We start from the raw sequence: 57,671 nt of genomic DNA on the forward strand, positions 1-57,671 counted from the left end.
AGTTTACCATGAAAGTCCAAGAAGTCAAGCCCGGAGGGCGCAGACTGATTGGCTCTTTCATGTAAGGGCGGCGCACAATGTCCACAAAGTGGACGTTTGTGCGTGTAGCTTACCATGAAAGTCCAAGAAGTCAAGCCCGGAGGGCGCAGACTGAAAAAACGCCCGCACATGCACTTTTGCACATGCGGGCGTTTTTCGATGCCGCCTGCGGCAGCAGTCACTTTCTTAAGAAAGCGCTGAATTGATCCGCGCTTCCTTAAATACCGAGAATCGCATCGAGCTTCGCCTTGTCGAAGCTCACGACGAAGTCCTTGCCGTTGACCGTCGTCACCGGCACGATGAGATCGCCCGAAATGGCCTTGCACTCTTTGCGCGCCGCCTCGTCCTCTTCGATGTTGTGCTCCTCGTAGGCGATGTTCTTCGACTTCAGATACTTTTTGACCTTGTCGCACCAAGGGCACTGCGTGATGGAATAGACCTTTACCATGATGTTTTCCCTCCTGTGATGTACTTCTCGGCGAGAAGCGCCGCCGTCGTGCCGTCGGATGCGGCAGTCGTCAGCTGATGGATCTCCTTCTCACGGATGTCGCCGGCGACGAAGACGCCGGGGATATTCGTGCGGCAGTCCTCGCCCGCGACGATATGCCCTTTCTCGTTGATCTCGACCTGTCCCTCAAAGAGCGCCGTGTTCGGCTGCACGCCGATGTTGACAAATATGGCGTCGACAGCAAGTTCCCGTGCCTCGCCCGCCTTCTTGTCGAAAATCTCGATAGATTCGAGCTTTCCCTCACCTCGCAGGGCACGGATCTCCGTTTCGAGCAAGATCTCCGCCTTGGGATTTTCTCGGAGACGCTTCTGCGAAACTTCGTCGGCGCGAAGCTTGGAGCGATGCACGAGGTAGAGCTTCTTCGCGTAACGCGAGAGGAAGTTCGCCGCATCGAGCGCCGCATTGCCGCCGCCCATGACGGCAATGATTTTATCTTGATACATGTGTCCGTCGCAAAGCTGGCAGTAGTGGACGCCGCGCCCCGCGTACTTCGCTTCCGCAGCGAGCGGCAGCTTCCTGCGGCTCATGCCCGAGGCGATGATGACGACGGGCGTCTCGTAAACAGCGCTCTCCGTCTCGACGCGCTTGACCGCGCCTTCGAGCGTAACCTTCTCAATCGCATCGAACTCGTCGACGACGGCGCCGAACTTCTCCGCCTGCTGCTGCACTGTCTGAATGAGGTCGCTGCCCGAGACGCTCAGAAAGCCCGGATAATTCTCAATGCCCGTGGCGTTCGCAATCTGCCCGCCGACGACGGCATTCTCCAGGACGAGTGTCGAAAAATTCATGCGTCCCGCGTAGAGCGCCGCCGTCAGCCCTGCCATGCCCGCACCGATGATGACGACGTCCTTCTGTATCGTTTCCTTTGCCATGGAATCCCTCCTCTATTTTGATGGGCGATATTATTCTTTTCTCCATGAAAGGGCTAAATCCTGCCGTTTTCGTCAAAACGGCTTGACACACTGCTCCTTCCATGATACGATGATAACACAGTTACCGACATATGTCGATAACAAATCCGTAAAAATATTTTAAAGGAGGCGAGGACTGTGCCAAGACCGACGCGGGGGCGAAGGATCTGCGTGCGTCCCGCCTACGAGCGCTTCACGCCTGCGGGCTTTCCCGGCGGCGAGGCCGTCACCCTGCTCGTCGAAGAGTACGAGTGCATACGCAGCATCGACCACGACGGGCTAAAGCAGGAGGAATGCGCCAAACGCATGGCGATCTCGCGCACGACGGTCGCCGAAATCTATGCCGCAGCGCGCAAAAAAATCGCCGAGAGCCTCGTGCACGGCAGACCGCTCGTCATCGAAGGCGGCTTCTACCAGCTCTGCGACATGTCCGCACCGTGCGGCAAATGCTGCCCGCGTGCCGAGGCGCGTCAAGACTATCGCTTTTCGCCCCCGAGAAAGAAAGGAGAAGGAACGATGAGAATCGCAGTCCCCTATGAAAATGAAAACGGCACGGTGTTCCAGCATTTCGGACACTCGCAGGCATTCAAGCTCTATGACGTCAAGGAGGACGCCGTTGAGAAATCGGAGGTTGTCAGCACGCAAGGCAGCGGTCACGGCGCACTCGCCGGCTTTTTGAAGGAAAATGAAGTCGATGCGCTCATCTGCGGCGGCATCGGCGCGGGCGCGATCGAGGCGCTCACGGATGCCGGCATCCGCGTCTATGCCGGCGTCAAGGGCGCGGCGGACGAGGCTGTCGCACAGCATCTCGCCGGTACGCTTGAGTATACGACGGAAGCAAACTGCTCGCATCACGGCGAGGGACATGAGCACGCCGAAGGCGGCCATCGCTGCTCCCACGCGCACGGCGCGGGCGAAGGTCAGCATCGCCACGGCGAAGGTAACGGAAAAGGCCACTGTGGTCAGCACCACGGCGAAGGGCACGGCGAAGGACATGCGCATCATCATGGCGAAGGCAACGGTCACTGCGGTCAGCACCACGGCGAAGGCCAAGCGCACGCACACCGCCACGGACAGGATGCCACCATAGGTGAAGGCCGCTGTCCGCATCGCGGCAAAGGCGGCGGCCACGGCCACGGTCGCGGCGGCCACGGAGCAGGCCACGGCCCACATCAGCAGTAACCGCAGATACGGTTTGCCTTTCTCCATCCGCTGAATCTTTATCCGTGCTTCTTCGGCACTCCCCTGCAAAATCGAACGTTCATCTTGTCGGCTTCGGCTTCGCCGCACATCTCCTAGAATCCCTGCCGCAGAGTTTCAAGCTCTGCGGCGATTTTTTTCGCCTTCTCGACAGCGAGGCGATTCTCATGTTCCACAGTTTCAAAGGAAGGAATCAGATATTCCGTCGTTCCTTCGATGTGCGGAGGCTTGCAGACATAAATCTTCGCCGTAAGCGGATTCATGCTGCCGCTCCATAGCCCCATATAATCCGCAGCCGTATCGTATGCGAGGATGCAGGGCGCATCCTTCAAAAGATCGCGCAGATAGTCGTTGTATGTGTATATGCTGCTCATCGGACTGCTCCCGCCATTTGTGTCAGCGGCTGAAGCCGCGGCTTTCCCCATCCTCGCGAGCCTGACGCTCCTGCGCTTTCTTCCATGCCGGAAGCAGCATCTGATTCAAGCGCATGGCGAGGGATTTCTTCATGTAGGTTTTGGAGATGTCGGTCATTCCCTCCGTCGTATCAATCAGCGCGTCGATGCGCGGTGCCGCGAACTTGATTCTCGGGACAATCTCCAAAATCGACCGATGCAGGTCAGCCGGAGGCGCTTTCAAGATTTCATGGTAGAAGATTCGCTTTCCTTGATGGCGATAGACAGAACACAAGTTATACTCTGTATTTTTGAAGCTTATATCATCTTCCAAGAGTTCCTCTTTTTCCCTGTCAGACACTAGCGGCGAAAGTGCTGAACCGCAATCATATACAGGCGCGGGAGATATTTTGCCATCAGACGATGCCATCACGCCCCAATTATCCAAATGACGATCCGTATTGCCAATAGCAGCATCCACTACAAACATTTCCCAGAAAAACTTTTTCAAGAACATCTTGTTCTTTATCGTCACATCGGTATCGATGATATACATAACATCGTCAATCGTAGTCTTATTCCGTTTCTGGCTGTCCGTCTCATGTAAAAAGAACTTGCTGAATTCAATGAGAATACCTTCTCTGCTCGGGGAAAATACCTCGCACGCCACAACAAGCTTCTCTTTTTCGCTGTTCGGCGGCGTAGCACGTCCCAAGAAAGTGTTTTGTGCCGGAATCCCCAGCATCTGAAATATATGGCAGCCGATATATTCAGAGAAATGATTGTTAATGTATAGCTGCGATGTTTGTTTCGGCGCTCGATTGGGATCGGGAAACTTCACCATATAGAGCTTGTCGTTGTACTGCATCGTCCACTTGCTCTCCGAACCGCCGAAACGATTCGGCAGCCACTTCACATGCGTCAGATCAACCATCAATCAACCCTCCGAAATATGTCAGCATTTCCTCCCGGGTGCCTGATGAAATATCGCCTTCCTTCATGGCATATTTTGTTTCGGAATGAAGCCTCTGCATAGCAAGAACCATCTGGAGATGATTCCTTTCTTCATAAGCTCGATAAAATTCTTCCATATAGTCGCGAAGAAGATCTTCGTAATCTTGCGGGTTGTACTTATAGACTGCTTCCATGATGAATCCCTCGTTTCTTCGAACTGTCCTAGTGATTCGTATGCCATCCTATATAGAATGTCGAGCATTCGGAATCAACTCGTCATAACAGAAAAGCATCTCAGCACGGTCTTTGGGAGACAGCATTCCTTCATCGCCTGTTTCGTGTCGTTGTACATACGCCGCCATGCGTGTTCCATGAGGAATACGTCTCCCGCCTGCATCGCTTCGGCGAAAAGCGTCATGCTTTCTTCCAGATAGTCGACATAATCCTTTGGATTGTATTTGATTCGCTGCTCCATGATGCCTCTCCTTTTTTCGCGAGTTCTGGGTGTGCCAAGAGTTTTGTTTAAATCATTCTTCAGGACTCAATGCGCAAAATGTTCTGTCGCGCATCCTTGACCAAGCACGCCTCACAGGAGGCTTACCAAAGCCCGTATTCCTCGCGTTTTTGAGTGTCGCACTTATCTGTGTATCACGCCCGCGTGGAGAGTGACATGTGCGGAGGTTCTTCTTGTCGGTGTATTTCAGATTGCAATCCACGCGCCCCGTGTGGGGCGCGACCTGTCAAACCCATAGCGATTTCGTCGAGCCAGGCATTTCAATCCACGCGCCCGCGTGGGGCGCGACAGTCGAGGCGGGGCGATGCAAGCTTGAGCTGACATTTCAATCCACGCGCCCGCGTAGGGCGCGACCAAACGCAGAAAAAGCACATATTGCACAAGGCGCAATTTCAATCCACGCGCCCGCGTAGGGCGCGACGTTTCACACCGTCAACTTTTTCCATCGCTTCCGTATTTCAATCCACGCGCCCGCGTAGGGCGCGACGATGGCAGAGTTCTATGCGGATTTCATCTCGAAATTTCAATCCACGCGCCCGCGTGGGGCGCGACGGCATCCGTGCGCCCGTCTCGTACATCCCCAGTATTTCAATCCACGCGCCCGCGTGGGGCGCGACGTTAGCCGAGAGTAGCACCTGCTTGGGTAGGTGATATTTCAATCCACGCGCCCGCGTGGGGCGCGACCATAACCAACGTAGATCATACGTCTCAATTTTGCTATTTCAATCCACGCGCCCGCGTAGGGCGCGACGTACTGCAGGCGGCGCAGGAGGTCGACTGCCTCAATTTCAATCCACGCGCCCGCGTAGGGCGCGACTACAGGCGGTCAAAGTCAACGTGCGCGGCCTGCCATTTCAATCCACGCGCCCGCGTAGGGCGCGACAAACACAGGTCTCCGTGCCGTTCGCGTTGCCGTTATTTCAATCCACGCGCCCGCGTAGGGCGCGACCCTGCGCGTCGATGGGCAGGTCGTCGAACCGCGCCATTTCAATCCACGCGCCCGCGTAGGGCGCGACGGCTGACCACCATCATGGTGGACGACGAGATGCATTTCAATCCACGCGCCCGCGTAGGGCGCGACAGTTATGCTGCTTAATGTAGCGTGGGATTCCACAATTTCAATCCACGCGCCCGCGTAGGGCGCGACTTTCCTTCATTGCTTTTAAGAGCGTTGCCGGCGTATTTCAATCCACGCGCCCGCGTAGGGCGCGACTGCTTGAAAATCGTTGGCGGTATGGGTGATTCCAAATTTCAATCCACGCGCCCGCGTAGGGCGCGACGCAGCGCGACGGCATAGTAATCGCCAAGCTCCTTATTTCAATCCACGCGCCCGCGTGGGGCGCGACGCGACGATGATGCGCAGCGTTATGCTGTGACAGTATTTCAATCCACGCGCCCGCGTGGGGCGCGACTCGCCGCATTGATCTGCTCCGCTTGCAGTGCGAGATTTCAATCCACGCGCCCGCGTGGGGCGCGACCTCTTTTTGGCGCTCTTCATCCTACATCATCCAAATTTCAATCCACGCGCCCGCGTGGGGCGCGACATAGGCAAGAGATTATTGCTGTCTAAGTGGTCGAATTTCAATCCACGCGCCCGCGTGGGGCGCGACTCAGGATCGTAGCCATAAGACATCAACTCGACAGCATTTCAATCCACGCGCCCGCGTGGGGCGCGACCATATCCTCCCCTATCTCGGGCAAGCGGTTTTGCAATTTCAATCCACGCGCCCGCGTGGGGCGCGACTCTCCCATTTGTCTCCCAACCTTTTGCGGGAGACATTTCAATCCACGCGCCCGCGTGGGGCGCGACGAACCAACGGCGGCACGGCTCTTCACTCGACAGCATTTCAATCCACGCGCCCGCGTGGGGCGCGACGCTGGCAGTGCGCATCAATGCGGTTGGCAAAACATATTTCAATCCACGCGCCCGCGTGGGGCGCGACTGTTTTCCGACGGCTCCAACGTGGCCGTAAAAGATTTCAATCCACGCGCCCGCGTGGGGCGCGACGGATGTTGGCGATCTTCTCTATATTATCAGATGATTTCAATCCACGCGCCCGCGTGGGGCGCGACGATATTCCGCCTCGCGCGCGTCAAAGATGTATGGATTTCAATCCACGCGCCCGCGTGGGGCGCGACACCCTCAATTCTCAGCTTATACTATATCACAGATCATTTCAATCCACGCGCCCGCGTGGGGCGCGACGTGAAAAGCCTTTACAGACGCGTTTGATCTTCATTTCAATCCACGCGCCCGCGTGGGGCGCGACCCGACTTCCTTCGGGGCGCAAACTGTTTTATCCCATTTCAATCCACGCGCCCGCGTGGGGCGCGACTACATCAGGCTCGATGTCATCTACACGCTCAAGCCATTTCAATCCACGCGCCCGCGTGGGGCGCGACCTGGTGCGCCCGTCTGCGTCGTGATGAACACCGAATTTCAATCCACGCGCCCGCGTGGGGCGCGACTTATAATACTTCTAAAAAGGAGGTGATTCAAATGATTTCAATCCACGCGCCCGCGTGGGGCGCGACGAGTGCCATTGTTTACTTCTCGCATACGTTATACATTTCAATCCACGCGCCCGCGTGGGGCGCGACCCGTGTCGAATCAGCTCCTTGACGATGCCGACGTATTTCAATCCACGCGCCCGCGTGGGGCGCGACAGCAGCCATTGACCTTGGGCGGCAGATCGGCAAGATTTCAATCCACGCGCCCGCGTGGGGCGCGACTCAAGCAAGAGGCAGCGCGGCTGGGGCTAGATGTATTTCAATCCACGCGCCCGCGTGGGGCGCGACTAAGGGGCACTGGGTTTTCACGGCGAGCCTACCGATTTCAATCCACGCGCCCGCGTGGGGCGCGACTGGTGCGGCGCTCAAGCTGGATCAAAACAAAAAATTTCAATCCACGCGCCCGCGTGGGGCGCGACATCGACAACGCGCTCCGGCGAACCGATCAATCCTATTTCAATCCACGCGCCCGCGTGGGGCGCGACTTCCTGCGGCTTCTTCTGTCGTGCCATCGGCAGATTTCAATCCACGCGCCCGCGTGGGGCGCGACGATAGACTTCCATATCGCCATGCGCCCGTGCGAATTTCAATCCACGCGCCCGCGTGGGGCGCGACAGGCGTTCGCGGGCATCTGCCGACGGTCAGCGGCATTTCAATCCACGCGCCCGCGTGGGGCGCGACGAGCAGGCCGTTCGGCCGGTGGACAGGCGCAGACATTTCAATCCACGCGCCCGCGTGGGGCGCGACAACACTTTCATGACTTTCCTCCTTTTAGCCCCTTATTTCAATCCACGCGCCCGCGTGGGGCGCGACTTTATCATAACAAAAAAACTATGTCAATCATAATATTTCAATCCACGCGCCCGCGTGGGGCGCGACTTGATGCTCTTGCAAGATCTTTTTCTCCTTCTCATTTCAATCCACGCGCCCGCGTGGGGCGCGACAACTCTCCTTCCGCTCACCGAAGAGTAGTGCCCATTTCAATCCACGCGCCCGCGTGGGGCGCGACAGCGATACAAGCATAACCATACCTCCTCACGATTATTTCAATCCACGCGCCCGCGTGGGGCGCGACTGAGCTTCTTGCAGCTCGTCAAAGAGACGGGGCAATTTCAATCCACGCGCCCGCGTGGGGCGCGACCCCATCGCGTGACAAGGATATTGCCGATTATCTCATTTCAATCCACGCGCCCGCGTGGGGCGCGACGCATACGGATGATGGGGACGCCGAGCTTCATGCAATTTCAATCCACGCGCCCGCGTGGGGCGCGACGCAAACTCTTCTATCCCGAACCGAGTCTCAAGGAATTTCAATCCACGCGCCCGCGTGGGGCGCGACCGCCCTTTTTCGTCCTTTATTTCATAGGCACGGATATTTCAATCCACGCGCCCGCGTGGGGCGCGACTAAGGAACACGGTATATGCAAAAACTGCGGACAAATTTCAATCCACGCGCCCGCGTGGGGCGCGACGATCGCAAAAGTGACCGTCGGCTATACCGCCGACGATTTCAATCCACGCGCCCGCGTGGGGCGCGACACGTGTCCAAATGGTTTCACCTCCTCTCAGCCTTATTTCAATCCACGCGCCCGCGTGGGGCGCGACCGCGACCGCAGAGGGTGTGGTATCTACCATGGCATTTCAATCCACGCGCCCGCGTGGGGCGCGACCCGAGAGCCTACCATCCTGCGTGTGCTCGTCGAGATTTCAATCCACGCGCCCGCGTGGGGCGCGACGCGAGGTCTGTGCCTCCTGCTGCCGCAAGCGCAAATTTCAATCCACGCGCCCGCGTGGGGCGCGACGGGACGTACAGGAGTCTGGCGGCAAGTGCAGTCATTTCAATCCACGCGCCCGCGTGGGGCGCGACGGTGCCTGTTTACACGGGCTTAATTACAGCGGTCGCGCTATATTTTTCGCGAACCTCATTTTTGGCCGTGCTGTTACAGGCATTTTTCGTCGCAAAGTCCTCTGTGTGATACGGGTTCGCACAGAGATTTTGCGGCCATTCTCGCGAAGGAGATGCCTGCTACAGCATCAGAGTTCCTTCAGCTTCATAACTTGGTTTTGCACCGACGTGCTGCGTTTTTCCTGCGTATTTATTTCCCAAGTTATAAAAACGCAGGCTGTCTTTTTCTTGGTCAATCAAATTTGTCAACTCATGCCGCAGGGCGCAGAACTGTGCTTCATCGAGAACGCATTCAAACACGGAGTTCTGCACGCGTTGTCCGTGGCGCACGCAGCATTTCGCCACTTTTCTCAAGCGTGTGCGGCCGGCAGGTGTTTCCGTATTGACATCGTATGTCACGAGAATCAACATTGCCGCCGTCCCCCTCCATCTTTCCTCACTTACTTCCACAGAAACGCCGGATATTCCTCCAAGTCGCCGCGTAAATATCGTGCCAGCAGGAGGGATTGGGCATGAGGAACCAAGCCCCAAGGGAGTTTTTCCCTGAGAAACGGATGCGTAATCTGCTCCCGCTTCTTGTCCTGCCATTCCTTGAGGACGAGCTTACGCCCAGCATCATTGAGCCAGACGGCGCCGTTCTCTTTTTTCTCAAAATGCTCCGGCTTGATGATGCGATTGTTGATCAGCGTGAGTACGAGGCGATCGACAAAAAGACTTCGCAGCTCCTCCATGAGGTCGAGCGCCAAGGATTCCCTGCCCGGGCGATCGCGGTGCAGGAAGCCGACATACGCATCAAGTCCCACGCCTTCCAGTGCAGAGGCGCAGTCATGCGCCAGCACGGTATACAGAAAAGACAGCATGGCATTGACGCGATCGAGAGGCGGACGCTTGAGGCGGCCTTCCAGGGAAAATGCGTCCTTGTTCTGCAAAATGAATTGATTGAACAACGAGAAGTACAGATGTGCGGCATTTCCTTCAATACCGCGCATTTCATCAAGCGACTGCACTCGATGCAAGCTCTGCAGGCTGCTTTTGAGTTCCGCGCTCACTTGCGCAAGCGCCGTCAGATCCAAGCTCAGCGGATGGTCGCGCTTCATCCTTTCGACGAGTGTGCGCGTGTTGAAGATCTTTCCGAAAAGGAAATCCGCCGCGAGTTTCGCACTCTCCGCATCATCTTCCGAGCGGCGATACTGCTCCTTGCGCAGGAGCACATTGCTTCGCACTTCCCCACAGGAGCGGGCAAGAAATCGCCCGCGCGGACTAAAAAAGCAAAGCCCGATTTTCGCTTGGGCGCACGCGCCCATCAAGGCAGGACTCGCGCCCTTATAAGTAAAGCAAAGGATATTTTCCAAAGTGAGCAGCGGAATCCGCCCCAGCACTTTTTCTTCCTGCAGTACGACGACATTCTCATTTTCCAAAGCCACATACGCATCTTCGGTCAAAATGAACAGGGTATTGAGCATATGACGCATAGCTCACACCCCCTTCAAGGCAGCTGCATAATAGTCGGAAACGCCCACCGTTTTTTGCAGCTTCGGCAGACACAGGTCTTTCAGAGAACAGTTGCGGCATTTTTTCGTCACCTTGACCTTGGGTGTCGCCCTGCGGGAATATTCCTTGTGCATTTCAGCGAGCGTATGCAGAACGAACTCTCGCAAATCTTGCGTGATTTCCACCTTCTGCCGCCGATGGATTTCATCATAGAAAAGGTAACCGACAGGGATATGACAGCAAAGCATTTCCTCAAGGCAAAGCGCCTGCAGGACGAGCTGTGAAACATCCTCCTCGCCGTCTTTCGGCTTGCCGCGCTTGTATTCAACGGGAACGGGACGCCAAAATCCTTCCTGCCCGTGCAGCCTCGCGCCTGTCTTTTCCCTATGAAATTCCACGACATCCGAGACGCCGCTCACGCCGAGCTTTGCCGAGAAAATGCGCAGGGCACGCGCCACGAGCAAATCCCCGCGCGATTCGTGCAGGCTGCCGTCATGACATTTCTCGTGGACAATCTGCCCCTCGACTGTGCGCAAGTTTTCCTGCCATTGCTGCTCGATGTGAATGAGTGCCCACTGCCTGCGGCAAAAGAGGAAATGCTGGATGCCGGCGACATCCAGCCACTCCTCTTCGCGATATGCCATCAGCTCATGCGCGTGCAGGTCACGCCTTCCGGTAGATCGGCTTCGTCAACGGTGACTTCATAGTCCTGATAGCTGCGTGCCGGCTCGTCTGCCGCCTTTTTCTTGACATGAATGCGCTCAAAAAGCTTGTAGGACGGCGCATTGCCAAGCTCACTCTCGTGGCGGAAGACGATGAGCTCGCGCGTCGCCATATTGCCGCGCGCCGCCGAGCGGTCAAGCTCAAACATGCGCAGGATCGCCTGCCACAAGAGCGCCAAGTCCTCTTCGGAGAAGCCCGTCGTCTTGCGCGCGAGGTTTGCCGAGACATAGCCTTCAACTTTGTAGAGCGCATAGGGTACGATGAACTTGCGGCCGATTTCCGTCTTCTTCGTCTGCGCATCCTTGATCGTCGTGATCGCCGTGCGCGTGATGGTGATCTCCTGCGGCAGAATGGGATCAATGCTGCGCGCAAAGCCGAGCTGCACGGGACCGCGCACCTGCCCGCAGTTCAGCGCTCCCTGCACGAAGGTCGTCATGACGGCGCCGAAGGTGCGGATATCGAAGAAATTGCTGCACATGAAGTCGCGAATCTTGCCGTCGATTGCAGGATCTGAGGCCTTGACCTTCTTGATGTCCTTGATGCCGAGGTGGTCACAGGCCTCTTGGTCGCTTTGAGCGAGCGGCACGTTTTCCTTGATGTAAATGCGATAGCCCGGCTTCCCTTCCTGCGCCGTTTCCACGTAGTTGCGAATCTTCCGCTTGAGGCAAACGTCAGTGACCAGTCCGTGTCCGGTCTCTTGATCGACGCGTGGCATGTTGCCCGCATCGGGATCGCCGTTCGGATTGCCGTTTTCAACATCAAAAAGAATGACAAAATCATACCGATTTTTGATTGCTTCCGCCATTTACTTTTCCTCCTTCTTTTCGTACCGCTTCTGCTTCTGATGATAGTAACCAAGGATGAATACACCCTGCTCCTCAAGCGGCAAATGACGCGGCATATCCTTGGCGTCCAGCTTTCCCATGATCTCCGACAACTTTTTGTCCAAATAGACTCTGGGAGCCGTCTCCAACTTTTTCAAGTGATGAAGCGCGAGCTTCTGCAGCATCGGGAACACATGCGCCGGCGTTCCACAAGCAGAATCAAAGAAACGGTCGCGAATCGTCGCCTTGATCTCAGGGTTCGCCTTCTCCTGCACCTCTTCCAAAACGGCGAACCAGCGTCCGAGCAAATAAGCAACATCGGTCGAGTTTTCATCTAATGCCACAGCGATCTTCCTCCCTCGATTTCGCATCAAATATGCTTTCAAAAAGCCGGCGCGCCTTGCATTGATTTTCCGCTCCCCCTGCTCTGCATGAATGCGCAGCAAAATGTTTTGGAATACGGACACGGGATACTTGCCGCCGGTCAAAACGGCTCGCAGCATGGCTCCTGCCATGATGGGAGAAGCCATCTTCACCTTGGCGTTGGGATTCACCGTTTCGCGCAGGAGCTCCCACAACGGCACATTGCCGCGCGTCTCCCAGCTCGGGCGGACAATCTTCATCTGCTCCATGTGCAGGGCGAGATTCTTCAAGAAATCCCCGAAAGAACCTTGTAGGAAGAAGCGTACAGAAAGCCGCGCCGCATTGGGCGCCAGACCCAGGATATAGAAGGGATTGGCATAGGAGATTGCCACGCCCTCGTAGTCGATCGCCGCCCCTGCCTGCACCTTTTTCAGCACGGCATCCAGCAGATCATCGGTCATCTTATCTTCATCGCCGAAAAGCATGCCGCAAAGCAAGTCTTGTGCCGCCTCGCTCTCCTCCTCGGCCCAATAGACCATCGTCGTGTCGCCTATGATCTTCGTATGTTCGCGATCAGCAAGCAGGGTATTGAGCGCCGTGCCATAGGCAAACGCCGCCTTCTTCGACACGGGAGCATTGCCGCCCTGCTCGCCGTCGTGACCGTAGGATTCGTAGGCATTGGCATTGAAGGAGACGAGCATGGCTCCCGTTGCTTGGGCGCCCGTGACACCCTTGAGCGCCGGATGCTTGACGGCGATCGGCGCCAATGTGCCCGTCACGAGGCAGCGGCGTTTTTCCTTAGCGCCGCTCGCATCGAGATGCGTTTCCCAAGCCTCACGCACGGCCGGCTCTTCGTGCACGAAGGTGCTCGCCACACGGAATACGAGATTCGCCCCGGCAAGAATCTCATCGGCATAGGGCGCGAGGGCCGGATGCGTGCGCAGCATCGTTTCACCGCCCTGCCAGTGCCCGAAAAAAGCGATGACAGCGCGAGCAGCGTCCGACGCAGCACTGCCCAGAATCTCCTCGTGCAGAGCCTTCGCAGCCGAAAAGCATTCTGCCGTACGCTTGGGCTTTCCTTTCATATCGGCGCCTAAAAAATACGATGAATTATCGCAAAGGAAAAACGGGGCTATGCCAACCGTTCTCGTTTCTCCTGCCGGAACAATAAGTTCCTGCGGTCGATCCACTTCCTTCTTGCCGCGCAAAACCTTCTGGATGAGCGGCAATACTTGAAGCAATTCTCCTTCTTTGGAAAGCAAGAGCGCAAAGGAAACATTACGCTTCTCCCAACCATCTCTGGGCAACCGTCCCTCTTTGCACTCCGTCTCATATCTTTCAACCAGTGCTTGGAGCATCAGCGATACACCTCGCAATCCCTAAGGTCGAGCACGCCGTCCACAAGCTGTGCTTGGAAAAACATCGGCTGAAGATTCTTGGGATCCGAGTAGTCGATATCATAGAGCATGAAACCCAGATCTTTCGTTTCCCCATTTGTCGGCGGAAGCTCCGCTTCCTCGTACAGCCGGAAGCGCGCGGGAAACTCACGGCAGCCCAGATACGGTGCATGATAGCACTGTCCCTTGCGCGCGCGTCGGCAGAACATCTCACGGAATTTCCCCTCGTTGTCCGATGCCGATGCCTTCTCCGTCATCTCGAAATGCGCTTCAATGATGTAATGCGGTTCCTTCAAGATGGTGGCGGCACGCTGCTGGATATCCTCCTTCGTGGACTGATAGAGTTCACCACGCTCTTTCTCCGCAAAAGCCTTCACCGTACGCGCAGGAATCTTTGCCTTGAGCTCATTGCGGCGGACATTGGTAAACTGAATTCCGGATAGGATAAATATCCTATCTATGCGCCATTTTAGGCCCGGATGCCAAAACACGGCTTCCAAGACCCCCCTCGCCGCGCTCGGCGTCATGACGGCGTAGGAAAAGCGCTCCGCCTTCAATTCCGGTCGCGTGAAGCACGCCGCTTCGCCCCAAACCTCAAGGCGAACGCCATAGGCCATAAAATCACCTCCATATATTTTTCTTTTGTTAGGAAATATTTAATTTGTAGAAAGCATATCATAAAAAATTAACTCTGTCAATTTGAAATTCTACAATTCACTAAGAAAATCGAAAAAATACATAAAAACAATAATTTCTAAATGCTCCATAGTCACCACATTATGCGAAATCCATCAATTCTCGCCTTAGGCTTGACTTCTTGCAGATGCATGGTAAACTAACATCGTCGTGGAGATCATGTCTGCACGAGGATTGAAATTTTTGTTAGGACATATGATGCGCGAGTGCGGGGAGATTTTTCAGATCTCCCCGCTTTCGTCTGTGCGGAGAAACACGATTCCATGCAGCGAATCTACAGGAACATTCCTTCGCCCTCTCCAACATTACTCGACAGTCCCTTTTCTGAGTCATATACCGCCATATCAACAAGCACGGCGAGGTTTTCGTCGAGCATGCTGATCTTTCCCTGCGCGGCAAGCTGTTCGAACGGCGCTTCGGCATATCCCGTATAGACAGTCACGATGTAGCGTCCGACCTTTCGCATAAGCGAACGCGATCTCTCTCCTCGTTCCAGCCGCGCCAAGAGCGCCTGTCCCTCCTCGGTTTGCGGAATGAAGATCGGCTTGGTACGATCCTCGATCAGGCGGACATCGTTTGCAATATCGGCAAAGGCGAATTTTCCCGACTGCCCCATGATGTCTTTCTTGTCCAGACGATTCTTGCCGCTCAGATCGTACAGCTCTTCAAAGTAGCGGCGGATCGCTTCGGGACTTGCCAAGTCTTCGGCAAAACTCCGCGCCACATTCTTTGTGATTTCAGCTGCCAGCTGCGCATTTTTCGCCAGTTTTTCCAGAGAAAATACATGCACAACGCTTTCCTCCGCCGTCCTCCTGCCCTCGCGGTTGCAGCGGCCCGCCGCCTGCACGATGCTGTCGAGGCCGTTGATCTCACGATAGACGCAGGGGAAGTCGAGGTCGACGCCGGCCTCCACGAGGCTCGTCGAAATGACGCGGCACGGCTTGCCATCCTTGAGCCGTGCGCGAATCTTCTCCAATACCTGCTCGCGATGCACAGGATAGAGATTCGTGGACAAGTGGTACGTTCCTTCGTCTTCCCGCAGCAAATCGAAGACACTCTGCGCCATCTTTTTCACATTGACGATGCAAAGCACCTGCTCATGAGCCGCCAGCTCTTCGGCAAGCTCCTCTTCCGTCATCACCTCTTCGCGCAGCTCGATCTTCGTGCGCCGGAAAAACGCTGCATTTTCCATGAGCGCCGGGCAGATTTCCAGCGGCTGCATATCATCGGAGAAAAACTGCCCCAAAGGCGGCTGCGTTGCCGTACAGAGCACCGCCGTACACGCATAGTGCCGCACGAGCGCCTCGATTGCGGCAAGCGAAGGACGCAAGTAATCAATCGGAATCATCTGCGCCTCATCAAAGATCACGATGCTCTCGGCAAGATTGTGCAGTTTGCGGCATTTCGACGGGTGATTGGAAAAAAGCGATTCGAAAAACTGCACGTTCGTCGTCACGATGACGGGCGCATCCCAGTTCTCCGTCGCCAGCCGCTTGCGATTCATATCCGTATCCTGCACATCGTCATAATCCACATTCTGATGATGCTCGACGACACTGTCCGGCCCCAGCAGATCCCGAAAGACAGCAGCATTCTGCTCGATGATCGACGTATACGGTATGACGTAGATGATGCGCCTGCGCTTCCTCTTGGCATGAGCGGCATAATGCAGGGCAAACGCCAGGGAAGAAATCGTCTTGCCTCCGCCCGTCGGTACGGTTAGCCGGTATAAATTCCCTTTTGCCTCTTTTCCTGCGTCGATGCTCTCGGCGAGGAGCGCAGAGCGTTTTTTGTTGATCGGCAATTCCAGCTTCCGCTTCTCTTTTTCCGTCTTCGGCTGCAAGAATTTCTCTTCAAGGCTCTCCTGCAGGCGTTCGAGCAAGGTTTCCACAGAAGCAAAACCTTCCCGTTCGACATTCCCCGCCGACATGAAGTCTTCCGTGTCGAGAAAGTCCGCATCGACGAGACAGGAGAAAAGCATGCGCGTATAGAGCATCGCGGAGAGCGGTGCGCGGGCGACCTGCTCCAACAAGAGCGACGGTGGCAAGGTCTGGGGCAGATCGGCCTCATGATAAGCGCGGTAATCGGGCAGATTCCGTCGCTTGAGCCTGCCCAAAAGCGTGCCGTCTTCCGCTGTATTCGCCGTCGTACCCTGGTTCGGTATGCCGCCATGATGCCCTGCGATGCAGAACGCCATCACCTGCGCCATGCCTCTGCCAAGCCTTCTGCTTTGCTCATCGTCCGCGCTCTGCCGCAGCCTCACGATCTCCTGCGTCCCCGCCGTCGAATGATCGATGCGCCCCCTGCGCCGTCTCTTCTCCTCCTCGTCCGCACGCAGATACGCTTGAAACTCGCGCGAATACTTGCCGATATCGTGATACAAGCCCAAGAGCCGCCCCATCGCCTCCTCGCCGAAAGCGACGGCAAAGCGCCCTGCAAGATCGGCAACGCCCGTCAGATGGTCGCACAAAAGCTGCTCACGCCCCGTTTCCTCATCAAGATGCCCAAGATAAGCAGAAGATTTTGTCATTTCAAACACCTCCAAGAAATCACCAGAAACTCATCGAGGCTGGAAGGTTGCATCAACCTTCGCGCGCCATAACGGCTTCGTTTGCGAGATGGTCAAGGGTAGACCGAACATCCGACGAAATGCATGACACCCACCTTTGTGGAATTGCCTCAAAACCATAAACGCTCCCCGCCAATCCGCCGGTAATTGCTCCGATCGTGTCTGCGTCACCGCCTCGATTGACCGCTTCTACTACTGCATCCTCAAAAGTCCCTGTCAACATAATAGCATAAAGCGCATTTTCCATACTTGCTACTACCCACCCCGTTGGTTCTTTTCTCTCGCCATACCCTTGTACGATGCGGGTTATCTCTTGAATTGCTTGTTCCGGTGCTATCAGCGCCATTGACACGAGTCGCACATAATCCATGCAAAGAGCTGCGCTCGCCTCATTCGGATGCGTCATCCAGGCGATTGCTCTCGTAAATTCTGCTGCCACGTTTTCATCTTTGTAATAAAGTGCAGGGTATATCGTTCGCATCAATGCCCCATTTCCTGCCGCCCCCTCCTCATGGGGACGACGGACAGCTTCTCTCCAGACATCTTCCTCGCTATGACCTGTTTCGACGAGACGATCTGCCATAGCGATGGACATCCTGCAAGTGTTGCCTATATCTTTAGGATTGCTTTTATACCATTCACGGAATCGCCGTCCAATCGATACGATCGGCGACTTGGGACGCTCCACTATCCCCTCTGCCACTGCAATAGTCATCTGCGTATCGTCAGTAATCTCGCCTGGCGCGACATTTAGCCATCCGCCCCCGACCATTTCGCACACAGCTTTTCCATATTTCTTTAGGATTTCTTCTGCCTCCATAAATTCAAGGGGCGCTCCCAAGGCATCTCCCACCGCCACACCATAAAGCGCTCCCCTAATCCTGTCCTTCATATCATTTTCCCTCCTACAATGCTATGAGAATATACGTCTCCAAAACAGTCACTTCATTCAAAGATAGATTTTCCAGCCGATTAAAGGAACAAAACGAACACATGGCGGAACTATGCGAAGAACCAGCGTTTTTGCAGTCTGCATGCCCCATGTGACCCGCTCAATCCCCAAGCGGCGTGTTAACGATCTTCTTGCGCTCGCGCCAGTCGGGGCAGAACTTGTCCATGAGACTCTTGAAGTGCACATTGTGGTAGCGCTCCCAGAGATGCGTAAGCTCGTGAATGATGATGTATTCGAGGCAGGATACCGGATATTTGGCGAGCTGCAGATTCAGCCAGATGCGGCGCGCACGGATGTTGCAGGTGCCCCACTTCGTCTTCATGTTCTTGATGCGCCATTCGGCGGCGCTCTTGCCGACGATCGTCTCAGCTCGCGCCAAGAGCGGCGGCACGGCTCGCGCGAGTTCGCGGCGATACCATTCGTTCAGCAGAGCTTCACGCTCGGCGGGGCTGCTCTCGGCCTCCTGCGCCTTGAGACTTAGGATGAGTCGGCTGCCATCTCGCAGGACGATGTTGCAGCCACGCCCGAACTTTACGGTGAGCCGGAGCGGCTCGCCCCAGACAAAGAAGCGCTCGCCGCTTAGGAAGCGGCGAACGCTTGGCAGAGGTTTCGCGGCGATCTTCGCCTGCTTTTCCTCGATCCATGCCGTATGCTTGGCGACGAAGCGTGCGAGCTCTTCGAGCGTCGCGCGCTTCGGTGCGCTCAGGCGCACCGTGCCTGCGGGCGGCACGACGCGCAGATAGATGTTCTTGATGGACTTTCGTTCAAGCTCGACGGGGATTCCCGCGAGCGTCGCCCGTCTCGTCGACGTTCCCATATCAGTTGTTCTTCTGCTCCATCACGGCGAACGATGCTGCCTTGTCGCCCTCGCCGAGGCGCACGACCTTGACGCCCTGCGTGTTGCGGCTGATGACGGAAATCTCGTCGACCTTCGTGCGGATGACGATGCCGTCCGTCGTGATGAGGATCAGCTCCTGTCCCGGACGCACAACCTTGAGGCCGATGACCGCGCCCGTCTTTTCCGTGACCTTCATGTTGATGAGGCCCTTGCCGCCGCGCGTCTGCAGACGATATTCGCTCGTCGCCGTGCGCTTGCCGTAACCTTCCGCCGTGATCGTCAGAACCTCGGCATTGCGCGCGAGGTTGTCCATGCCGACGACCACATCGCCCGCCTTCAGATTGATGCCCTTGACGCCGCGCGCCGTGCGTCCCATCGAGCGCACATCGTCCTCGGCGAAGGCGACCGCCATGCCGCCCGCCGTACCGAGTATCACATGCTTTTCGCCGTCCGTGAACTTGACGCCGATGAGGTCGTCGTCTTCGTCGAGGTTGATCGCATTGAGCCCGCCTCTGCGGATCGACTGGAACTCGGAAAGGCTCGTCTTCTTCACGATGCCCTTCTTCGTCGCCATGAAGAGGTAGCGTTCGGGCAGGAACTCCTTGACCTGGATGACCGCCGTGATCTTCTCCTCACTCTCAAGCTGCAGCAGGTTGATGATCGCCGTGCCCTTCGCCTGGCGGCTCGCCTCGTTGATCTCGTATGCCTTGAGACAGTAAACGCGCCCGCGGTTCGTAAAGAAGAGGATCGTGTGGTGCGTCGTCGTGACGAGGATATTTTCGACGAAGTCGGCTTCCTTCGTGCCCATGCCCGTCACGCCGACGCCGCCGCGCTTCTGGCGACGATATGTGTCGAGCGGCATGCGCTTGATGTAGTTGTTATGCGTGAGCGTGATGACGACGTCTTCCTGCGCGATGAGGTCTTCGACGTTGATCTCGGATGTGTCGATCGTGATTTCCGTGCGGCGCTCGTCGCCGTACTTCTCGCGCACGGCAAGAAGCTCGTCCTTGATGATCTTGTCGATCTTTCCCTCGTCGGCGAGAACGGATTTGAGCCAGTCGATCATCTTCAAGACCTCTTGGTACTCTTCCTCGATCTTCTCGCGCTCAAGACCCGTCAGACGCTGCAGACGAAGGTCGAGGATCGCCTGCGCCTGCTTCTCACTGAGCTTGAAGCCTTCCATCAGGCGCTCACGCGCGATGTCCGCCGTGCGGCTCTCGCGGATCGTCGTGATGACGGCGTCAAGGTGATCGAGCGCGATGGTCAAGCCTTCGAGGATATGGGCGCGCGCCTCGGCTTTCGCCAATTCGTACTTCGTGCGCCGCGTGATGACATCCTGCTGATGCTTGATGTAGTAGTGCAGCACCTCTTTCAGTGTGAGCACGCGCGGACTGCCGTCGACGAGCGCGAGCATGATGACGCCGAAACTGTCCTGCAGCTGCGTGTGCTTGTAGAGCTGATTCAAGATGACGTTGGCGTTCGCGTCGCGGCGCACGTCGATGACGATGCGCATGCCGCTGCGGTCGGACTCGTCGTTCAAGGCCGTGATGCCCTCGATCGCCTTGTCGCGCACGAGCTCGGCGATCTTCTCGACGAGGCGTGCCTTGTTCACCTGATAGGGCAGCTCCGTCACGATGATGCGCGAGCGGCCGCTCGACGTCGTCTCGATGTGCACGCGCGCGCGAAGCTTGACGACGCCGCGCCCCGTCGTATATGCCTGACGTATGCCCTCCGTGCCGAGAATCAGTCCCGCCGTCGGGAAATCCGGCCCCTTGATGACCGTCATAAGCTCCTCAACGGTAGCATCGGGGCGGTCGATGAGCATCAACGTGCCGTCAATGACCTCGCGCATATTGTGCGGCGGGATGTTCGTCGCCATGCCGACAGCAATGCCCGCCGTACCATTCGTGAGAAGCTGCGGGAACTTCGCAGGCAACACGGTCGGCTCCTTCAAGGACTCGTCGTAGTTCGGCGCAAAATCCACCGTCTCCTTGTCTATGTCCTGCAGCATGAGCTCCGCGACCTTCGACATGCGCACCTCGGTGTAGCGCATCGCCGCCGCCGGATCGCCGTCGACCGAGCCGAAGTTGCCGTGACCGTCGGCAAGCATGTAGCGCATGGAAAAATCCTGCGCCATGCGCACGATCGCATCGTAGACGGAAGTATCACCATGTGGGTGGTACTTACCGAGGACTTCGCCGACGATGCGCGCCGACTTCTTGTACGGCTTGCCCGAACCCATGCCCGCTTCCTGCATCGCATAGAGGATGCGGCGGTGCACAGGCTTCAGACCGTCGCGCACGTCCGGCAAGGCGCGGGCGACGATGACACTCATGGCGTAGTCGATATAGGAATTCTTCATCTCACTTGCGAGATTTACAGGAACGATCTTCCCCTCGCCAAAATCCACACTCTCACCCCAAAAATATAGTCGAGAACAGTATCTAACCTTAGTAGTATAGCATTCTTTGCAGAAAAAGTCCATGCGGCGAAAGGCGGGGTTGGCGCACATCACTTTCGTACAGTCGTTATCCCATATGCCATCGCAAATATAGCTGAAAGCCGATGCATGGAGACTCTTGCTCCACGCATCGGCTTTCGCTCTATATTGTCTCAGACTCTGCTCAAAGCCTGAACTTCGCCACCCCCTGCTGCAGCTGCTGCGCGAGATCTGCGAGCGTATGACTCGCGGCTGCGATCTCCTCGGCGGACGCCGCCTGCTCCTCGGAGACGGCGGAAACGTCCGTCGCCTTCTGCTGCACGGCACGGGACAGGTCGCTTACCTTCTGCACCGTATCGACCGTGCTCTTGCAGTCCTTTTCGAGCGCTCCCGTGATCGTCCCGACCTTCGCGACCTGCCCAATCAGGGCACGGATGGATTCAGCGATCTTCGCAAACTTCTCGTCAGCTGCGCGGACTTCTTCCACGCTCTCTTTGACCTCTTCGTCCTGCGATTTCGTCAGCGTGAATGCGTTCTCGATCTGCGCGGAGTTCTTGCCGATGACCGCGCTGATCTCCTGCGCCGCCTGCTCGCTCTGCTCGGCGAGCTTTCGCACCTCGTCGGCGACGACGGCGAAGCCCTTGCCCTGCTCGCCCGCACGCGCCGCCTCGATCGCGGCATTCAAGGCGAGGAGTTTCGTCTGTCCCGAAATGTTCGTGATGACCTCGTTGATCTCCGCGATGTTCTTCGAGCCGTCGTAGAGGTTCTGCACAGCCTCGCCGACCTTTACGGAGTTCGCCGCGAGGCTGTCGACGCCCGCGACCGCCTTTTCCAGCACAGCGCGGCCTTCGCGCGTCGCCTCAGCCGTCGTCTCAGCAACCTTCGTCGATTCACCGACCACCTTGGCGATGTCCTCGGTCTGCGCTCCCATATTGTGCGCGACTTCGTTCGCCATCTCCGCAATATCGCTCTGCTCCGCCGCGCGCTCGGCGATGTCGACAACGGCTTCTGCCGCCGACTGCGACGCATTCGCCGTCTGCGTCGAGCTTGCTGTCAACTCCTCAGAGGACGCGAGCACCTGCTCGCTGGCCTTCGAGGTGTCCTCGACCATCTTTCGGAGCGTCGTGACCATCTGACTCGAGCTCGTCTGCAGCACTCCGATCTCGTCGACGCGATCGCTCGCGGGCAATTTGTGCGTAAGATCCCCCTTGGCGATGAAACTCATCGTCTCGGACAGGATCTCGATCGGCGAAATCATGCCCGTGAGGAAATAGTAGGTGATGCCGCCCAAAAGCGCGAGAGCAACGAGGCTGATGACAAGAATCGCATAGAGCATCTGCGTCGCCGATGCGAACGCCTCCGACTGCGGCACCTCGATGATGATGTGCCAGCCCGTCGTGCCGATCGGCATCGATTCATAGAACTTCTGCACGCCGTTGAACTCCGCCTCGAACATCTGCGGATCCTTTGATGTGAAGCGCGCTGCCAGATCCTTGTACTTGCCGCCATCCATCTCGTTGAGCCGCGGGTCGTCGAGCGTGAATTTCTTGTGGTAGATGAATTCGCTGTCCGGTCCCAGGACGAAGAGCGAGCCATGCTCGCCGACCTTCACATCCTTCAAAATCTCCGTCATACTATCGACGGAAGCATCCATGCCAATGACAGCGACAAGCTCGCCGTTCTTATTGTAGACCGCCTTGCTCAGCGTTATGACCCGCGTTTTGTCAGGGTCGGTCTGATAGACCTCAGAAAGCTCCACATTCTTCGAGTTTACTGCATTCTTGTACCACGGACGCGTGCGCGGATCGAAACCTTCCGACGCCTGATCCTTCACCACGGACGAACCGTCGGGAAATCCCACGTAGAATTCAAAGACGCCGGGACGTGCCGAGATGTCAAGAACCGCCTGCTGCAGATCGTCCCCCTGCGGCAAACCGACGCTCCAATCCCGGGCGATGGTCTCCACCATCGCGCGCTTTTCCTGCACGCTGCCGTCAAGCTCCGCCGCATAACGGCCCGCGCGCTGCTCCATGCCGACTTCCACCGCGCTTTTCAACCCCGAGCTTGCCATCAGATAGATGATCGTTCCCATGAGGATGAAGATGACGATGAGCGGAATGCCGATGCTCAAAAGCATCTTCGGTTTGAGTTTCATTTCGTGCTCCTCCCTGTGTTCTTCCAAAACTTGTAACCTACATGCTTCTCTTCTACTCCATTTTCAAATATCCTGCAAAGATTCCTGATATTTAAGGAACCGCTGATAAAAGGAAGTCGCCCAGATTTGCGCAGATGCGCTGTATCTATAGCGGTCAACGTCAGCCAATCATGCGACGCGCTTCGCGCTTGCATTCTTGGGACGTTTTCGCATACGAGCCGTTGCCCAATCGCCTGCGTCCTTCGGACTTGGCTCTTGGACGGCTCAGCAAGGAGACAAACCGGAGGCGTAGCGGTGCTACGTCGAGGATTTGTCGACGACGAGAGGACAGCGCAGATGCGTGAAGATGGGTGGCTGAATTTATCAATGGTTCCTTAACCCCAAGAGGTCTAGCCGAAGGTGCAGACCCATCGGCTAGACCTCTGTAAATCATGCGGATGTATGTACCGCGTCTTTTTTCAAAGGCGGAACTTCGCCACTCCCTGCTTGAGCTGCTGCGCAAGCTCGGAGAGCGTGTGGCTCGCGGCCGCAATCTCCTCGGCAGACGCCGCCTGCTCCTCGGAGACGGCGGACACGTCCGTCGCCTTCTGCTGCACGGCATGGGACAGGTCGCTGACCTTCTGTACCGTGTCAACCGTGCTCTTGCAGTCCTTTTCGAGCGCTCCCGTGATCGTCCCGACCTTCGCGACCTGCCCAATCAGGGCACGGATGGATTCAGCGATCTTCGCAAACTTCTCGTCAGCTGCGCGGACTTCTTCCACGCTCTCTTTGACCTCTTCGTCCTGCGATTTCGTCAGCGTGAATGCGTTCTCGATCTGCGCGGAGTTCTTGCCGATGACCGCGCTGATCTCCTGCGCCGCCTGCTCGCTCTGCTCGGCGAGCTTTCGCACCTCGTCGGCGACGACGGCGAAGCCCTTGCCCTGCTCGCCCGCACGCGCCGCCTCGATCGCGGCATTCAAGGCGAGGAGTTTCGTCTGTCCCGAAATGTTCGTGATGACCTCGTTGATCTCCGCGATGTTCTTCGAGCCGTCGTAGAGGTGCTGCACGGCTGTGCCGACCTTCACGGCACCTTCCGCAAGATTCTCGACGCCTGCAACTGCTTTTTGGAGCGCCTCGCGGCCTTCTCTCGTCGCCTTTCCCGTCTCGTCTGCGACCTTTGTCGAGGCATCGACGACTTTGGCGATGTCCCGCGTCTGCTCACCCATGTTGTGCGCGACCTCGTTCGCCATCTCCACGATATCGTTCTGCTCTGCCGCGCGCTCGGCGATATCGACGACGGCTTCCGCCGCAGCCTGCGACGCATTTGCCGTCTGCGTCGAACTTGCCGTCAATGTCTCGGAGGATGCAAGCACTTGTTCGGCCGCCTTCACTGTGTCTTCGACCATTTTGCGCAGCGTCGCGAGCATCGCGCTCGAGCTGTTCTGCAGCACGCCGACCTCGTCGACGCGTTCGCTCGTGGGAAGCTTGTGCGTGAGATCTCCCTTGGAGATGAAGCCCATCGACTCAGACAAAATCTCGATGGGCGAAATCATGCCCGTGAGGAAGTAATACGTGATGCCGCCGAGAAGCGCAAGCGCCGCGAGGCTGATGCCAAGGATTGCATACGACATGCGCGTCGCCGCCGCAAACGCTTCAGAGAACGGCATCTCGATGACAATGTGCCAACCCGTCGTCCCGATCGGCTCAGAACGATAGAACTTCTTGACGCCTTGAAATTCCGCTTCGAAGGACTGCGCTTCATCGGATGTGAAGCGTGCCGCAAGATCCTTGTACTTGCCGCCGTCGAGCTCATTGAGCGGCGGATCTTCAAGCGTGAATTTCTTGTGATAAACATACTCGCTGTTCGGTCCCAAGACGAAGAGCGATCCCGTTTCGCCGACCTTGACGCCTTTAAGGAACTCCGTAATCTGATCGACCGCGAGATTCATGCCGATGACCCCGATGAGTTCGCCGTTTCTTCGCACGGCGCGGCTCAGCGTCACGACATTCGTATGATCCGACGCCGTCGGATAGACAGGGGAAATCTCCACCTTGTCGGAGGCCGCCGCATTCTTGTACCAGTCGCGCGTGCGCGGATCGTAACCCGCAGGAAGCGACTGACTCGCCGCATAGGAGCCATCGGGTTTGCCAATATAGAACGACTGGACGCCCGGTCTGCTGCCCAGATGTGACACAACGTCCTGCAGCGCCTCGCCTTCGGGCATATTGTCTGCCCAGCTCATGGCGATTGCTTCCAGCGTCTCGCTTTTTCCCAACAAATTTCCATCGATGATCGCCGCATTGTGGCCGGAGCGCTCGGTCATGGCGATGAGTCGGCTCGTCCTGAGACCGTCACTCGCCAACAGATAGATGATGACGCCCATGACGGCAAACACGATGATCAAGGGCACGCCGATGCTCAAGAGCATCTTCGGTTTCAACTTCATTTCATTGTCCTCCGTATAAAGATTCTTATTCGCACTGGTTTCGGCAACAGGAAAAGGGAGGATTCATCCCTCCCTTTTCCTGCGCTCCCGTATTCTCTTTATCGGGCATTTTGCAAAAATCTTTAGCCCAAAAGCATATTTTCACGCGAGCCTTTCAGAAGATATGTTCAGCCGCCACGCGAAGCGACATAATTTACTTTTCCGTCCCGTTCCTACAGACGGAACTGCGCCACGCCCTTCTGCAGCTGCTGCGCGAGATCTGCGAGCGTGTGGCTCGCGGCTGCGATCTCCTCGGCAGACGCCGCCTGCTCCTCGGAGACGGCGGACACGTCCGTCGCCTTCTGCTGCACGGCATGGGACAGGTCGCTGACCTTCTGTACCGTGTCAACCGTGCTCTTGCAGTCCTTTTCGAGCGCTCCCGTGATCGTCCCGACCTTCGCGACCTGCCCAATCAGGGCACGGATGGATTCAGCGATCTTCGCAAACTTCTCGTCAGCTGCGCGGACTTCTTCCACGCTCTCTTTGACCTCTTCGTCCTGCGATTTCGTCAGCGTGAATGCGTTCTCGATCTGCGCGGAGTTCTTGCCGATGACCGCGCTGATCTCCTGCGCCGCCTGCTCGCTCTGCTCGGCGAGCTTTCGCACCTCGTCGGCGACGACGGCGAAGCCCTTGCCCTGCTCGCCCGCACGCGCCGCCTCGATCGCGGCATTCAAGGCGAGGAGTTTCGTCTGTCCCGAAATGTTCGTGATGACCTCGTTGATCTCCGCGATGTTCTTCGAGCCGTCGTAGAGGTTCTGCACAGCCTCGCCGACCTTTACGGAGTTCGCCGCGAGGCTGTCGACGCCCGCGACCGCCTTTTCCAGCACAGCGCGGCCTTCGCGCGTCGCCTCAGCCGTCGTCTCAGCAACCTTCGTCGATTCACCGACCACCTTGGCGATGTCCTCGGTCTGCGCGCCCATGTTGTGCGCGACCTCGTTCGCCATCTCCGCGATGTCGCTTTGCTCTGCCGCGCGCTCGGCAATATCGACGACAGCTTCCGCCGCCGACTGTGACGCGTTCGCCGTCTGCGTAGAGCTTGCCGTCAATTCCTCGGACGATGCTAACACCTGCTCTGCGGCTTTCGATGTACCTTCGACCATCTTCCGAAGCGTCGCGACCATCTCGCTCGAACTCGTCTGCAGCACGCCGATCTCGTCGGCGCGATCGCTTGCGGGCAACTTGTGCGTGAGGTCGCCCTTGGCGATAAAGCTCATCGTCTCAGACAAGGCTTTGATCGGCGAAATCATGCCCGTGAGGAAATAGTAGACGATGCCGCCCAAAAGCGCGAGCGCCGCGAGGCTGATGACAAAGATCGCATACGACATCTTCGTCGCTGCAGCGAACGCCTCGGACTGCGGCACCTCGATGACGACATGCCAGCCTGTCGAGGGAATGGGAACCATCTGATAGAACTTCTGCACGCCCTCGAACTCTTCTTCGAGCATCTGCGGCTTGTCGGCCAGGAACTTCGCGGCAAGAGCCTTATATTTGCCGCCGTCCTGTTCGTTGAGCGGCGCATCGTCAAACTGAAATTTCTTGTGATAGATGTACTCGCTCTTATCTCCCAAGACAAAGATGGAGCCGTGCTCGCCAACCTTGACGTCCTTGAGCATTCCTGTCAGGGATTCGACCGAAACGTCCGTGCCGATGACGGCGACAAGCTCGCCGTCGTGGCCGCGCACCGCCTTGCTCAGCGTCACGATGATCGCGCCGTCCGCCGCGTTCTTGTAGACATCGGAAAACACTACGCCATCGGAAGGCGCCGCGTTCTTGTACCAATCGCGCGTGCGCGGATCATAGCCTGCGGGCATCTCTTGACTCGTCGTATATGAACCATCAGGACGCCCCACGAGGAAACCATAGACGCCATTGCAGCGTCCCAACTCATCGACCGCTGCCTGCAGATCTGCTCCTACGGGCATGCCTGCCGACCAGCTCACAGAAAGAGCCGATACGAGAGCCGCCTGCTCACGAATGTTGCCGTCGATCTCTTCGGCGTAACGATTGGCGCGCTGCTCCATGCCGACCTCCGTCGCAGCCTTGAGCCCCGCGCTCGCCATCAAGTAAATGATGACCCCCATGACGATGAACACGACGAGCAGCGGCACGCCAACGCCCGAAAGCATCTTCGGTTTGAGTTTCATAATCCTTCCCCTCCGTAGAAATTATAGAAATTTTCCGTACATATCGCACGATAAAAAATGGGATGCCCACGAACACGCATCCCATTTCCTCATACGTTTCTATTCTTCTATCGTCTTTTCCACATTTTTTCTAAAGGAAAAACCAAAATTTCTTCAAAATTAAATATCCATCGGCTCGATTTTCTCGTCCTGCATGAACTTCGCGAGCTTCTTGACGCCGCGCATGACTTCGTAGTAGCTCTCTGGCGTCAGCGACTGCGGGCCGTCGGAAAGTGCCTTCGCCGGATTCGGGTGCATCTCCATGATGAGTCCGTCTGCGCCAGCGGCGATCGAGGCGAACGCCATGGGGCGCACGAAGCGCCACTTGCCCGTGCCGTGGCTCGGATCGGCGATGATGGGAAGGTGCGACAGGTGCTTGATGGCGGCGACGGCACTGAGATCGAGCGTGTTGCGCGTGTACGTCTCGTAGGTGCGGATGCCGCGCTCGCAGAAGATCACGTTCGGATTGCCCTCGTTCATGATGTACTCGGCGGCGTTCAGCCACTCATCAATCGTCGCCGCGAGGCCGCGCTTGAGCATGACGGGCTTCGTACCGCGTCCGACCTCCTTCAAGAGGCGGAAGTTCTGCATGTTGCGCGCGCCGATCTGCAGGACGTCAGCATACTCGGAAACGAGTCCAACGTTCTCGACCTCCGTGACCTCGGTGACGACCTTGAGTCCCGTCTTCTCGCGCGCCTCAGCGAGGAGCTTCAAGCCTTCCTCTTCAAGACCTTGGAAGGAGTACGGCGATGTGCGCGGCTTGTAGGCGCCGCCGCGCAGGAACTCGGCGCCGCCCTTCTTGACGATCTCGGCAGCCTCCATGAGCTGCTCGCGCGACTCGACGGCGCACGGCCCCGCCATGACGACGGGCGTTCCCGCACCGATCTTGACGCCGTCGACATCGACGACCGTCGGCATCGGATGGAACTCACGGCTCGCGAGCTTGTAGCTCTTGGAGATGGCAACGCTCTGCTCGACGCCCGCCATCGCGTCGATCGCCAAGGAGCCCATGCGGCGCTTGTCGCCGATGACGCCGACGATCTTCTGCTGTGCGCCCTCCATGATCTTCGCCTCAAGTCCCACACCGTTGATCGCATGGATGACTTCCTTGATGTTTTCCGCCGTTGCGTCCGGATTCATAATGATGACCATAAAGATGCTCCTTTCAAATTTGCAGCCGTCAGCACAGGAAACGCGCCGAGGGTGCGCAGCCAGATGCTCTTTTGGCGCACCGCTTCCACTGAAGCGGCAAGCCCGACGGCATCCGCCTCCAACTCAAAGAAAAAGATATACGCTCCAAGCTCCGTGCGTGCGGGGCGCGACTCGATGCGCAGCATGTTCACGCCGCGCACGGCGAACTCCTGCAAAACCTCGCACAAGCTGCCCGCGCGCTTGCCGTCAATCTGGCAGATTACCAGGAGCTTCTCAGGCACAGGCTCATTCGAGAAACGAAGCGCCGGCGGCTTTTTCCCCGCACGCTCAACGAGAAAGAAGCGCGTGCAGTTCGCCATCGTGTCCTGGATGTCCTCGGCCACGGGATAAAGGCCATACAGTTCGCCCGCACGCGCCGTGCAGATGGCGGCTGAGCCGTCCTCAGGACGGCTCAGCGCGACGAGGCGAGCCGCCTCCGCCGTCGAGGAGACTGCAACGAGGCGAGCCGCCGCATGGTGCTCCTTCAAGTAGGCGCGACACTGCGAGAGCGGCTGCGCATGAGAGATGATGCTTCGCACCTCGGTTTTCGGGTACTTCATCATCAGCTCGTTGCGCACGCCCCAGATGAGTTCCAAATTCACGGCGAAGGCTTCGCTCGAACTCAAGGTGTCGAGCGTGATGTTCACCGAACCTTCGAGCGAATTTTCCACCGGCACGAGCGCTCCCTGCACCTGCCCCTCCTCCACCGCCGAAAGCGCCTGAAAGATGGCAGGAAAGGGCAGAAGCTCGCGCGGCTCATCGAGAAGCCCGTTCAAATGAAGCGCCGCCGCCTCACTGTGCGTACCCAGAGGGCCGAGAAAGCCCAACGTGTCCATTACCCGCCTCCTTCTCCACTCAGAAAGCACGGATAAATCCCGTGCCGCCTTACGAAAAAGCCCCCTTGAGCAAGGACGCCAAGGGGGCAGATTGCTGAAAACGCTTCTATATTATCACAGAAACGACAGCTTTGCAAGTTTACAGTTCACGAGTTTTTCGTGTCGTGAGCGAGCGGCTCTTTTCCCGCAGGAATCTCGACACGCATCCGGCCCTTTGCCGTTCAATCGTTGAAAAGATCCGTCGAAAGATAGCGGTCGCCCGTGTCGGGCAGGAGAGCCACGATCGTCTTGCCCTTCGCCTCGGGACGGCGCGCAATCTCGACGGCGGCGGCAAGAGCAGCGCCCGACGAGATGCCGACGAGCGCCCCTTCCGTACGCGCGAACTCCCTGCCGTAGCGGAAAGAGTCGTCGTTCGACACCGTGATGACCTCATCGTACACGCTCGTATTGAGCGTCTCGGGCACGAAGCCTGCACCGATGCCCTGAATCTTGTGCGGACCGGCCTTGCCTTCGCTCAAGACGGGCGAATTCTCCGGCTCGATGGCGATGACCTTCACGTTCGGATTCTTGCTCTTCAAGTATTCCCCGACGCCCGTCACCGTGCCGCCCGTGCCGACGCCCGCAAGAAAATAATCGACCCTGCCTTCCGTCGCCTCCCAGATTTCAGGCCCCGTCGTCCTCTTGTGTACGGCGGGGTTAGCAGGATTCGTGAATTGCGACGGAATGTAGGAATTCGGCGTTTCCTTCGCAAGTTCCTCCGCCTTCTCGATCGCGCCCTTCATGCCCTTCGCGCCGTCCGTCAAGACAATCTCGGCGCCGTACGCCTTCAAGAGGTTGCGCCGCTCGACGCTCATCGTCTCGGGCATCGTGAGAATGGCACGGTAGCCGCGCGCCGCTGCGACGCTCGCGAGGCCGATGCCCGTGTTGCCGCTCGTCGGCTCAATGATGACAGAGCCGGGCTTCAGATCGCCGTTTTTCTCCGCCTCCTCGACCATCGCCTGCGCGATGCGATCCTTGACGCTGCCCGCGGGATTGAAGTACTCAAGCTTCGCGAGGATCGTCGCCTCGACGCCATGCTTCGCGCTGAAATTCTTCGCGTGCAGGAGCGGCGTGCCGCCGATGAGTTCCGTAACGCTTTCGTATATCTTTGCCATGATATTTCCTCCTCAAGTTCAAATATCGTTATTTCATATCTGTTTGATATGTTATATACTACATCGTTTTTCCTAGCGTGTCAATAGGCTTTTTGAAAAATTGTTCGCAGCGGCGAATCTTTACACTCGCCAACCGCACAGTCACAATCCCGAAGCTCTGCAGGGCTGCCTCTTCTGATGCACCTTATTAAGGAAACACGAATAAATGCAGCACTTCCCTAAGGAATCGCACGACAGAAAACACATTTCATTGCTATGCAATTGACAAATTCGCGATTTCCTTATAAGCTACACGCACAAACGTCCACTTTGTGGACAAAAGTGCGCCGCCCTTACAGAAACCTAGCCAATCAGTCTGCGCCCTTCGGGCTTGACTTCTTGGGGTTTCATGGTAAGCTACACGCACAAACGTCCACTTTGTGGACAAAAGTGCGCCGCCCTTACAGAAACCTAGCCAATCAGTCTGCGCCCTTCGGGCTTGACTTCTTGGGGTTTCATGGTAAGCTACACGCACAAACGTCCACTTCGTGGACATTGTGCGCCGCCCTTACAGAAACCTAGCCAATCAGTCTGCACCCTTCGGGCTTGACTTCTTGGGGTTTCATGGTAATATAAATACATATATAAACTGTATGAAAAGAGGTATTCCTTTATGAAAATTTCCGCCAAAGGGCGCTACGGACTGGCTGCCATGGCGTTCCTCGCGCGAATCGGCCAGGCGAACAGCCCGACGACGATCCTCACGATCTCTGAGAACCTCGGCATATCCAAGATCTACCTGGAGCAGGTATTCTCCCTTCTGAAGCACGCGCGGCTCGTGACCTCAAGCAAAGGTTCGCAGGGCGGCTACCATCTCGCTCGCGCGGCGCAGGAGATCACGGCGTGGGACGTACTCGCCGCCATCGAACTGCCGCTGACGGAGAAGGCAGGGCCTGCGACAGGAGATGCACAGGAGGATCTTGAACAGGCGTTGACGAACTGCGTCTACGATCCTCTGGACGCCGCCATACGACAATCGCTTCAAGGCGTGAACCTCTGCGCTATCCTCGAAGAAGCCGACCGACAAAAGTCTCAGGAAAACATCATGTATTTTATCTAAGCGCAAAAATTTCTTTTTCCACTCAAGTATATTCGGTGTTCCTCTATTACTCGCCTTCCTTTATCTTCCATTGTTTTTAGGACTTTTCAGCGGGAAACAGAAAAACCTTGCAATTTTTGTCCGATGGTGTATAATGGGCGTGAGATTCGGAAGAACGGTGTTTCGTTCTTTCCATCTTGTTTCGAGGAAGTCCTTCAAATGGATTTCCGGTACGGTTGCAACACCGCTGGAGGGATTTTTATGACGATTGACAATGTCACCGTCATCATCGAGAGCGGCGCTCTTTCTGCTAAGGAAGCGGAGCGCTACATCCGTAAAATCCAAAGGCACTCGAAAGGTCGCACGCTCAAGCGTGTTTCATTCAGGTTGGCTGACGGACATTTGGATTTGCGCTATGCATTCGAGGGTATCCCCTTCGAGCGCATCCGCCGCATCTCGCATGAGACGCCAAAAGAGCGCAAGGCTGTCTGACCACCGCCGAATCGCACGAAAAAAAAGCCGCTGTCGAGGAAACCCGACAGCGGCTTTTTCATTATGTGCAGTTCCTGAACGCCAAGGGGCGCTCAGTCGTCCACGCCGACCATGACGGAAGTCGCCTTGATGACGGCGTAGGCTTCCTTGCCGATCGCAAGACCGAGCCGCTCGACAGAGCCCATGCTGATGGTCGCCGTGACGACGTTGCCGCCCGCGATCTCAATACCAACGATGGCATTGACCGCACCTTTCTCGATGGATACAACCTTACCCTTGAACTGATTTCTTGCACTGAGCTTCATTTCTTCACTTCTCCTTCACAAATAGACAAAACCCTTCCCTCTGCACTGAACCTTAAAAGAGCGCAGTCAATGCAGTAGTCAAACCGAAGACGATTCCCGGGGAGTTGGCGATGACGATCGGCCAATCGCGCTGCTGCTTGAAGAAGCCGTACGCCACCCAGATCGTGCAGTTGATGAACGCGACGAACGGCTGAATCCAATCGCCCGGATGTCCGGACAGATTGCCGATGATCTGCGGGATATAGGAGACATACATGCACACGGACAGAATGGATCCGATCGTTCCGACGACCTTCATCTTATCCTGCACGGCGCTCTTCCCGAGATTGGCAGCCTTCTTCTCCACATGCTCTGACTCGGACTCCATTTTTTTCAGCGGTGTTTCCATTAGGTAAACTTCCTTCCTAAAATATTACAAGTATCGCTTCGCTGCTCATACTAAAAGAGTGCCCGCCAAAAGTCAAGAGACAATCTCAAAATCTTTCCGTTGGTATTTTAGCGTGAAAATCCAAGAGCTCAAGCCGAAGGCGCAGACCGATTGGCGAACTTTCCTTAACCGAAAATGACCTGATGCACGCCAATCTCCTCGATCAGACCCGCCTCATCCACCGTGAAACTCACGCTTCTCGCCTCATCGAACCAATATACATGCTTCGAACCGCTTACCTCGCCCTTGCCGTACATCGCCTCAACCTCCTCGAAGGCGTCTCCGACGCGAAAGCCCGACGGAGTACGGAACTCCGCACTCCTGCATTCGATGAAAACGATGGGCGCCTCACCCGGCGGGCGCTTGTCACTCTTCTGCATCTCGCCGCAGAACGTGATTTCAGGGTACTTGTAATATACGAGCCGTAAGGATTCGATTGCTTTTTCCTCCTCGTCGAAGCCGCTGCCCAAAAAATCCTCGGCATATTGAAGCGGCATTCCGACGCCAAACTCGATCACGCCCGCCCCGTCCCCGCCTACGGCGTCACAGAGCAGCCCCCATTCGGAATCGGGCATCGTATGCGCGCTCGCCGTACCACTAACAAAGACGAGAGCAACGAGCAGCAGCGCACCACAGAAAACAGTCTGGAACAGATGTTTCATTTTCAAAACCTCCTTGCTGATGCCATCGCCAGAAACGGTGTCAAAAGCAACTCCTGCCGCTCTGCTTCACGGCTGAACATATGAAGTTCATACATCGCCCGCTATAATAGTGATTTTCGTGATGCGATCCGCATCATCGACGGTGAAGCTCACGCTCCGATAGGATGGAAGCGTATAGATGCGCTCGCCCGGGGCATATTTCGACACTTCGCCCTCGCCGTACATCGCCGCGACGTCCGCATAGTTGCCGCCGACGCGAAAGCCTGACGGCGTATGGAAGTACGGGCTTTGGCACTCGATGCTTCTGACCGGGATCTCACCTGTCGGCCGCGAATCGTTCCTGCCGACGGTCGCACCGAATGCGATGTTGCCATACGTATAGCGCACGATGCGAAACTCATAACATTTATCCTGCAATTCAAAATCGCTGCCCAAGACAGCCTCGACCTCGTCGAGCGACATGCCGCATTGGAATTCGACCGTGATATCCATGCTCCCTTGCGCACGCGGATAGAGAAGCACAGCCTCGGAATCAGGCATCGTATGCGCACTCGCGACGCTGCCCGCAAGGACGCTGCCTGCGAGCACCAAAGCACAGGCGAAAAAGAACCGGAACACATTTTTCATTTTCCTCATCTCCTCCTTGTTTCCCAAAAAGTTTCAAGCAGGACTTTCTTCGCTCGCTTCATATTATATATTATACTATAGGAACGTCTCTTTGTGACCCGTATAAAATGACCTATCAGAGAAATTTCTTCAAAGAAAACAAACGCCCATTCCTAAAGAATCCATTCTTGACTAACTCTGTAACATCGCATATAATAGGGAAAGTTATCGTGCTGTGCACGTTTTCTAAGCATTTCGGAGGGGGATTTTCATGATTTTCAGCAAGAAGAGCCTGCGGCTCGCCTGCGCCGTTCTCGGAGCGACGCTCTTGAGCAGCGTCTTTGCAGGCTGCGGCTCGAAGGAGTCGGGCGATACGATCAAGGTCGGCGCGAACTTCGAGCTTACGGGCAACGTCGCGAACTACGGCAACGCCACGATCGAGGGCCTGCAGCTCGCAATCGACGAGGCGAATGAGGCCGGCGGCATCAATGGCAAGAAGATCGAGCTTGTTTCCGTCGACGACAAGTCGGAAGCGGCGGAGTCGATCAATGCGGCGACGAAGCTCATCTCTGACGACGACGTCAAGGTCATCGTCGGCCCTGCGACGACGGGTCTCGTGCTCGCCGAGACGCAGACGGCGACGGACGCGAAGGTGCCGATCATCGCACCTTGCGCGACGAGTCCCGAGGCGACGGTGGAGAACGGCAAGGTCAAGCCCTACGTCTTCCGCAGCTGCTTCATCGACCCGCAGCAGGGCGAAGTGATGGCAACCTTCGCCGCGAAGGAGCTCAAGGCGAAGACGGCAGTCATCTACGTCGACAACAGCTCGGACTACTCGAAGAACCTCGCGAAGGTGTTCAAGGAGAAGTTCGAAGCGGCAGGCGGCAAGGTCGTCATGGAAGAAGCCTTCCTGCAGAAGGATCAGGACTTCAAGGCGACGCTCACGAAGCTCAAGACGGCGAACGCTGACGTCATGTTCGTGCCCGCTTACTACGAGGAAGTCGGCAAGATTGTCAAGCAGGCGCGTGAGATGGGCATCAATTCTGCGATCCTCGGCACGGATGGCTGGGACGACACGAAGGTCGTCGACATCGCCGGCGCGGACGCGCTGAACAACACCTTCTTCAGCACGCATTACTCGGAGAAGGACGCCGAGGTGCAGGGCTTCATCGAAGCGTACAAGAAGAAGTACAACCGTGCACCGAACGTCTTCGCGGCTCTCGGCTACGATGCTGGCAAGATGCTCGTCGATGCTCTGAAGCGTGCGGGCAGCGGCGATACGGAAAAGATTCGCGAGGCGCTTGAGGCGACGAAGGATCTCAAGGTCGGTACGGGAACCATCTCTATGGACAAGAACCACAACCCGATCAAGACGGCGGTCATCCTTGAGATGAAGAACGGCGAAAAGGAACTCAAGGCGAAGATTGCGCCGGAGGGGAACTGATTCCGCTTCCAGGCAAGGGAAAAGACCGCAGAAATGCGGTCTTTTCTATACTTGGAGAAAATTTCGTTTCACAAAAGAAAGGAGAAATCATGGAGCTTTCGGAGCAAATCGCCCAGCAGCTCATCAACGGCGTGTCTCTCGGCAGCATCTACGCCTTGATCGCGCTCGGCTATACCATGGTCTATGGTATCATCAAGCTCATCAACTTCGCGCACGGCGACATCTACATGGTCGGCGCATATCTCGGCTTCTTCGCCGTGACGAACCTCGGGCTTCCCATCGTGCCCGCGCTCATCCTCGCGATGATCATCACGGGACTCTTGGGCATCGTCATCGAGAAGCTCGCGTACAAGCCGCTGCGCCATGCACCGCGCATCTCAGCGCTGATCTCGGCGATCGGCGTCTCGCTCTTCTTGGAGTACGCGATGATGTACTTCGTCTCGCCGACGCCGCGCACCTTCCCGCCGCTCTTTCAGGACGTGGCCTTCAGCGTCGGCTCTCTCGTCATCAACGGACAGCAGATGCTCATCTTGGGCATCACATGCTTCCTCATGGTCGTCCTGACCTACATCGTGCAGTACACGAAGATCGGCAAAGCGATGCGCGCCGCGTCCTATGATACCGAAACGGCGCAGCTTATGGGCATCAATGCCGACCGCGTGATCTCCTTCACGTTCTGGATCGGCTCGTCGCTTGCGGCTGTCGCGGGCGTGCTCGTCGGCGTCTACTACAACTCGATCGACCCCTTGATGGGCATCATGCCCGGCATCAAGGCGTTCGTCGCAGCCGTGCTCGGCGGCATCGGCATCCTGCCGGGCGCCGTCGCAGGCGGGCTCATCCTCGGCATCGTCGAGGCGTTCGTCTCGGGCTTCGTTTCCTCGACGTTCCGCGATGCGGCGGCTTTCGCCATCCTGATCCTCGTCCTCCTCTTCAAACCTGCGGGGCTTTTCGGCAAAAACACCCGCGAGAAAGTGTAGGTGCGGCATGAATTTACGCAAGCAGGATCTCATCTTCTTCCTCTTCGGGCTCATCCTCTTTGCCGTTCTGCAGGGACTGATCACGGGGCGCGTCATCGGCTCCTTCTGGCAGCTGAACCTCCTGTTCCTCGGCATCAACATCATCCTGACGGCGAGCCTCAACCTCATCAACGGCTATACGGGACAGTTCTCGCTCGGCCATGCAGGATTCATGGCGGTCGGCGCCTATGTTGCCGCCATCCTGACGACGAACTTTCATGTGCCGTTTCCCCTCGCGCTCCTCGCAGGCGCAATCGCTGCAGCTTTCCTCGGCGTGCTCATCGGTCTGCCGACGCTGCGCCTTCGCGGCGACTACCTCGCCATTGCCACCTTGGGCCTCGGTGAAATCATCCGCGTCGTGCTCATCAACATCGACTACGTCGGCGGTGCGGCGGGCTTCAAGGGCATCGCGCGCGACACCAACTTCGCCTGGGTCTTCTTCGCCGTGTTCGTCACCTTGTTCTTCATCAAGAACTTCGTGAACTCCACGCACGGCCGCGCCTGCATCGCGATCCGAGAGGACGAGATCGCCGCCGAGGCCATGGGCATTCCGACGACGCGCTACAAGGTCATGGCGTTTGCCATCGGCGCAGGATTCGCAGGGCTCGGCGGCGGGCTCTTCGCGCACACGCTGACATATCTGAATCCGACGTCGTTCACGTTCATGCAGTCCTTTTTCTTCCTCATCATGGTCGTCTTGGGCGGCATGGGCTCTCTGACCGGCTCTGTCGTCGGCGCATTCTTCGTCACGATCCTGCAGGCGGCGCTCGCAGACTGGCCGGAATTTCGTATGATCATCTTCGCCGTCGCCTTGATCCTCTTCATGCTCTACCGCCCCAAGGGAATCTTCGGCTATGTGGAACTCACGGCATTCGGCCCGTTGAAGCGCATCTTCGGCAAAGGAGGTCAGACGAATGGCTGAATTACTGAAAGCGGACGGTCTCGCGCAAGTCTTCGGCGGTCTGCGCGCCGTGTCAAACTTCAACATGGTCATCGAAAAGGGTGAACTCATCGGTCTCATCGGGCCGAACGGCGCGGGCAAGACGACGGCGTTCAACATGATCACGGGCGTCTACCGTCCGACCGAGGGCGAGCTTACCTTCAACGGCAAGAGCATCGTCGGCAAGAAGCCCAGCGAGATCACGGCACGCGGCATCGCACGCACCTTCCAGAACATCCGCCTTTTCTCCGAGTTAAGCGTCCTTGAAAACGTCAAGATTGCCTACCACACGCGCACGAAGTACACGGTCGCCGAAGCCGTGCTTCGCCTTGGCAGGTATTTCAAAGAAGAGCGCGAAATAGAAGAGAAGGCGATGAAGCTTCTCGCCATCTTCCACCTCGAAAAGCAGGCGCACGAACTCGCGAAGAACCTGCCCTACGGCGCACAGCGGCGCCTTGAGATCGCGCGGGCTCTCGCCGCGAAGCCCAAGCTCCTCCTCTTGGATGAGCCGGCGGCCGGCATGAATCCGCAGGAGACGCAGGAACTCATGGAAATGATCCGTTGGATCAAGAAGGAATTCGGCTTGACGATCCTCCTCATCGAGCACGACATGAGCCTCGTCATGGGAATCTGCGAGCGCATCTACGTCCTCGAATACGGCGAAATCATCGCCGAGGGCACACCGAAAGAAATCAAGGAAAATCCCGAAGTCATTCGTGCCTATCTCGGCGGGGAGGCGTAAAGATGGCAGAAATCATGCTGAAAATCGACAACATCCACGTCTACTACGACGCGATCCACGCGCTGAAGGGCGTGAGCCTCGAAGTCCATAAGGGCGAGATCGTCACGCTCATCGGCGCGAACGGCGCGGGAAAGTCCACGACGCTGCGCACGGTGTCGGGACTGCTCGCGCCCAAGAGCGGCGGCATCTCCTTCCTCGGGGAAAACATCGCGGGCATGCCCGCGCACGAGATCGTCAAGCACGGCATCTCACAGGTGCCTGAAGGGCGGCGCATCTTCGCTGAGATGAGCGTGCAGGAAAACTTGGAGATGGGCGCTTTCACGCGCAAGGACAAGGCGGGGGTAGAAAAAGACTTCGAGATCGTCTACAACCGCTTCCCTCGCCTCAAGGAACGCCGCAAGCAGCAGGCGGGCACGCTCTCGGGCGGCGAGCAGCAAATGCTCGCGATGGGACGCGCCCTCATGAGCCGCCCGAAGCTCCTCCTCTTGGACGAGCCGTCGATGGGCCTTGCGCCGCTCCTCATCAAGGAGATCTTCTCCATCATCGAGGACATCAACCGCGAGGGCACGACCGTCCTCCTCGTCGAGCAGAACGCCAACATGGCGCTTTCCATCGCGCACCGCGCCTACGTCATGGAAACGGGCAGGATCACGCTCCAAGGCGCGGCAAAGGAACTCGCAGCGAGCGAAGATGTGCGAAAAGCCTATTTGGGCGGCTGAAACAGAGGAAAATCCGTTATCCGCGCTTCCTAAAGAAAGGATGCTGACAATGTTTGTAGCAAACCGCATGGCAAAAAACCCCTTCACCGTCACGCCGGACACGAAGGTCTCGGCCGCGAAGGATTTGATGAAGAAGCACCGCTTCCGCCGCCTGCCCGTCGTCGATGAAGACGGCAAGCTCGTCGGCTTCTTGAGCGACCGCGACATCATGCGCGTCTCGCCGTCGCCCGCGACGACGCTCTCGCGCTACGAGATCACCTCGCTCTTGGCGAAAATGTGCATCGGCGAAATCATGCAGAAGGAGGTCGTCTCCGTCAAGGATGACGCGACCATCGAGGAAGCCGCGCTCATCATGTACAACCACAAGATCGGCGGCCTGCCCGTCGTGTCGAGCGTCGGCGCCGTCGTCGGCGTCATCACGGAAACCGACATCTTCAAGACCTTCGTCGACGTCATGGGGCTGACGCACGGCAAGACGCGCTTCACCATCGCCGACGTCGGCGACAAAGTCGGCGTCGTGCGCGACCTCGGCGGCATCATCGCCGACTGCGGCTGCAACATCGACAGCCTCGTCACCTGCCAGCAGGACGACGGCAGCTACGAAATCGTCGTGCGCTTCGACACGACGGACAGCGAAGCCGTGAAAAAGAAGCTCGAAGAAAACGGCTTCCACGTCTCCCACGTCGTGAAAATCGGCTGATTGGGTAACGGCTCGTATGCGAAAACGTCCCAAGAACGCGAGCCAGCGGCGAAGCGCGATTGGACGACGTTGACCGTTGCTAACTTGACTTCTACTCGAAAAATTTGACGAGTTTCAGACTGTATTGTATAATAAGCATGGAAAAGGTGCTGTCGGTAAACGGTCAGCCCCTAAACGTTAGTGGAAGAATACCCCGCCTAAGTTGGAGACTGCAGGCGGGGCATTCTTATTTTGCCTTTAGCGCAACGACGCAGATCGTCACGCAGAAAACGAACGACAAAAAATCGTACAGTTCCATAAGCAACGCCCCCTTTCAGACCTATCCAAGAAGCAGCCCCGAAGGACGTGGCCGATTGGAAAAACAGGTCTAGTGCGAAAGCAACCCAATCATCGACGCGCAAATCGCATCGCACGATTGGTTGCCATTGACCGCTCAGGGGCTAAGAATTGACCGCCTACCGTTTTGGCAGCACCGCTTGTATTATAGCATAATATGTTAGACTATGGTTGACTTTCTGTTACTATTTTCCCGTACATCGTTCAATATTTTAGGTCATCCTTATCGAAAGGGGCGTTACCTATGAACAAGAATGATACACTGCAAGATGATGCGATTTCCTATATCGATTCTTTTCTGACCCCCGAAGAAATCGCCGAGAGCAATCTGCGCGTCGCCTTGATCGGCGAACTCATCAAGGCGCGCACCGAGCGGGGTGTCACGCAGAAGCAGCTTGAAGAGATGAGCGGCGTCAGCCAGCCTGTCATCGCACGCTTGGAGCGCGGCACGACGAGTCCGAACATCTCGACCGTCATGAAGCTTCTCGCCCCCTTGGGCAAGAAGCTTGCCATCGTTCCCTTGGAAAGCTAGAGAACACTGATACATTCAGAGCTGCCCTAAAAAACCGCCCGCAGCAGAAGCAAAAGCTCCTGCTGCGGGCGGTTTTTCTCTTCTTTTCATTCCTGCCCCATCGCATCAAGCAGCCACTGCCGCAGTACGAGGACGTGATTTTCTACGGCATTTTTGTTGGCGTAGACGAGCGTCACGGGGGATTCCTGCAACCAATCCCGGCACTTCGCGGCGAAGGCGGCGGCTTCGGGGCTTTTTTTCAACTCTTCGAGGTATGCCTTTCCGAAGAGATCGAAGTTCATCTCGCCGCTGTGGTAAAGCTTGCGCAGTTCGGGCGACGGCGTGACTTCCTTCGCCCACTCGCTCAATGCAGCACGTTCCTTCTTCATGCCGCGCGGCCACAGACGGTCGACAAGGATGCGCCTGCCGTCCGTCGGCGCAGGCTCTTCGTATATGCGCTTCATTTGCAGTTCGTATGCCATCGTGAAGACTCCCTTCCTTTGTACGGTCAAAAGCTACGTACCTTATCCTTTAAAATTTTCTATCCACAAATAGGCTTTGTAGAGCAATTTATCCAAATTAACCTGCTTCCAAGGACCCGGCAATTGAGTCACAAAATACGACCGCCCATACCAATTGCTCACGTCAGGCTGAAATTCATACTTTTTGATATCAACTAACTCGCCCGTATCACGTACAATAGACTTAACACGCATCGCCTTGTAATCTGTCCGATAGATAATACTATCACCATCTACATAATAATCCACATTTCCAACAGCTTTAAAGTTCATCGTCTCATAATAATAATCTGTTGCTTCGCCACTTCCCTGCCATAAGAACAAAACCAATACAAGAAAACATAAAGAACGAGCTTTCTGTTTCACTGTTCACACCTCCATCATAAAAACTGACGTTGCATACTTCTATTCTCCAATCTATATTCCTGCCTACCTCTCAAGATTTTTATTAAGATTTCTGTATGCCCGAAGCTTTTCAAAATATCAAACAGAATCGCCGTCATCCACCTCACTCGCGAAGAAAGTCCCTGTGTTACGCCTTGCTATCTCCTGCTGTTTCCGCTAGAATAAAAGTGTCATTCATCAAATCTTCCCAAGGAAAAGGAGACAATCCGATGGAAAAAATGCTGGAAAACGTGTTTCACTTGAAGGAAAACCGCACGACGGTGCAGACGGAGCTTCTGGCGGGGCTTACGACGTTCATGACGATGGCGTACATCCTCGCCGTGAACCCGCTGATCTTGAGCGCTGCGGGCATGGATGCGGGCGCGGTGTTCACGGCGACGGCGCTCGCTTCGGGCATCTCGTGCGTCCTCATGGCGTCATTCGCCAACCTGCCGTTCGCGCTGTCTTCCGCGATGGGACTCAACGCCTTCTTCGCCTACACGGTCGTCGGGCAGATGGGCTACTCGTGGCAGCTCGCATTGACAGCGGTTCTCGTCGAGGGTCTGATCTTCATCGCACTCTCCGTGACGAATGTGCGTGAGGCACTCTTCAATGCGATTCCGCTGACCTTGAAGAGCGCCGTCACCGTCGGCATCGGCTTCTTCATCACATTCATCGGCCTGCAGAACGCGCATGTCGTCGTCGCAGGTCCGAAGCTCGTCGCGCTCTTCTCGTTTCCCAAGGCGATGGCAGAAGGAACGTTCCACTCCGAGGGAATCACCGTCCTCCTCGCGCTCTTCGGCATCCTCCTGACCGCCGTGCTCGTCATAAAGAACATCAAGGGACACATCCTCATCGGCATCTTCGCCACCTGGGGGCTGGGCATCATCCTGGAGCTTCTCGGCATCTACATCCCCGATCCTGCACGCGGCTACTTCAGCCTCATGCCTTCGGGCATCATCGCGCCGCCCGTGTCGCTCGCGCCGACCTTCCTGCAATTTGACTTCCATGCAATCCTCTCGCTTGATTTCATCGTCGTCATCTTCGCCTTCCTCTTCGTCGACCTCTTCGATACGCTCGGCACGCTGATCGGCTGCGCCTCGCGCGCCGACATGCTCGACGAGAAAGGGCGTCTGCCGCGCGTCAAGGGAGCGCTCCTCGCCGACGCCTGCGGAACGGCGCTCGGCGCATGTCTGGGCACATCGACGATCTCGACCTACGTCGAGTCCTCGGCAGGCATCGTCGAAGGCGGGCGCACGGGACTGACAGCCGTGACAACGGCGATCTTCTTCCTCGTCGCGCTCTTCTTCTCACCGCTCTTCCTCGCCGTGCCGGGCTTCGCGACGGCGCCGGCGCTCGTCATCGTCGGCTTCCTCATGATGCAGCAGGTCGCAAAGATTCCTTGGGCGGACATCACCGAGGCGATCCCCTCTTTCATCTGCATCGCCGTCATGCCGTTCGCCTATTCCATCGCCGAGGGCATTGCATTCGGCATCATTTCCTACACACTGCTGCACGTCGCCTCAGGCAAGTTCCGCAACGTGACATGGCTCATGTACATCCTGACCGTGCTCTTCATCTTGAAATACGCTTGGCTCTGAGATATATCAACGTCAGAAAAAGGGCGGCGCATCCATCAAAACCGGTGGATGCGCCGCCCTTTTCCCATATTCATTCATACCTTCCGGCAAAGACCTTCTCGGCAGGCCCCGTCATGTAGACATGATTGTTCGCCGCCCACTCGATCTGCAGCCTGCCGCCGTCGAGCTGCACCTCGGCTTCTCTCTTCGTGCGTCCCGTGAGCGCGGCGGCGACAAGCGTCGCGCATGAGCCCGTGCCACACGCGAGCGTCACGGCAGCGCCGCGCTCCCAGACGCGCATGCGGATGTGGGAAGCGTCCTTGATTTCCGCAAACTCCACGTTTGTCTTCTTGGGGAACTTCTCGTGCCGCTCAAGGAGAGGCCCGAACTTTTCCATCGGCACGGCTTGTGCATCCTCGACGAAAATCACGCAGTGCGGGTTGCCCATGGAAACGCAGGTCATGGAAAACGTCTCGCCCTCCGCCTCGATCGGCTGCTCAATGACGCGTGATGCGCCAAAGCCCAGGACAGGAATGCGCTCGCCTTCAAGGATCGGCTCGCCCATATCGACGCGCACGCCCGTGAGCCTGCTGCCCGCAAGCTGCAGGCGCGGCACGAGGACGCCCGCGCCCGTCTCGACCGTGAATTCCGCCTCGTCGCTCAACCCTTCCGCATGGACAACGCCCGCGAAGCAGCGGATGCCGTTGCCGCACATCTCCGCCTCCGTGCCGTCCGCATTGAAGATGCGCATGCGAAAGTCCGCCTGCTGCGACGGCAGCACGAGAATCAGCCCGTCCGCGCCGATGCCGTAGTGACGGTCACAGACCCTTCGCGAGAGCGCCGCAAGGTCATCCGGGAGCTGCTCCCGAAAGCCGTTCACAAGGACGAAATCGTTGCCGCAGCCCTGCCATTTCGTAAAGGAAAACGCCATATTCTTACCCCCAGGAATGTTTTGCGAGGAAAGACCAGAAGGACGCGCCGAAAACTCGCTCCTTTTGGCGGCTTTCCTCCAGCACGCGCGCATCTGCCGCCATGCAGTTTTCCTTCATTGTAGCGAAGAACGAGCGCTTTGCCAAGCCTTTTTTGCCCGTCATGCCCTTGTGCAGCGACAACGGAGCGCCTTTTCCCAAAACATTCATAACGATCCCCCTTTGCAGATACCCCTATTGGTATTTTCATTATACATATAGGGGTATCTGCTGTCAAGAAAAAGCTCTTCGCGTCTTCATAGTGCCGACAAGCAGATGGAAGTCCTGCCACATATGAGAACCCATTCCTCGTCTGTAACTATGTATACATAATACCTTAGCAAAACAGTATACTTTTTCTGCCATTTGCGTTATTATATATGAGTGCTTAGCCGCACGATAGTTTTTTCTTATGAAGTTTCAAAGCAAAGGGGTAATCACGCATGACGGAAATGCAGCAGTATGTAGAGGACATCCTCGCCTCTATCGAAAAGAAGGATCCGCAGGAGAAGGAATATCACAACGTGGTCAAAGAAGTCCTGACCTCGATCGTGCCTGTCCTTGAGCAGCATCCCGAGTACAAGAAGCACAAGATCCTCGAGCGCATGGTCGAGCCGGAGCGCGTCGTCATGTTCCGCGTGCCTTGGGAGAACGACAAGGGCGAGGTTCAGGTCAACCGCGGCTACCGCGTGCAGGCGAACAGCGCCGTCGGCACCTACAAGGGCGGCCTGCGTTTCCATCCGAGTGTGACGCTCTCCATTTTGAAATTCCTCGCTTTCGAGCAGACGTTCAAGAACTCTTTGACGGGGCTTCCCATCGGCGGCGCCAAGGGCGGCTCGGACTTCGACCCGAAAGGCAAGAGCAACAACGAGGTCATGCGCTTCTGCCAGAGCTTCATGACGGAGCTCTATCGCCACATCGGCTCGATGGTCGATACGCCGGCAGGCGACATCGGCGTCGGCGGCCGTGAGATCGGCTACCTCTACGGTCAGTACAAGCGCATCGTCAACTCCTTTGATTCCGCTGTCCTCACGGGCAAGGGACTCGGCTACGGCGGCAGCCTCGCACGCACGGAAGCCACGGGCTACGGACTCCTCTACTTCATGAAGGAGATGCTCGAAGACAACGGCAAGAGCCTTGAGGGCAAGACCGTCGTCGTCTCCGGCTCGGGCAACGTCGCGACGTATGCGATTGAAAAGGCCATCGAATTCGGCGCAAAGCCCGTGACCTGCTCCGACTCGAACGGCTACGTCTATGACCCCGAGGGCATCGACCTCGCGCTCGTCAAGGAGATCAAGGAAGTGCGCCGCGGCCGCATCAAAGAATACGTCGAAAAGCGTCCGAACGCCGAGTACCACGAGGGATGCCGTGGCGTCTGGACGGTCAAGTGCGACATCGCCTTGCCGTGCGCGACGCAGAGCGAACTTGACATCGAGGGCGTCAAGGCGCTCGTGGCGAACGGCGTCATGGCCGTCGGCGAAGGCGCGAACATGCCGACGACGCTCGACGCGACGGAATACCTCTTGGAAAAGGGTGTTCTCTTCGCCCCCGCGAAGGCGGCAAACGCTGGCGGCGTCGCCGTCTCCGCGCTTGAAATGAGCCAGAACTCCGAGCGCCTGCACTGGACGTTCGAGGAAGTCGACAATCGCCTCAAGGGCATCATGAAGAACATCTATCAGAACTCCAAGAAGAACGCGGAGAAGTACGGCATGAAGGGCAACCTCATCGCCGGCGCCAACATCACAGCATTCCTCCACGTCGCAGATACGATGGTCGCACAGGGAATTGTCTAATACTGACCTATCCAAGAAGCAAGCCCGATGGGCGCAGCTGATTGGCCAATAGGCCGTATGCGAAAACGTCCCGTAGGTCAAGTCCGAAGGGCGCAGATGCGCAGCTGACGTTGACCGACACTGAGGCTTCTATGAAAATAACAACAGCCCGATGGGAATCTTCCCGTCGGGCTATTGTTTGCTCTGTTGCCTTATCCTTTGAACTTGCCATGACAATGCCGCTACCTTTCCAATCGTACACCTGGGAAACACTTTCCCTTCCGTGTCGAGCACAGCAAAGCCATGAATCACGCAATGCTATAGCTGTGCAAGTCTTGTATCGTCCCAAGCTTTCACGGCAGCATGAACATGAAATTCCATAAAGACGATTCTTCAAAAATCTCAGAAAGTCTTATTCAGTTTTTATATAATTACAAACATTTTGTGTGCATAGCGTAGACAATAAATTTTTATAATGAATAATAGTTGATTGAAGTTTCTCCGTAGGACTTTTTCTCTCGTTTCCGCGATGAACAAGCAAGACACATACAAACTTTCCTGCAGGGCTTTTTTTTTTCATGCCTTTACGATATAATAAAGAAGAAAATGAAAAAGTGAACCACATTCGTAATTTGGAAGGACTCTCAAGATTTGGACATGTATCCGATGGGCCTGCGCCTTGAAGGGCGCGCCGCGCTTGTCGCCGGCGGCGGGGCGGTGGCGCATCGAAAGGTGCGCGGGCTGCTCGCAGCAGGAGCGGCTGTGACCGTCGTCGCGCCCAAGCTTTCGCCGCCCTTGGTGGCACTTGCAGCCGACGGGCGCATCACTTGGCTCGCGCAGCTTGCGACGGCGGAGGTTTTCGCATCGCTGCCGCGTGCGCTCCTCGTCTTCTGTGCGACCGACGACCGTGCGGCGAACGCCGCCTTCGGCAAGGCGGCGAAAGAGGCCGGCGCGCTCGTCAACGATGCGACCGCGCCCGAGCTTTGCGACTTCTTCCTGCCGGCGGCTTTGCGAGACGGCGATCTCCTCGTCACGGTATCGACGGGCGGCGCATCGCCCGCACTCGCCCGCACGCTGAAGAAGCGGCTCGCCGCCCGCCTGGGCGCGAGCTGGGGCGACTGGCTCGAAAGGCTCGCCGGGCTGCGCGAGGAAGCGAAGGAACGCATCGAAGGAAGTGCAGGACGCGAGACGTTTTGGCGCGCGGCTCTTTCGGAGCATATTTTGAATCTTGTCGAAGAAGGCAGACTGGATGAGGCGGAGGCAGAGATAAGACATGCACTTGATTGTTTTGGGACTGAATCATAAGACGGCGCCCGTGGATGTGCGCGAGCGGTTTTCCATACCGAAGGACGCCATCCGCAAGGGGTTCCAGCATCTGGCGGAGTATGCCGATCTCCTTGAAGCGGTCGTGCTCTCGACGTGCAACCGCAGCGAGATCTACGCGGTGACGGCGGACGATGCACATGCGGGCGAGACCGTGCGCCGCTTTTTCTTCGACCTCACGGGAAACGACGAGGACGTCGAAGAATACCTTTACATGCACGAGGACGAAGAATGCATTCGTCACCTCTTCCGCGTGGCGGCGAGTCTTGATTCGCTCGTCCTCGGCGAGGGGCAGATTCTCTCGCAGGTCAAGCAGGCGTACGCGCTCGCACTCGAAGGCCACGCGACGAGCACCGTGCTGAACACGCTGTTTCACCGCGCGATTGCGACGGGAAAGCGCGTGCGCACGGAGACGCGCATCGCATGGAGCGCCGTGTCCGTCAGCTACGCGGCGGTCGAGCTGGCGAAGGACATCTTCGGCACGCTCGACAAGTCGAGCGTCCTGATCTTCGGCGCGGGAAAGATGGCGGAACTGACGGCCGAGCATCTCGTCTCGCACGGCGCGAAGAAGCTCTACATCGCGAATCGCCACATGGAAAAGGCCGAGGACTTTGCCGCTCGCTTCGGCGGCGAGGCCGTGCCATTTGAGCGCGCGATGGAAAAAGCCGAGGACGTCGACGTCGTCGTGACCTCGACGGGCGCGCCGCACTACGTCGTCAAGGCGTGGGAGACGCGCCACCTCATGACCCAGCGGAAGGGGCGGCCGCTCGTCTTCATCGACATCGCCGTGCCGCGCGACGTCGATCCCGAGGTCGAGGAAATCAAGGGCGTGAAGCTCTTCAATATCGACGCCTTGGAAGCCGTCGTCGACGATCACATGGAGGAGCGCAAGCAGGAGGCGGTCGAGGCCTCGCGCATCGTCGAGGAGGAGATTGTTTCCATCGAGAAGCGCTTCCAATACCTCTCGTGCCGCCCGCTGATGGCGCTCCTCTCCGAGCGCTGCGAGCGCATACGATGTCGTGAGATGCAGCGTGCGCACACGAAACTGCCCGAACTCACGGAGGAGCAGCAGCGTGCCGTCGACCACATGACGCGCATGATCGTCCGAAAGATCCTGCGCACGCCGATGATGAAGCTCAACGCATCGGCGGGGACGACGGACGAGGCATTCTACATCGAGGCGATGCGAAGCCTCTTCAAGCTTGATACGATAGGGGAGACGGGAACTTGTGAAGAAAGACACCATCGTTATAGGTACGCGCAGCAGTAAGCTTGCGCTCTGGCAGGCGGACTATATAGAGGCGAAGCTCCGGGAGAGATACCCGGAGCTTCATGTCGTACAAAAGCGCATGACGACGAAGGGCGACCGTGTGCTCGACGCGCCGTTGGCGAAGATCGGCGGCAAGGGACTTTTCACGAAGGAGCTTGAGCAGGCGATGCTCGCGGGAGAGATCGACCTCGCCGTGCACAGCCTCAAGGACATGCCGACGGAACTGCCCGAAGGACTCATGCTCGCCGCTGTGACCGAGCGTTTCGACCCCGGCGACGCCGTCGTGAGTCCGCGCTATCAAACACTCGCGAACCTTCCGCAAGGCGCGAAGGTCGGCACGTCGAGCCTTCGCCGCCGCGCACAGCTCCTCGCCAAGAGGCCCGACCTTGAGATCGTCAGCCTGCGCGGCAACGTGAACACGCGGCTCAAGAAACTCGAAGAGGAAAACTTCGATGCCATCATCCTCGCCGTCGCGGGACTCAAGCGCCTGGGCTTCCATGACCGCATCACCGAGGTTCTGTCGCGCGAAATCTGCCTGCCCGCCGTCGGACAAGGCGCACTCGCCATCGAGGCGCGTGCGGACGATGAGTCGACGCTCTCCCTGATCGCCTTCCTCGACGACGCGTCGACGCGTGCGGCTGCGAGAGCGGAACGCGCCTTCCTTGCACGCGTCGAGGGCGGCTGCCAGGTACCCGTCGGCGTCTACGCCGAGGCTGCGGACGAGGCGCTCGAAATGGAGGCGGTCATCGCCTCCATCGACGGCGAGCGCCTCTATCGCAAGAAGAAGGCGGGCAGCGCCCTTGACGCCGAGAAAATCGGCCGTGCGCTCGCCGAGGAACTGCTCGCCATGGGCGGCAAAGAAATCCTGCAGGAACTCGGCCTGCTGCAACCGTAAGGAGGAAAGCGAAGCTATGGTATATCTTGTCGGAGCCGGCCCCGGAGATCCGGGGCTTTTGACGGTCAAGGCGCACGCGTGTCTCAAAAAAGCCGACACCGTCGTCTATGACTACCTCGCGGACAGCCGCATTCTCGCGCTCGTGCCGGAAGAAGCCGAGCGCATCTACGTAGGAAAAAGCGCGGGCAACCACGCGATGAAGCAGGAAGACATCTCGAAGCTCCTCGTCAAGCTCTCGCGCGAAGGAAAATGCGTCGTGCGCCTCAAGGGCGGCGATCCCTTCGTCTTCGGGCGCGGTGGCGAGGAAGCCCTGCTCTTAGCGGAAAACGGCCTGCCGTTTGAAATCGTGCCGGGCGTGACTTCTGCCATCGCCGTGCCCGCCTATGCGGGCATCCCCGTCACGCACCGCGGCGTCGCCGTCTCCTTCGCCGTCGTCACGGGGCACGAAGACCCGACGAAGGAAGCCTCAGGGCTAGACTGGCAGAAACTCGCGACGGGCGTCGATACGCTCGTCTTCCTCATGGGCGTCGGAAACCTTCCCGCCATCACAGCCGAACTCATGCGCCACGGCCGCGCCGGCAATACGCCCGCCGCCGTCATCCGCTGGGGCACACGCCCCGAGCAGGAGACGCTCATCACGACCGTCGAAAACGCCGCTGACGATGTGGCGCGAGCCGGACTCAAGCCGCCCGCCATCTTCCTCGTCGGCGATGTCGTGCGCTATCGCGAGAAACTGCGCTGGTTCGACGCGCCCGAGAGGCGTCCGCTCTTCGGCAAGCGCGTACTCGTGACGCGTGCGCGCGCCCAAGCCTCGAAGCTCACCGAAGGCCTCGAAGCGCTCGGCGCCGCGTGCCTCGAAGTGCCCGCGATCCGCATCAAAGAGCCTTCCGACGGCGGCGCGGCGCTCACCGCCGCCATCGCTCATATCGCCGACTACGACTGGCTGATCTTCACGAGCGCGAACGGCGTCGATCATTTCTTCCGTGCGCTTGACACTGTCGGCAAGGACGCACGCGCCCTCGCCCGCGCCAAAGTCGCCGCCATCGGCCCTGCGACAGCCGCCGCGCTCGCCGCCTGCGGCGTCCGCGCCGACTGCATGCCCGGCGAATACCGCGCCGAAGCCGTCGTCGAAGCCCTCAAGGGCGATGTGCGAAGCGGCACGCGCGTCCTCCTCGCACGCGCCGAAGAAGCGCGCGAAGTGCTGCCCGAAAGCCTCAGGGCGCTCGGCGCAGAGGTCACCGTCGCCGCCGCCTACTGCACAAAGCAGGCAGAGGCCGACGGCGCTGCTCTCGCAAAAAAACTCACGAGCGGCGAGATCGACATCGTGACTTTCACAAGCTCTTCGACGGCAAAGAACCTCTGCGCCATCCTCGGCGGCGCAGAGCCTCTGCAGCATGTCAAATGCGTCGCCATCGGCCCCATCACGGCGAAGACGTGCGAGGAGCTTGGCATACAGCCTGCGGCCGTCGCCAAAGAATACACGATCGAAGGACTCATCGAAACCATCAAGGAGATGCTGTTATGCTGAAGCAAACCCTTCGTCCGCGCCGCCTGCGCAGGACGGCGAACATCCGCGCCATGGTGCGCGAGACGGAGCTTTCCGTCCGTGATTTCGTCTACCCCATCTTCGTCGTGCCCGGCGAGAATATCAAGGAGGAAATCCCCAGCATGCCGGGCTGCTTCCACCTCTCCGTCGACCGCGCCGTCGAGCAGACGAAAGAACTCGCCGCACTCGGCATTCCCTCCGTCGAAGTCTTCGGCCTGCCCGAGTACAAGGACGAGATCGGCTCTTCGGCATGGGACGAGAAAAGCCCCGTGCAGCAAGCGATCCGCGCCATCAAACAGGCGGAGCCGGAGCTTGCCGTCGTCGGCGACGTCTGCCTTTGCCAGTACACGTCGCACGGCCACTGCGGCAAGCTATGCGGCCACGAAGTCGACAACGACGCGACGCTGCCGCTCCTTGCCAAGACAGCGGTCAGCCAGGCGGAAGCCGGCGCCGACATCGTCGCGCCGTCCGACATGATGGACGGGCGCATCGCCGCCCTGAGAGAAGCCTTGGATGAAGCCGGCTTCTCCCATGTCTCCATCATGAGCTACGCCGTCAAGTACGCTTCGGCGTACTACGGCCCCTTCCGCGATGCTGCGGACTCCGCGCCCTCCTTCGGCGACCGCCGCGCCTACCAGATGGATCCCGCCAACGCACGCGAGGCGATGAAAGAAGTCGCGCTCGACCTCGCCGAGGGCGCGGACATCATCATGGTCAAGCCCGCGCTCGCCTACCTCGACATCGTGCGCCGCGTGCGCGACGCCATCGACCGCCCCGTCGCCGTCTACAACGTCAGCGGCGAATACGCGATGGTCAAAGCGGCGGCAGCGAACGGCTGGATCGACGAGAAGCGCATCGTGCTCGAAACGCTCACAGGCATGAAGCGCGCGGGCGCCGACATCATCATCACCTACCACGCGATCGACGCGGCGAAGTGGCTTCAAGGCTGAAAAGGAGCGAAATATGCTGAACTTAGAAAAATCCCTGGAAGCGTTTGAAGAAGCGAAGACCCTCATGCCGGGCGGCGTCAACAGTCCCGTGCGCTCCTACAGAAACGTCGACTGCAATCCGCCCTTTATCGCACGCGGCGAAGGCGCGCACATCTTCGACATCGACGGCAACGAGTACGTCGACTATGTGCTGTCGTGGGGGCCGCTCGTCGCCGGACACGCGCATCCCGCCGTCGTCGCCGCGCTCGCTGACGCCGCCGCACGCGGCACGAGCTACGGCGCGCCGACGACGCTCGAATCCGACCTCGTGCGCCTCGTGCAGAAGGCTTATCCTTCGATGCAGCTCGTGCGCATGGTCAACTCGGGCACGGAAGCGACGATGAGCGCCCTGCGCCTTGCACGCGGCTTCACGGGACGCTCGAAGATCGTCAAGTTCGTCGGCTGCTACCACGGCCACAGTGACAGCCTGCTCGTCGACGCAGGCTCGGGGCTTGCGACCTTCGGCGTGCCGTCGAGTCCCGGCGTGACCGAGGGCGTCGCCAAGGACACAATCACCGTGCCGTTCAACGATGCGGACGCCATCACGCGCGTCATGACGGAATACGGCAAGGACATCGCCTGCATCATCGTCGAGCCTGTCGCGGGCAACATGGGCTGTGTCCTGCCCGAAAACGGCTATCTCGATACCTTGCGCACGCTGACCGAAAAGCACGGCGCACTCCTCATCTTCGACGAAGTCATGTGCGGTTTCCGCGCCTCCTTGGGCGGCGCGCAGGCTGCCTACGGCATCACGCCCGATCTCACCTGCCTCGGCAAGATCATCGGCGGCGGCCTGCCGTGCGCGGCCTACGGCGGCCGCCGTGACATCATGGAGCAGATCGCGCCCGCAGGCCCCGTCTATCAGGCGGGCACGCTCTCGGGCAATCCGCTCGCCATGACGGCGGGCATCGAAACGCTCAAGCTCATCTTGAAAGAGCCCGAACCAGGAGAAGCCGATGCGAGCCGTGCGCTCACGCTGAAGACGAAGAATCTCGTCCTCGGTCTTGAATCCGCCGCACGCGAGACGGGAGTCAAGATTCAGGCGCACCAGGCCGGCTCGATGTTCAGCATATTCTTCAATGAGGGCAAGGTCAAGGACTACGCAAGCTCCGCCGCTTCGGATCAGGAAGCCTTCAAGGTTTGGTTCCGCGCCATGCTCGAACAGGGCATCTACCTCGCCCCCTCGCAGTTCGAGACGCTCTTCCTCTCGCTCGCCCACACGGACGAAGACATCAACCGCACGATTGCTGCAGCGGAAAAGGCGTTTGCACAGGTCAAGTCGAAAAAATGATATTGTACGAAATGAACTAGGAAAAAAACGCGGTTTTTTCCTAGTTCATTTCACAACTAAGAAAAATATGCTCTTTTTTCTCAGTTCATTCTACACCTAAGAAAAAATCTGCTTTTTTTCCCGTGTCATACGAGGTGATGATCTATGCCGACACCCATCCTGCTAAAGCAATATCACCAAAATGAACCCAAAAGCCAAGAGCTTTACCACAGTTTGTACAATTCCGTCCTGGCACATCACATCGACATACCGATTAAGCATCTGAATGCTTCTCACGAATTTACCTCCTTTTATTACTATACGGAAGACATCATGCAAATTCTCTCCTCCATCATGCTTGAACTCCGTCAATTGACAAGCATTACAGCAACACTTCCTCACATAGCGATTGAATCCTTCCGTCGAGCCTGTCTAATCGAAGAGATCCAATCCAGCAACGCCATAGAAGGTGTTCGCAGTACACGCAAAGAAATCAAAACAGCTATCGATGAGCAAGATTCTACAGATTCTCATCATCGCCCCCGTCTCTGGAGTACTGTCAACAAGTATCTGAAACTTCAGCAGCAGGAAGAGATTTCTTTTCGTTGTAGTCATGACTTGCGTAAATTCTACGACGAATTTTTAGCAGACGAAATCAAAAGAGATGATCCTGCTAATCTTCCCGATGGCAAAATCTTTCGGAAAGAACCTGTCGATGTATGGTCCAAATCGAAAGTCATCCATCGCGGCATCATTCCAGAGGAAAAAATTATTCTCTCTATGGAAACTGCATTAAAAACTTTACAGAATGAACAAATCCCGGGATTAATACGTATTTCCATCTTCCATTATTTCTTTGGTTACATCCATCCCTTCTATGATGGAAACGGCCGGACCTCACGCTTTATTACATCATATTACCTTGCCAAAATATTACACCCATTGGTCGCAATCCGTCTCTCCATTACCATCAAAAAGTCCCTTCGCGTATACTATAAATTATTTGAAGATACTAATCATCCAGGAAACTACGGAGACTTAACACCATTTATTACCGGTTTCCTTTGGCTGATTCAGAAAAGTACCACTCGTGTCAATGAGATTTTACAGGAACGGCGAAAAAAACTTGATGCTTTGGCTCAAGCTCTTGAAATCCACTACTTCGGGACAGCAAAAAACAAAGCCGACTGGAAAATTTATTTTGTACTGCTGCAAGCATATCTTTTTTCAGATGACGGAGCAACCTTAAAAGAGATTGCGAGCACGGTTGGGCAAAGCGCAAAAACAATTCAGACACATATCAAACGCTATCCCGCTGATCATATCACGATGAACACAACACGCAGAGCCCACAGATATAAACTATCTACAGATTTTATAAAAAAATTGGAAACTCTTGCATCAAAATAAAGTTCCTCCTCATCCAATCCGCCAGATGTGCCTCGAATCCCCGCATGCAAGAGTTTCGTGACAGATTGCACATTTTGCCTTATAATAGAAGAAACTGTGCAAGCTGCCGCTCGCCTCATTTGTGCTGCGGCTGCACAAATGTCCAACAAAGGGGAAACATCATGGATAAAGAACAATTCCTGCACGTCTATCGCCACTCGTTGGCACATGTGCTTGCAAAGGCCGTTATCGAAGTCTTCGGCAAGGAGACGCAGTACGCCATCGGGCCGGAGATTGCCGACGGCTTCTACTACGACTTTCTCTTGCCGCGCCCAGCGACGAACGACGACCTCAAGACCATCGAGGAGAAGATGAAGGAAATCTTGAAGCGCAAGGAAGATTGGAAGCGCGAGGAGATTTCCAAGAAGGCGGCGCTCGAACTTTTCAAGAATCAAAAGTTCAAGGTCGAGCTCATCGAGGATCTGCCCGACGACGAGATCCTCACGACATACCGCACGGGCGATGACTTCGTCGACCTGTGCCGTGGGCCGCACGTCGAAAACTCCGCCGCACTATTGTCTGCCGCTTGGCAGCTTCGCTCCATGTCCGGCTCCTACTGGCGCGGCGACGAGAAGCGCGACCAGCTCACGCGCATCTATGCCTACGCCTTCCCGACGAAGGAGGAGCTCAAGGCGCACCTCGCGTTCATCAAGGACGCGCAGGAGCGCGACCACAAGAAGATCGGGCCGCAGCTCGACCTCTTCATGTTCGATGAAACGGCGCCCGGCATGCCCTACTGGCTGCCGCGCGGCTGGAAGCTCTTCAACGCGCTGCTGGAATTCTGGCGCGGCATTCACGAGGCGCATGGCTATCAGGAAGTTTCCGCACCCGTCATCAACAACAAGCGCCTGTGGGTCACGAGCGGCCACTGGGCGCACTACAAGGAAAACATGTTCCTGATTCCCGGCGCGGACGGCGACATCGAAGCGGACGACACCTTCGCGATCAAGCCGATGAACTGCCCGAACGCCATCAAGATCTACCAGCGCAAGACGCGCTCCTACCGCGATCTGCCGATTCGCTACAACACGGTCGACGTCATCCACCGCAAGGAGAAGTCGGGCGAGCTCAACGGCCTTTTCCGCGTGCAGCTCTTCCGTCAGGACGACGACCACACCTTCCTCATGGAAGACCAGATTGCCGCTGAGATGGGCGACATCATGGATATCGCTGACGAGATCTATTCGACCCTCGGCATGAGCTGCAAAGCGGAGCTTTCGACGCGCCCCGACGACTTTATGGGCGACATCGAGACGTGGAATATTGCAGAAAAAGAGCTCAAGGAGATCCTCGACCGCAAGTACGGCGAAGGCAATTACGAAGTCAACGAGGGCGACGGCGCCTTCTACGGCCCGAAGATTGACCTCAAGATGAAGGACGCGCTCGGCCGCGAGTGGCAGGTCGGTACCTTGCAGCTCGACTTCCAGCTGCCGCAGAACTTCGACCTCAAGTACATCGCCAAGGACGGCAGCCACAAGCAGCCCGTCGTGCTGCACCGCGCCATCTTCGGCTCGATGGAGCGCTTCATCGGCGTCCTCATCGAAAACTTCAAGGGCGCATTCCCCTTCTGGCTCAGCCCCGTGCAGGTCGGCATCGTGCCGATCCGCCCCGAGCACAACGACTACGCCAAGAAGGTCGCGCAGAAGCTCTTCAAGAGCCGCGTGCGCTTCGAGGTCGACTACGCCGACAAGAACATGCGTGAGAAGATCAAGGGCTTCAAGCACTACAAGGATCCCTACATCCTCGTCTTAGGCGACAAGGAAGCCGAGGAAAACACCGTCTCCATCAACGTGCGCGGCACGAACGAGCAGCTCAAAGATGTGCCGCTCGACACCTTCATCGAAATGTGCCGCACGATGAACGAAGAGCACAGCCTGGAGCTTCTGACGAAGATTCCCGGGTAAGCTCTCGCACAAACACATAACACAAAATGCCCCACCCGCCGCAAAATGCGGCAGATGGGGCATTTTTATATGCTTGCGCAGCTGAATCATGCATCAACACGATGCAAGCATCCCTATTCTAGCTTCGGTCGCTCGCCAGCGCCAGTGCATACACAGAGCCTGCGCCCGCCTTTTTCAGCACGGCGGCGCAAGACGTGAGCGTCGCCCCCGTCGTCAGGATGTCGTCGAGCAGCACGATGCTTTTCCCCGCAAGTTCTCCCGCGCCGCCTTTCCCCGCCTCGGAGAGGGAGAACGCGCCGCACACATTTTTCCTGCGCTCCTTCTCACCCAAGCCGTACTGCGGCGCAGTCGAGCGCATTCGCGTCAGCAAGGGGCGTGCGGGGATGCCCTTCGTCTTGAGCCAAGCGGCGAAGATCAGCTCGGCCTGATTGAAGCCGCGCTCCTTCTCGCGTGCTTCATGGAGCGGCACATAGACGGCAAGATCGGCGGCGAGAAATTGCTCCGGCAATTTCGCCGCCGCCAGAGCCGCATGGATGTAGGGCAGGACGCCGCGCCTGCCGCGATACTTGAGGTCACGAACGAGCGTGCCGAGCGCGCCGCCGTAGAAGCC

51 protein-coding genes and 1 CRISPR repeat array (1 of these 52 running past the window's edge) are annotated in these 57,671 nt (G+C 57.3%); of the genes, 20 read left to right on the plus strand and 31 right to left on the minus strand.

Annotation, left to right across the window (positions count from 1 at the left end):
• Positions 1-256: 256 nt before the first annotated feature.
• Positions 257-487: a glutaredoxin domain-containing protein gene (locus QZ177_RS06935; RefSeq protein WP_009646978.1), complete on the minus strand. Its 231-nt coding sequence runs from the start codon at positions 485-487 to the stop codon at positions 257-259.
• Entirely contained in the window at positions 481-1,419 is a 939-nt protein-coding gene (locus QZ177_RS06940; protein WP_294176293.1) for an FAD-dependent oxidoreductase, read from the minus strand. The genes QZ177_RS06935 and QZ177_RS06940 overlap by 7 nt, the downstream gene beginning before the upstream one ends.
• A 177-nt stretch (positions 1,420-1,596) precedes the next feature.
• Between QZ177_RS06940 and QZ177_RS06945 the strand changes: the two genes are divergently transcribed.
• Positions 1,597-2,640 carry a DUF134 domain-containing protein gene (locus QZ177_RS06945; RefSeq protein ID WP_294176295.1) on the plus strand — a complete coding sequence of 348 codons (1,044 nt, stop codon included), beginning with the start codon at positions 1,597-1,599 and terminating at the stop codon, positions 2,638-2,640.
• Positions 2,641-2,753: 113 nt separating this feature from the next.
• On the opposite strand, the gene QZ177_RS06950 is transcribed toward QZ177_RS06945, so the two are convergent.
• The 20 genes from QZ177_RS06950 to cysK all read right to left on the minus strand — a co-directional run bounded on the left by QZ177_RS06950 (position 2,754) and on the right by cysK (position 31,212).
• On the minus strand, positions 2,754-3,032 hold the full coding sequence (locus QZ177_RS06950; protein WP_009646937.1) for a hypothetical protein: 279 nt from the start codon (positions 3,030-3,032) through the stop codon (positions 2,754-2,756).
• A gap of 22 nt (positions 3,033-3,054) precedes the next feature.
• Positions 3,055-3,984, minus strand: coding sequence for a HipA domain-containing protein (locus QZ177_RS06955; RefSeq protein ID WP_294176297.1), 930 nt, complete (start codon positions 3,982-3,984; stop codon positions 3,055-3,057).
• Entirely contained in the window at positions 3,977-4,198 is a 222-nt protein-coding gene (locus tag QZ177_RS06960) for a hypothetical protein (RefSeq protein WP_294176301.1), read from the minus strand. The genes QZ177_RS06955 and QZ177_RS06960 overlap by 8 nt, the downstream gene beginning before the upstream one ends.
• 74 nt (positions 4,199-4,272) lie before the next feature.
• The gene (locus tag QZ177_RS06965) at positions 4,273-4,479 is read right to left on the minus strand and encodes a glycosyl transferase (RefSeq protein ID WP_294176303.1); all 207 of its coding nucleotides are present in this window, start codon (positions 4,477-4,479) and stop codon (positions 4,273-4,275) included.
• Positions 4,480-4,708: 229 nt separating this feature from the next.
• Positions 4,709-8,896: a CRISPR direct-repeat array (repeat unit 32 nt; unit sequence ATTTCAATCCACGCGCCCGCGTGGGGCGCGAC).
• Between the two features lie 159 nt (positions 8,897-9,055).
• Entirely contained in the window at positions 9,056-9,346 is a 291-nt protein-coding gene (gene cas2, locus QZ177_RS06970; RefSeq protein WP_294176304.1) for a CRISPR-associated endonuclease Cas2, read from the minus strand.
• A gap of 29 nt (positions 9,347-9,375) precedes the next feature.
• Complete coding sequence (gene cas1c, locus QZ177_RS06975; protein WP_294176305.1) at positions 9,376-10,407, minus strand: type I-C CRISPR-associated endonuclease Cas1c; 1,032 nt, start codon at positions 10,405-10,407, stop codon at positions 9,376-9,378.
• Positions 10,408-10,410: 3 nt separating this feature from the next.
• A complete protein-coding gene (gene cas4, locus QZ177_RS06980; RefSeq protein WP_294176306.1) occupies positions 10,411-11,070 on the minus strand; it encodes a CRISPR-associated protein Cas4 in 660 nt (219 codons plus the stop codon).
• A complete protein-coding gene (gene cas7c / locus QZ177_RS06985; protein WP_294176307.1) occupies positions 11,070-11,954 on the minus strand; it encodes a type I-C CRISPR-associated protein Cas7/Csd2 in 885 nt (294 codons plus the stop codon). Before cas7c ends, cas4 begins: the two co-directional genes overlap by 1 nt.
• Positions 11,955-13,694: a type I-C CRISPR-associated protein Cas8c/Csd1 gene (gene cas8c / locus QZ177_RS06990; RefSeq protein WP_294176308.1), complete on the minus strand. Its 1,740-nt coding sequence runs from the start codon at positions 13,692-13,694 to the stop codon at positions 11,955-11,957. It abuts the gene before it with no gap.
• The gene (gene cas5c, locus QZ177_RS06995; protein ID WP_294176326.1) at positions 13,694-14,350 is read right to left on the minus strand and encodes a type I-C CRISPR-associated protein Cas5c; all 657 of its coding nucleotides are present in this window, start codon (positions 14,348-14,350) and stop codon (positions 13,694-13,696) included. Before cas5c ends, cas8c begins: the two co-directional genes overlap by 1 nt.
• Before the next feature lie 353 nt (positions 14,351-14,703).
• Positions 14,704-16,959: a CRISPR-associated helicase Cas3' gene (gene cas3, locus QZ177_RS07000; RefSeq protein ID WP_294176328.1), complete on the minus strand. Its 2,256-nt coding sequence runs from the start codon at positions 16,957-16,959 to the stop codon at positions 14,704-14,706.
• A 52-nt stretch (positions 16,960-17,011) separates the two neighbouring features.
• Positions 17,012-17,890: an ADP-ribosylglycohydrolase family protein gene (locus QZ177_RS07005; RefSeq protein ID WP_294176330.1), complete on the minus strand. Its 879-nt coding sequence runs from the start codon at positions 17,888-17,890 to the stop codon at positions 17,012-17,014.
• 160 nt (positions 17,891-18,050) lie between these two features.
• Entirely contained in the window at positions 18,051-18,767 is a 717-nt protein-coding gene (locus tag QZ177_RS07010; RefSeq protein WP_294176332.1) for a SprT family zinc-dependent metalloprotease, read from the minus strand.
• Between the two features lies 1 nt (position 18,768).
• Entirely contained in the window at positions 18,769-21,198 is a 2,430-nt protein-coding gene (gene gyrA, locus QZ177_RS07015; protein WP_294176334.1) for a DNA gyrase subunit A, read from the minus strand.
• Between the two features lie 214 nt (positions 21,199-21,412).
• On the minus strand, positions 21,413-23,383 hold the full coding sequence (locus tag QZ177_RS07020; RefSeq protein WP_294176337.1) for a methyl-accepting chemotaxis protein: 1,971 nt from the start codon (positions 23,381-23,383) through the stop codon (positions 21,413-21,415).
• A 458-nt stretch (positions 23,384-23,841) separates the two neighbouring features.
• Positions 23,842-25,809, minus strand: a complete 1,968-nt coding sequence (locus tag QZ177_RS07025; RefSeq protein ID WP_294176339.1) for a methyl-accepting chemotaxis protein — start codon at positions 25,807-25,809, stop codon at positions 23,842-23,844.
• A gap of 212 nt (positions 25,810-26,021) precedes the next feature.
• Positions 26,022-27,992: a methyl-accepting chemotaxis protein gene (locus QZ177_RS07030; protein ID WP_294176340.1), complete on the minus strand. Its 1,971-nt coding sequence runs from the start codon at positions 27,990-27,992 to the stop codon at positions 26,022-26,024.
• Between the two features lie 159 nt (positions 27,993-28,151).
• On the minus strand, positions 28,152-29,183 hold the full coding sequence (gene aroF / locus QZ177_RS07035; RefSeq protein WP_294176341.1) for a 3-deoxy-7-phosphoheptulonate synthase: 1,032 nt from the start codon (positions 29,181-29,183) through the stop codon (positions 28,152-28,154).
• A complete protein-coding gene (gene pheA, locus QZ177_RS07040; RefSeq protein WP_294176342.1) occupies positions 29,168-30,058 on the minus strand; it encodes a prephenate dehydratase in 891 nt (296 codons plus the stop codon). The genes aroF and pheA overlap by 16 nt, the downstream gene beginning before the upstream one ends.
• Positions 30,059-30,279: 221 nt before the next feature.
• Entirely contained in the window at positions 30,280-31,212 is a 933-nt protein-coding gene (gene cysK, locus QZ177_RS07045) for a cysteine synthase A (RefSeq protein WP_294176344.1), read from the minus strand.
• A gap of 652 nt (positions 31,213-31,864) precedes the next feature.
• Here cysK and QZ177_RS07050 point away from each other — a divergent pair.
• Positions 31,865-32,311: an Rrf2 family transcriptional regulator gene (locus QZ177_RS07050; RefSeq protein WP_294176346.1), complete on the plus strand. Its 447-nt coding sequence runs from the start codon at positions 31,865-31,867 to the stop codon at positions 32,309-32,311.
• 240 nt (positions 32,312-32,551) lie between these two features.
• Positions 32,552-32,782, plus strand: coding sequence for a hypothetical protein (locus QZ177_RS07055; RefSeq protein ID WP_009647085.1), 231 nt, complete (start codon positions 32,552-32,554; stop codon positions 32,780-32,782).
• Positions 32,783-32,874: 92 nt separating this feature from the next.
• Here the strand turns inward: QZ177_RS07055 and QZ177_RS07060 are convergent, their stop codons facing one another.
• The 4 genes from QZ177_RS07060 to QZ177_RS07075 form a co-directional block, all read right to left on the minus strand.
• Positions 32,875-33,087 (minus strand): TOBE domain-containing protein, encoded by a 213-nt coding sequence (locus tag QZ177_RS07060; RefSeq protein WP_265070825.1) that lies wholly within the window; start codon positions 33,085-33,087, stop codon positions 32,875-32,877.
• 52 nt (positions 33,088-33,139) lie between these two features.
• Positions 33,140-33,475, minus strand: a complete 336-nt coding sequence (locus QZ177_RS07065; RefSeq protein ID WP_009647103.1) for a SemiSWEET family transporter — start codon at positions 33,473-33,475, stop codon at positions 33,140-33,142.
• A 164-nt stretch (positions 33,476-33,639) separates the two neighbouring features.
• Positions 33,640-34,176, minus strand: coding sequence for a hypothetical protein (locus QZ177_RS07070; RefSeq protein ID WP_294176347.1), 537 nt, complete (start codon positions 34,174-34,176; stop codon positions 33,640-33,642).
• 87 nt (positions 34,177-34,263) lie between these two features.
• A complete protein-coding gene (locus QZ177_RS07075; RefSeq protein WP_009647088.1) occupies positions 34,264-34,803 on the minus strand; it encodes a hypothetical protein in 540 nt (179 codons plus the stop codon).
• 250 nt (positions 34,804-35,053) lie between these two features.
• On the opposite strand from QZ177_RS07075, the gene QZ177_RS07080 reads away from it, so the two are divergent.
• The 7 genes from QZ177_RS07080 (at position 35,054) to QZ177_RS07110 (ending at position 41,211) form a co-directional block, all read left to right on the plus strand.
• Positions 35,054-36,226, plus strand: coding sequence for an ABC transporter substrate-binding protein (locus QZ177_RS07080; protein ID WP_009647092.1), 1,173 nt, complete (start codon positions 35,054-35,056; stop codon positions 36,224-36,226).
• Between the two features lie 89 nt (positions 36,227-36,315).
• Entirely contained in the window at positions 36,316-37,203 is an 888-nt protein-coding gene (locus QZ177_RS07085; RefSeq protein WP_013740593.1) for a branched-chain amino acid ABC transporter permease, read from the plus strand.
• A 7-nt stretch (positions 37,204-37,210) separates the two neighbouring features.
• Positions 37,211-38,164, plus strand: a complete 954-nt coding sequence (locus tag QZ177_RS07090) for a branched-chain amino acid ABC transporter permease (protein ID WP_294176352.1) — start codon at positions 37,211-37,213, stop codon at positions 38,162-38,164.
• Positions 38,157-38,924 carry an ABC transporter ATP-binding protein gene (locus tag QZ177_RS07095; protein ID WP_006193556.1) on the plus strand — a complete coding sequence of 256 codons (768 nt, stop codon included), beginning with the start codon at positions 38,157-38,159 and terminating at the stop codon, positions 38,922-38,924. The genes QZ177_RS07090 and QZ177_RS07095 overlap by 8 nt, the downstream gene beginning before the upstream one ends.
• A gap of 2 nt (positions 38,925-38,926) precedes the next feature.
• On the plus strand, positions 38,927-39,643 hold the full coding sequence (locus QZ177_RS07100) for an ABC transporter ATP-binding protein (protein ID WP_294176353.1): 717 nt from the start codon (positions 38,927-38,929) through the stop codon (positions 39,641-39,643).
• A gap of 49 nt (positions 39,644-39,692) precedes the next feature.
• Positions 39,693-40,343, plus strand: a complete 651-nt coding sequence (locus QZ177_RS07105; RefSeq protein WP_009647098.1) for a CBS and ACT domain-containing protein — start codon at positions 39,693-39,695, stop codon at positions 40,341-40,343.
• Between the two features lie 580 nt (positions 40,344-40,923).
• Complete coding sequence (locus QZ177_RS07110; protein WP_294176356.1) at positions 40,924-41,211, plus strand: helix-turn-helix transcriptional regulator; 288 nt, start codon at positions 40,924-40,926, stop codon at positions 41,209-41,211.
• Positions 41,212-41,297: 86 nt separating this feature from the next.
• On the opposite strand, the gene QZ177_RS07115 is transcribed toward QZ177_RS07110, so the two are convergent.
• Both QZ177_RS07115 and QZ177_RS07120 read right to left on the minus strand, forming a co-directional pair.
• A complete protein-coding gene (locus QZ177_RS07115) occupies positions 41,298-41,672 on the minus strand; it encodes a DUF488 family protein (protein ID WP_294176358.1) in 375 nt (124 codons plus the stop codon).
• A gap of 42 nt (positions 41,673-41,714) precedes the next feature.
• Entirely contained in the window at positions 41,715-42,077 is a 363-nt protein-coding gene (locus QZ177_RS07120; protein ID WP_294176360.1) for a hypothetical protein, read from the minus strand.
• A gap of 248 nt (positions 42,078-42,325) precedes the next feature.
• Between QZ177_RS07120 and QZ177_RS07125 the strand changes: the two genes are divergently transcribed.
• Positions 42,326-43,696, plus strand: a complete 1,371-nt coding sequence (locus tag QZ177_RS07125; RefSeq protein WP_294176362.1) for an NCS2 family permease — start codon at positions 42,326-42,328, stop codon at positions 43,694-43,696.
• A 70-nt stretch (positions 43,697-43,766) separates the two neighbouring features.
• On the opposite strand, the gene dapF is transcribed toward QZ177_RS07125, so the two are convergent.
• Complete coding sequence (gene dapF / locus QZ177_RS07130; protein ID WP_294176364.1) at positions 43,767-44,606, minus strand: diaminopimelate epimerase; 840 nt, start codon at positions 44,604-44,606, stop codon at positions 43,767-43,769.
• Positions 44,607-44,610: 4 nt separating this feature from the next.
• Positions 44,611-44,814 (minus strand): hypothetical protein, encoded by a 204-nt coding sequence (locus QZ177_RS07135; RefSeq protein WP_009647091.1) that lies wholly within the window; start codon positions 44,812-44,814, stop codon positions 44,611-44,613.
• A gap of 272 nt (positions 44,815-45,086) precedes the next feature.
• Here QZ177_RS07135 and gdhA point away from each other — a divergent pair, with 272 nt between their 5' ends.
• The 9 genes from gdhA to thrS all read left to right on the plus strand — a co-directional run bounded on the left by gdhA (position 45,087) and on the right by thrS (position 57,061).
• Positions 45,087-46,436, plus strand: coding sequence for an NADP-specific glutamate dehydrogenase (gene gdhA / locus QZ177_RS07140; protein ID WP_294176367.1), 1,350 nt, complete (start codon positions 45,087-45,089; stop codon positions 46,434-46,436).
• Between the two features lie 636 nt (positions 46,437-47,072).
• Complete coding sequence (locus tag QZ177_RS07145) at positions 47,073-47,720, plus strand: bifunctional precorrin-2 dehydrogenase/sirohydrochlorin ferrochelatase (protein ID WP_294176404.1); 648 nt, start codon at positions 47,073-47,075, stop codon at positions 47,718-47,720.
• Positions 47,689-49,008: a glutamyl-tRNA reductase gene (gene hemA, locus QZ177_RS07150; RefSeq protein ID WP_294176368.1), complete on the plus strand. Its 1,320-nt coding sequence runs from the start codon at positions 47,689-47,691 to the stop codon at positions 49,006-49,008. Before QZ177_RS07145 ends, hemA begins: the two co-directional genes overlap by 32 nt.
• Complete coding sequence (gene hemC / locus QZ177_RS07155) at positions 48,968-49,903, plus strand: hydroxymethylbilane synthase (RefSeq protein WP_294176370.1); 936 nt, start codon at positions 48,968-48,970, stop codon at positions 49,901-49,903. The genes hemA and hemC overlap by 41 nt, the downstream gene beginning before the upstream one ends.
• Positions 49,904-49,919: 16 nt before the next feature.
• Positions 49,920-51,431 (plus strand): uroporphyrinogen-III C-methyltransferase, encoded by a 1,512-nt coding sequence (gene cobA, locus QZ177_RS07160; RefSeq protein ID WP_294176372.1) that lies wholly within the window; start codon positions 49,920-49,922, stop codon positions 51,429-51,431.
• Positions 51,425-52,399 carry a porphobilinogen synthase gene (gene hemB / locus QZ177_RS07165; RefSeq protein ID WP_294176374.1) on the plus strand — a complete coding sequence of 325 codons (975 nt, stop codon included), beginning with the start codon at positions 51,425-51,427 and terminating at the stop codon, positions 52,397-52,399. Before cobA ends, hemB begins: the two co-directional genes overlap by 7 nt.
• A 13-nt stretch (positions 52,400-52,412) precedes the next feature.
• Positions 52,413-53,729, plus strand: a complete 1,317-nt coding sequence (gene hemL / locus QZ177_RS07170) for a glutamate-1-semialdehyde 2,1-aminomutase (RefSeq protein WP_294176376.1) — start codon at positions 52,413-52,415, stop codon at positions 53,727-53,729.
• A 144-nt stretch (positions 53,730-53,873) separates the two neighbouring features.
• Entirely contained in the window at positions 53,874-55,118 is a 1,245-nt protein-coding gene (locus tag QZ177_RS07175) for a Fic family protein (protein WP_294176377.1), read from the plus strand.
• Positions 55,119-55,279: 161 nt separating this feature from the next.
• Complete coding sequence (gene thrS / locus QZ177_RS07180) at positions 55,280-57,061, plus strand: threonine--tRNA ligase (protein ID WP_294176378.1); 1,782 nt, start codon at positions 55,280-55,282, stop codon at positions 57,059-57,061.
• A gap of 118 nt (positions 57,062-57,179) precedes the next feature.
• On the opposite strand, the gene QZ177_RS07185 is transcribed toward thrS, so the two are convergent.
• On the minus strand, positions 57,180-57,671 hold the 3' portion of the coding sequence (locus QZ177_RS07185; RefSeq protein ID WP_294176380.1) for a ComF family protein. It continues 198 nt past the right edge of the window; the window shows 492 of its 690 coding nt (coding positions 199-690); the start codon falls outside the window, past its right edge; its stop codon occupies positions 57,180-57,182.

It is taken from the genome of uncultured Selenomonas sp., from assembly GCA_905372355.1.
Taxonomy (GTDB): Bacteria; Bacillota; Negativicutes; order Selenomonadales; family Selenomonadaceae; genus Selenomonas.

Bases quoted from the DNA above. Each gene is read 5' to 3' on its own strand.
- QZ177_RS06950 (WP_009646937.1), bottom strand. From the start codon at position 3,032: ATGAGCAGCATATACACATACAACGACTATCTGCGCGATCTTTTGAAG.
- QZ177_RS07020 (WP_294176337.1), bottom strand. From the start codon at position 23,383: ATGAAACTCAAACCGAAGATGCTTTTGAGCATCGGCATTCCGCTCATC.
- cas4 (WP_294176306.1), bottom strand. From the start codon at position 11,070: ATGGCATATCGCGAAGAGGAGTGGCTGGATGTCGCCGGCATCCAGCAT.
- QZ177_RS07135 (WP_009647091.1), bottom strand. From the start codon at position 44,814: ATGAATGTTTTGGGAAAAGGCGCTCCGTTGTCGCTGCACAAGGGCATG.
- thrS (WP_294176378.1), top strand. From the start codon at position 55,280: ATGGATAAAGAACAATTCCTGCACGTCTATCGCCACTCGTTGGCACAT.
- QZ177_RS07050 (WP_294176346.1), top strand. From the start codon at position 31,865: ATGAAAATTTCCGCCAAAGGGCGCTACGGACTGGCTGCCATGGCGTTC.
- QZ177_RS06960 (WP_294176301.1), bottom strand. From the start codon at position 4,198: ATGGAAGCAGTCTATAAGTACAACCCGCAAGATTACGAAGATCTTCTT.
- QZ177_RS07075 (WP_009647088.1), bottom strand. From the start codon at position 34,803: ATGAAAAATGTGTTCCGGTTCTTTTTCGCCTGTGCTTTGGTGCTCGCA.
- cas3 (WP_294176328.1), bottom strand. From the start codon at position 16,959: ATGACAAAATCTTCTGCTTATCTTGGGCATCTTGATGAGGAAACGGGG.
- QZ177_RS07145 (WP_294176404.1), top strand. From the start codon at position 47,073: ATGTATCCGATGGGCCTGCGCCTTGAAGGGCGCGCCGCGCTTGTCGCC.
- QZ177_RS06955 (WP_294176297.1), bottom strand. From the start codon at position 3,984: ATGGTTGATCTGACGCATGTGAAGTGGCTGCCGAATCGTTTCGGCGGT.
- cas2 (WP_294176304.1), bottom strand. From the start codon at position 9,346: ATGTTGATTCTCGTGACATACGATGTCAATACGGAAACACCTGCCGGC.
- QZ177_RS07100 (WP_294176353.1), top strand. From the start codon at position 38,927: ATGGCAGAAATCATGCTGAAAATCGACAACATCCACGTCTACTACGAC.
- pheA (WP_294176342.1), bottom strand. From the start codon at position 30,058: ATGGACACGTTGGGCTTTCTCGGCCCTCTGGGTACGCACAGTGAGGCG.
- QZ177_RS07070 (WP_294176347.1), bottom strand. From the start codon at position 34,176: ATGAAACATCTGTTCCAGACTGTTTTCTGTGGTGCGCTGCTGCTCGTT.
- QZ177_RS06940 (WP_294176293.1), bottom strand. From the start codon at position 1,419: ATGGCAAAGGAAACGATACAGAAGGACGTCGTCATCATCGGTGCGGGC.
- hemB (WP_294176374.1), top strand. From the start codon at position 51,425: ATGCTGAAGCAAACCCTTCGTCCGCGCCGCCTGCGCAGGACGGCGAAC.
- QZ177_RS07065 (WP_009647103.1), bottom strand. From the start codon at position 33,475: ATGGAAACACCGCTGAAAAAAATGGAGTCCGAGTCAGAGCATGTGGAG.
- cas1c (WP_294176305.1), bottom strand. From the start codon at position 10,407: ATGCGTCATATGCTCAATACCCTGTTCATTTTGACCGAAGATGCGTAT.
- QZ177_RS07080 (WP_009647092.1), top strand. From the start codon at position 35,054: ATGATTTTCAGCAAGAAGAGCCTGCGGCTCGCCTGCGCCGTTCTCGGA.
- QZ177_RS07110 (WP_294176356.1), top strand. From the start codon at position 40,924: ATGAACAAGAATGATACACTGCAAGATGATGCGATTTCCTATATCGAT.
- QZ177_RS07030 (WP_294176340.1), bottom strand. From the start codon at position 27,992: ATGAAACTCAAACCGAAGATGCTTTCGGGCGTTGGCGTGCCGCTGCTC.
- QZ177_RS07125 (WP_294176362.1), top strand. From the start codon at position 42,326: ATGGAAAAAATGCTGGAAAACGTGTTTCACTTGAAGGAAAACCGCACG.
- QZ177_RS06965 (WP_294176303.1), bottom strand. From the start codon at position 4,479: ATGGAGCAGCGAATCAAATACAATCCAAAGGATTATGTCGACTATCTG.
- QZ177_RS07095 (WP_006193556.1), top strand. From the start codon at position 38,157: ATGGCTGAATTACTGAAAGCGGACGGTCTCGCGCAAGTCTTCGGCGGT.
- QZ177_RS07025 (WP_294176339.1), bottom strand. From the start codon at position 25,809: ATGAAGTTGAAACCGAAGATGCTCTTGAGCATCGGCGTGCCCTTGATC.
- QZ177_RS07085 (WP_013740593.1), top strand. From the start codon at position 36,316: ATGGAGCTTTCGGAGCAAATCGCCCAGCAGCTCATCAACGGCGTGTCT.
- cas5c (WP_294176326.1), bottom strand. From the start codon at position 14,350: ATGGCCTATGGCGTTCGCCTTGAGGTTTGGGGCGAAGCGGCGTGCTTC.
- hemL (WP_294176376.1), top strand. From the start codon at position 52,413: ATGCTGAACTTAGAAAAATCCCTGGAAGCGTTTGAAGAAGCGAAGACC.
- cysK (WP_294176344.1), bottom strand. From the start codon at position 31,212: ATGGCAAAGATATACGAAAGCGTTACGGAACTCATCGGCGGCACGCCG.
- QZ177_RS07005 (WP_294176330.1), bottom strand. From the start codon at position 17,890: ATGAAGGACAGGATTAGGGGAGCGCTTTATGGTGTGGCGGTGGGAGAT.
- aroF (WP_294176341.1), bottom strand. From the start codon at position 29,183: ATGGTCATCATTATGAATCCGGACGCAACGGCGGAAAACATCAAGGAA.
- cas8c (WP_294176308.1), bottom strand. From the start codon at position 13,694: ATGCTCCAAGCACTGGTTGAAAGATATGAGACGGAGTGCAAAGAGGGA.
- cas7c (WP_294176307.1), bottom strand. From the start codon at position 11,954: ATGGCGGAAGCAATCAAAAATCGGTATGATTTTGTCATTCTTTTTGAT.
- hemA (WP_294176368.1), top strand. From the start codon at position 47,689: ATGCACTTGATTGTTTTGGGACTGAATCATAAGACGGCGCCCGTGGAT.
- QZ177_RS07090 (WP_294176352.1), top strand. From the start codon at position 37,211: ATGAATTTACGCAAGCAGGATCTCATCTTCTTCCTCTTCGGGCTCATC.
- QZ177_RS07175 (WP_294176377.1), top strand. From the start codon at position 53,874: ATGCCGACACCCATCCTGCTAAAGCAATATCACCAAAATGAACCCAAA.
- QZ177_RS07115 (WP_294176358.1), bottom strand. From the start codon at position 41,672: ATGGCATACGAACTGCAAATGAAGCGCATATACGAAGAGCCTGCGCCG.
- gdhA (WP_294176367.1), top strand. From the start codon at position 45,087: ATGACGGAAATGCAGCAGTATGTAGAGGACATCCTCGCCTCTATCGAA.
- QZ177_RS07060 (WP_265070825.1), bottom strand. From the start codon at position 33,087: ATGAAGCTCAGTGCAAGAAATCAGTTCAAGGGTAAGGTTGTATCCATC.
- QZ177_RS07105 (WP_009647098.1), top strand. From the start codon at position 39,693: ATGTTTGTAGCAAACCGCATGGCAAAAAACCCCTTCACCGTCACGCCG.
- QZ177_RS07055 (WP_009647085.1), top strand. From the start codon at position 32,552: ATGACGATTGACAATGTCACCGTCATCATCGAGAGCGGCGCTCTTTCT.
- dapF (WP_294176364.1), bottom strand. From the start codon at position 44,606: ATGGCGTTTTCCTTTACGAAATGGCAGGGCTGCGGCAACGATTTCGTC.
- cobA (WP_294176372.1), top strand. From the start codon at position 49,920: ATGGTATATCTTGTCGGAGCCGGCCCCGGAGATCCGGGGCTTTTGACG.
- QZ177_RS06935 (WP_009646978.1), bottom strand. From the start codon at position 487: ATGGTAAAGGTCTATTCCATCACGCAGTGCCCTTGGTGCGACAAGGTC.
- QZ177_RS07010 (WP_294176332.1), bottom strand. From the start codon at position 18,767: ATGGGAACGTCGACGAGACGGGCGACGCTCGCGGGAATCCCCGTCGAG.